At 43.9% G+C, this 57,671-nt stretch carries 58 protein-coding genes (1 of these 58 running past the window's edge); 19 read left to right on the top strand and 39 right to left on the bottom strand.

What is annotated here, in order from left to right; all coding sequences use genetic code 11:
* From ACXAGV_RS03675 to ACXAGV_RS03555, 25 genes are all read right to left on the bottom strand, one after another.
* Nucleotides 1-113, bottom strand: the start of a protein-coding gene (locus ACXAGV_RS03675; RefSeq protein ID WP_474871989.1) for a glutathione S-transferase family protein. 487 nt of this gene lie to the left of the window's left edge; 113 of the gene's 600 nt are visible here — the first part of the coding sequence; its start codon is at nt 111-113; its stop codon lies beyond the left edge, outside the window.
* A 148-nt stretch (nt 114-261) separates the two neighbouring features.
* Nucleotides 262-1,248 (bottom strand): hypothetical protein, encoded by a 987-nt coding sequence (locus ACXAGV_RS03670; RefSeq protein ID WP_474871987.1) that lies wholly within the window; start codon nt 1,246-1,248, stop codon nt 262-264.
* A 199-nt stretch (nt 1,249-1,447) separates the two neighbouring features.
* Complete coding sequence (locus tag ACXAGV_RS03665) at nt 1,448-1,861, bottom strand: F0F1 ATP synthase subunit epsilon (protein ID WP_012520215.1); 414 nt, start codon at nt 1,859-1,861, stop codon at nt 1,448-1,450.
* A 60-nt stretch (nt 1,862-1,921) separates the two neighbouring features.
* On the bottom strand, nt 1,922-3,307 hold the full coding sequence (atpD, locus tag ACXAGV_RS03660; RefSeq protein ID WP_474871985.1) for a F0F1 ATP synthase subunit beta: 1,386 nt from the start codon (nt 3,305-3,307) through the stop codon (nt 1,922-1,924).
* Nucleotides 3,308-3,340: 33 nt separating this feature from the next.
* Nucleotides 3,341-4,201, bottom strand: coding sequence for a F0F1 ATP synthase subunit gamma (gene atpG, locus ACXAGV_RS03655; RefSeq protein ID WP_012520217.1), 861 nt, complete (start codon nt 4,199-4,201; stop codon nt 3,341-3,343).
* 58 nt (nt 4,202-4,259) lie between these two features.
* Complete coding sequence (gene atpA / locus ACXAGV_RS03650) at nt 4,260-5,801, bottom strand: F0F1 ATP synthase subunit alpha (RefSeq protein WP_014951450.1); 1,542 nt, start codon at nt 5,799-5,801, stop codon at nt 4,260-4,262.
* A gap of 13 nt (nt 5,802-5,814) precedes the next feature.
* Nucleotides 5,815-6,348 carry a F0F1 ATP synthase subunit delta gene (atpH, locus tag ACXAGV_RS03645; RefSeq protein WP_474871983.1) on the bottom strand — a complete coding sequence of 178 codons (534 nt, stop codon included), beginning with the start codon at nt 6,346-6,348 and terminating at the stop codon, nt 5,815-5,817.
* Between the two features lie 14 nt (nt 6,349-6,362).
* Nucleotides 6,363-6,833 carry a F0F1 ATP synthase subunit B gene (gene atpF / locus ACXAGV_RS03640; protein WP_075177147.1) on the bottom strand — a complete coding sequence of 157 codons (471 nt, stop codon included), beginning with the start codon at nt 6,831-6,833 and terminating at the stop codon, nt 6,363-6,365.
* Between the two features lie 37 nt (nt 6,834-6,870).
* Entirely contained in the window at nt 6,871-7,101 is a 231-nt protein-coding gene (gene atpE, locus ACXAGV_RS03635; RefSeq protein ID WP_075177146.1) for a F0F1 ATP synthase subunit C, read from the bottom strand.
* A 99-nt stretch (nt 7,102-7,200) separates the two neighbouring features.
* On the bottom strand, nt 7,201-8,034 hold the full coding sequence (atpB, locus tag ACXAGV_RS03630; RefSeq protein WP_474871980.1) for a F0F1 ATP synthase subunit A: 834 nt from the start codon (nt 8,032-8,034) through the stop codon (nt 7,201-7,203).
* A gap of 101 nt (nt 8,035-8,135) precedes the next feature.
* Entirely contained in the window at nt 8,136-8,522 is a 387-nt protein-coding gene (locus tag ACXAGV_RS03625; RefSeq protein ID WP_474871978.1) for an ATP synthase subunit I, read from the bottom strand.
* Nucleotides 8,523-8,728: 206 nt separating this feature from the next.
* Nucleotides 8,729-9,607, bottom strand: coding sequence for a ParB/RepB/Spo0J family partition protein (locus ACXAGV_RS03620; protein WP_474871976.1), 879 nt, complete (start codon nt 9,605-9,607; stop codon nt 8,729-8,731).
* Nucleotides 9,608-9,652: 45 nt separating this feature from the next.
* Complete coding sequence (locus ACXAGV_RS03615; protein WP_014951455.1) at nt 9,653-10,447, bottom strand: ParA family protein; 795 nt, start codon at nt 10,445-10,447, stop codon at nt 9,653-9,655.
* A gap of 35 nt (nt 10,448-10,482) precedes the next feature.
* Nucleotides 10,483-11,118, bottom strand: a complete 636-nt coding sequence (rsmG, locus tag ACXAGV_RS03610; protein ID WP_334038552.1) for a 16S rRNA (guanine(527)-N(7))-methyltransferase RsmG — start codon at nt 11,116-11,118, stop codon at nt 10,483-10,485.
* Nucleotides 11,119-11,438: 320 nt separating this feature from the next.
* Nucleotides 11,439-13,340 (bottom strand): tRNA uridine-5-carboxymethylaminomethyl(34) synthesis enzyme MnmG, encoded by a 1,902-nt coding sequence (gene mnmG / locus ACXAGV_RS03605; protein ID WP_474871973.1) that lies wholly within the window; start codon nt 13,338-13,340, stop codon nt 11,439-11,441.
* Nucleotides 13,341-14,237: 897 nt separating this feature from the next.
* Nucleotides 14,238-15,065, bottom strand: coding sequence for an ATP-binding protein (locus tag ACXAGV_RS03600; protein ID WP_474871971.1), 828 nt, complete (start codon nt 15,063-15,065; stop codon nt 14,238-14,240).
* A gap of 6 nt (nt 15,066-15,071) precedes the next feature.
* A complete protein-coding gene (locus ACXAGV_RS03595; RefSeq protein ID WP_474871969.1) occupies nt 15,072-15,740 on the bottom strand; it encodes a DnaT-like ssDNA-binding domain-containing protein in 669 nt (222 codons plus the stop codon).
* Between the two features lie 27 nt (nt 15,741-15,767).
* Nucleotides 15,768-16,205, bottom strand: coding sequence for an FMN-binding protein MioC (mioC, locus tag ACXAGV_RS03590; RefSeq protein WP_474871967.1), 438 nt, complete (start codon nt 16,203-16,205; stop codon nt 15,768-15,770).
* A gap of 97 nt (nt 16,206-16,302) precedes the next feature.
* Complete coding sequence (mnmE, locus tag ACXAGV_RS03585; protein ID WP_474871966.1) at nt 16,303-17,691, bottom strand: tRNA uridine-5-carboxymethylaminomethyl(34) synthesis GTPase MnmE; 1,389 nt, start codon at nt 17,689-17,691, stop codon at nt 16,303-16,305.
* Between the two features lie 2 nt (nt 17,692-17,693).
* The gene (locus ACXAGV_RS03580; RefSeq protein ID WP_334014123.1) at nt 17,694-18,176 is read right to left on the bottom strand and encodes a YajQ family cyclic di-GMP-binding protein; all 483 of its coding nucleotides are present in this window, start codon (nt 18,174-18,176) and stop codon (nt 17,694-17,696) included.
* A 70-nt stretch (nt 18,177-18,246) separates the two neighbouring features.
* Entirely contained in the window at nt 18,247-19,905 is a 1,659-nt protein-coding gene (gene yidC, locus ACXAGV_RS03575) for a membrane protein insertase YidC (RefSeq protein WP_474871964.1), read from the bottom strand.
* A gap of 10 nt (nt 19,906-19,915) precedes the next feature.
* Entirely contained in the window at nt 19,916-20,164 is a 249-nt protein-coding gene (gene yidD / locus ACXAGV_RS03570; RefSeq protein ID WP_081765860.1) for a membrane protein insertion efficiency factor YidD, read from the bottom strand.
* Entirely contained in the window at nt 20,149-20,508 is a 360-nt protein-coding gene (rnpA, locus tag ACXAGV_RS03565) for a ribonuclease P protein component (protein WP_015000154.1), read from the bottom strand. The genes yidD and rnpA overlap by 16 nt, the downstream gene beginning before the upstream one ends.
* A gap of 15 nt (nt 20,509-20,523) precedes the next feature.
* Nucleotides 20,524-20,658 (bottom strand): 50S ribosomal protein L34, encoded by a 135-nt coding sequence (rpmH, locus tag ACXAGV_RS03560; RefSeq protein WP_014290886.1) that lies wholly within the window; start codon nt 20,656-20,658, stop codon nt 20,524-20,526.
* A gap of 20 nt (nt 20,659-20,678) precedes the next feature.
* Nucleotides 20,679-20,846 carry a hypothetical protein gene (locus tag ACXAGV_RS03555; RefSeq protein ID WP_155279887.1) on the bottom strand — a complete coding sequence of 56 codons (168 nt, stop codon included), beginning with the start codon at nt 20,844-20,846 and terminating at the stop codon, nt 20,679-20,681.
* A 437-nt stretch (nt 20,847-21,283) separates the two neighbouring features.
* Between ACXAGV_RS03555 and dnaA the strand changes: the two genes are divergently transcribed.
* The 6 genes from dnaA (at nt 21,284) to ACXAGV_RS03525 (ending at nt 29,747) form a co-directional block, all read left to right on the top strand.
* On the top strand, nt 21,284-22,939 hold the full coding sequence (gene dnaA / locus ACXAGV_RS03550; protein ID WP_474871962.1) for a chromosomal replication initiator protein DnaA: 1,656 nt from the start codon (nt 21,284-21,286) through the stop codon (nt 22,937-22,939).
* A 32-nt stretch (nt 22,940-22,971) separates the two neighbouring features.
* Nucleotides 22,972-24,072 (top strand): DNA polymerase III subunit beta, encoded by a 1,101-nt coding sequence (dnaN, locus tag ACXAGV_RS03545; RefSeq protein WP_012516526.1) that lies wholly within the window; start codon nt 22,972-22,974, stop codon nt 24,070-24,072.
* A gap of 125 nt (nt 24,073-24,197) precedes the next feature.
* Nucleotides 24,198-25,286, top strand: a complete 1,089-nt coding sequence (recF, locus tag ACXAGV_RS03540; protein ID WP_474871960.1) for a DNA replication/repair protein RecF — start codon at nt 24,198-24,200, stop codon at nt 25,284-25,286.
* Between the two features lie 8 nt (nt 25,287-25,294).
* Nucleotides 25,295-27,715 carry a DNA topoisomerase (ATP-hydrolyzing) subunit B gene (gene gyrB / locus ACXAGV_RS03535; RefSeq protein ID WP_474871958.1) on the top strand — a complete coding sequence of 807 codons (2,421 nt, stop codon included), beginning with the start codon at nt 25,295-25,297 and terminating at the stop codon, nt 27,713-27,715.
* A gap of 179 nt (nt 27,716-27,894) precedes the next feature.
* Nucleotides 27,895-28,581 carry a hypothetical protein gene (locus ACXAGV_RS03530; protein WP_474871956.1) on the top strand — a complete coding sequence of 229 codons (687 nt, stop codon included), beginning with the start codon at nt 27,895-27,897 and terminating at the stop codon, nt 28,579-28,581.
* A 29-nt stretch (nt 28,582-28,610) separates the two neighbouring features.
* A complete protein-coding gene (locus ACXAGV_RS03525) occupies nt 28,611-29,747 on the top strand; it encodes a hypothetical protein (protein WP_474871954.1) in 1,137 nt (378 codons plus the stop codon).
* 67 nt (nt 29,748-29,814) lie between these two features.
* Here ACXAGV_RS03525 and ACXAGV_RS03520 read toward each other — a convergent pair whose 3' ends face one another.
* The 3 genes from ACXAGV_RS03520 to glyQ all read right to left on the bottom strand — a co-directional run bounded on the left by ACXAGV_RS03520 (nt 29,815) and on the right by glyQ (nt 33,329).
* Nucleotides 29,815-30,258 (bottom strand): hypothetical protein, encoded by a 444-nt coding sequence (locus ACXAGV_RS03520; RefSeq protein WP_139125413.1) that lies wholly within the window; start codon nt 30,256-30,258, stop codon nt 29,815-29,817.
* Between the two features lie 84 nt (nt 30,259-30,342).
* Complete coding sequence (gene glyS / locus ACXAGV_RS03515) at nt 30,343-32,421, bottom strand: glycine--tRNA ligase subunit beta (RefSeq protein ID WP_474871952.1); 2,079 nt, start codon at nt 32,419-32,421, stop codon at nt 30,343-30,345.
* A gap of 2 nt (nt 32,422-32,423) precedes the next feature.
* Entirely contained in the window at nt 32,424-33,329 is a 906-nt protein-coding gene (gene glyQ / locus ACXAGV_RS03510) for a glycine--tRNA ligase subunit alpha (RefSeq protein WP_014947716.1), read from the bottom strand.
* A 146-nt stretch (nt 33,330-33,475) separates the two neighbouring features.
* Here glyQ and ACXAGV_RS03505 point away from each other — a divergent pair, with 146 nt between their 5' ends.
* Entirely contained in the window at nt 33,476-34,084 is a 609-nt protein-coding gene (locus ACXAGV_RS03505) for a DNA-3-methyladenine glycosylase I (protein ID WP_474871951.1), read from the top strand.
* 112 nt (nt 34,085-34,196) lie between these two features.
* Here ACXAGV_RS03505 and ACXAGV_RS03500 read toward each other — a convergent pair whose 3' ends face one another.
* The 4 genes from ACXAGV_RS03500 to ACXAGV_RS03485 all read right to left on the bottom strand — a co-directional run bounded on the left by ACXAGV_RS03500 (nt 34,197) and on the right by ACXAGV_RS03485 (nt 36,935).
* Nucleotides 34,197-34,658 (bottom strand): DUF2489 domain-containing protein, encoded by a 462-nt coding sequence (locus tag ACXAGV_RS03500; protein WP_474871949.1) that lies wholly within the window; start codon nt 34,656-34,658, stop codon nt 34,197-34,199.
* Between the two features lie 19 nt (nt 34,659-34,677).
* Nucleotides 34,678-35,181, bottom strand: a complete 504-nt coding sequence (gene yihI / locus ACXAGV_RS03495) for a Der GTPase-activating protein YihI (protein ID WP_474871948.1) — start codon at nt 35,179-35,181, stop codon at nt 34,678-34,680.
* 126 nt (nt 35,182-35,307) lie between these two features.
* Nucleotides 35,308-35,862, bottom strand: a complete 555-nt coding sequence (locus ACXAGV_RS03490; RefSeq protein ID WP_474871946.1) for a class I SAM-dependent methyltransferase — start codon at nt 35,860-35,862, stop codon at nt 35,308-35,310.
* A gap of 449 nt (nt 35,863-36,311) precedes the next feature.
* Nucleotides 36,312-36,935 carry a c-type cytochrome gene (locus ACXAGV_RS03485; protein ID WP_014996768.1) on the bottom strand — a complete coding sequence of 208 codons (624 nt, stop codon included), beginning with the start codon at nt 36,933-36,935 and terminating at the stop codon, nt 36,312-36,314.
* Nucleotides 36,936-37,109: 174 nt separating this feature from the next.
* Here ACXAGV_RS03485 and yihA point away from each other — a divergent pair, with 174 nt between their 5' ends.
* Nucleotides 37,110-37,745: a ribosome biogenesis GTP-binding protein YihA/YsxC gene (gene yihA / locus ACXAGV_RS03480; RefSeq protein WP_474871943.1), complete on the top strand. Its 636-nt coding sequence runs from the start codon at nt 37,110-37,112 to the stop codon at nt 37,743-37,745.
* A 411-nt stretch (nt 37,746-38,156) separates the two neighbouring features.
* Here yihA and polA read toward each other — a convergent pair whose 3' ends face one another.
* Entirely contained in the window at nt 38,157-40,949 is a 2,793-nt protein-coding gene (gene polA / locus ACXAGV_RS03475) for a DNA polymerase I (RefSeq protein ID WP_474871941.1), read from the bottom strand.
* A gap of 421 nt (nt 40,950-41,370) precedes the next feature.
* On the opposite strand from polA, the gene elbB reads away from it, so the two are divergent.
* Together elbB and ACXAGV_RS03465 are read left to right on the top strand one after the other, a co-directional pair.
* Nucleotides 41,371-42,024, top strand: a complete 654-nt coding sequence (elbB, locus tag ACXAGV_RS03470) for an isoprenoid biosynthesis glyoxalase ElbB (protein ID WP_474871939.1) — start codon at nt 41,371-41,373, stop codon at nt 42,022-42,024.
* 265 nt (nt 42,025-42,289) lie between these two features.
* Nucleotides 42,290-43,741: a TrkH family potassium uptake protein gene (locus ACXAGV_RS03465; RefSeq protein ID WP_474871937.1), complete on the top strand. Its 1,452-nt coding sequence runs from the start codon at nt 42,290-42,292 to the stop codon at nt 43,739-43,741.
* Between the two features lie 122 nt (nt 43,742-43,863).
* Here the strand turns inward: ACXAGV_RS03465 and trkA are convergent, their stop codons facing one another.
* The 4 genes from trkA to def all read right to left on the bottom strand — a co-directional run bounded on the left by trkA (nt 43,864) and on the right by def (nt 48,098).
* Nucleotides 43,864-45,243 (bottom strand): Trk system potassium transporter TrkA, encoded by a 1,380-nt coding sequence (gene trkA, locus ACXAGV_RS03460; protein ID WP_334019400.1) that lies wholly within the window; start codon nt 45,241-45,243, stop codon nt 43,864-43,866.
* Between the two features lie 64 nt (nt 45,244-45,307).
* Nucleotides 45,308-46,627 carry a 16S rRNA (cytosine(967)-C(5))-methyltransferase RsmB gene (gene rsmB, locus ACXAGV_RS03455; RefSeq protein WP_474872517.1) on the bottom strand — a complete coding sequence of 440 codons (1,320 nt, stop codon included), beginning with the start codon at nt 46,625-46,627 and terminating at the stop codon, nt 45,308-45,310.
* Nucleotides 46,628-46,629: 2 nt separating this feature from the next.
* Nucleotides 46,630-47,580 (bottom strand): methionyl-tRNA formyltransferase, encoded by a 951-nt coding sequence (gene fmt, locus ACXAGV_RS03450; RefSeq protein WP_474871935.1) that lies wholly within the window; start codon nt 47,578-47,580, stop codon nt 46,630-46,632.
* An 8-nt stretch (nt 47,581-47,588) separates the two neighbouring features.
* A complete protein-coding gene (gene def / locus ACXAGV_RS03445) occupies nt 47,589-48,098 on the bottom strand; it encodes a peptide deformylase (RefSeq protein ID WP_474871933.1) in 510 nt (169 codons plus the stop codon).
* A gap of 216 nt (nt 48,099-48,314) precedes the next feature.
* On the opposite strand from def, the gene ACXAGV_RS03440 reads away from it, so the two are divergent.
* The 7 genes from ACXAGV_RS03440 to ACXAGV_RS03410 all read left to right on the top strand — a co-directional run bounded on the left by ACXAGV_RS03440 (nt 48,315) and on the right by ACXAGV_RS03410 (nt 54,113).
* Entirely contained in the window at nt 48,315-49,388 is a 1,074-nt protein-coding gene (locus tag ACXAGV_RS03440; RefSeq protein ID WP_474871931.1) for a LysM peptidoglycan-binding domain-containing protein, read from the top strand.
* 38 nt (nt 49,389-49,426) lie between these two features.
* On the top strand, nt 49,427-50,536 hold the full coding sequence (dprA, locus tag ACXAGV_RS03435) for a DNA-processing protein DprA (RefSeq protein ID WP_474871929.1): 1,110 nt from the start codon (nt 49,427-49,429) through the stop codon (nt 50,534-50,536).
* A gap of 1 nt (nt 50,537) precedes the next feature.
* Complete coding sequence (locus ACXAGV_RS03430) at nt 50,538-51,014, top strand: DUF494 family protein (RefSeq protein ID WP_014947732.1); 477 nt, start codon at nt 50,538-50,540, stop codon at nt 51,012-51,014.
* An 85-nt stretch (nt 51,015-51,099) separates the two neighbouring features.
* Nucleotides 51,100-51,642 (top strand): DNA topoisomerase family protein, encoded by a 543-nt coding sequence (locus tag ACXAGV_RS03425; RefSeq protein ID WP_474871927.1) that lies wholly within the window; start codon nt 51,100-51,102, stop codon nt 51,640-51,642.
* Between the two features lie 42 nt (nt 51,643-51,684).
* The gene (gene tsaC, locus ACXAGV_RS03420) at nt 51,685-52,290 is read left to right on the top strand and encodes an L-threonylcarbamoyladenylate synthase type 1 TsaC (protein WP_474871925.1); all 606 of its coding nucleotides are present in this window, start codon (nt 51,685-51,687) and stop codon (nt 52,288-52,290) included.
* A complete protein-coding gene (gene hemF / locus ACXAGV_RS03415) occupies nt 52,287-53,219 on the top strand; it encodes an oxygen-dependent coproporphyrinogen oxidase (RefSeq protein WP_075177132.1) in 933 nt (310 codons plus the stop codon). Before tsaC ends, hemF begins: the two co-directional genes overlap by 4 nt.
* A 213-nt stretch (nt 53,220-53,432) precedes the next feature.
* A complete protein-coding gene (locus ACXAGV_RS03410; protein WP_474871923.1) occupies nt 53,433-54,113 on the top strand; it encodes an OmpW/AlkL family protein in 681 nt (226 codons plus the stop codon).
* Nucleotides 54,114-54,285: 172 nt separating this feature from the next.
* Here the strand turns inward: ACXAGV_RS03410 and ACXAGV_RS03405 are convergent, their stop codons facing one another.
* Nucleotides 54,286-54,717, bottom strand: coding sequence for a group II truncated hemoglobin (locus ACXAGV_RS03405; protein WP_474871921.1), 432 nt, complete (start codon nt 54,715-54,717; stop codon nt 54,286-54,288).
* On the opposite strand from ACXAGV_RS03405, the gene aroE reads away from it, so the two are divergent.
* Entirely contained in the window at nt 54,716-55,555 is an 840-nt protein-coding gene (gene aroE / locus ACXAGV_RS03400) for a shikimate dehydrogenase (RefSeq protein WP_474871919.1), read from the top strand. The two genes, ACXAGV_RS03405 and aroE, sit on opposite strands and share 2 nt — an antisense overlap.
* On the opposite strand, the gene ACXAGV_RS03395 is transcribed toward aroE, so the two are convergent.
* The gene (locus ACXAGV_RS03395) at nt 55,552-56,094 is read right to left on the bottom strand and encodes a gamma carbonic anhydrase family protein (RefSeq protein WP_474871917.1); all 543 of its coding nucleotides are present in this window, start codon (nt 56,092-56,094) and stop codon (nt 55,552-55,554) included. The genes aroE and ACXAGV_RS03395 overlap by 4 nt on opposite strands.
* Before the next feature lie 145 nt (nt 56,095-56,239).
* Here ACXAGV_RS03395 and ACXAGV_RS03390 point away from each other — a divergent pair, with 145 nt between their 5' ends.
* A complete protein-coding gene (locus tag ACXAGV_RS03390) occupies nt 56,240-57,283 on the top strand; it encodes a CDP-glycerol glycerophosphotransferase family protein (RefSeq protein WP_474871915.1) in 1,044 nt (347 codons plus the stop codon).
* Nucleotides 57,284-57,671 lie beyond the last annotated feature (388 nt).

Below are 57,671 nucleotides of genomic sequence, written 5' to 3'. Positions count from 1 at the left end.
GTCTCTCCCTTCATTATATCTACATCAACCCATTCGCAGGTTTTACCTAATAGAGAAAGAAGTAGTTGAAGTTTGTAGCAATTTCCAGAGCGTTTGTCGCCGTATATTCGCACAATAGTAATCTCGTTGACCTATGAGTTTTTACCATAGCAATGCTTCGAATCAGCGACAATCATTATGAAAGAATATATAACCATGTAGGCGATATTTTGTATAAGCTGATAAGGTTGGCTTAAGAGAAGCCCTTCCGATTGCAGCAATTTAATGGTACCGAGGCAATTGAATTAGCCATTCTAAAACAAACAACAAAACCCAAGAGATGGGGATAAGAGCCAGGCATGCCGCAACTCGTGCTTTATCCCGTGGAGCAAAGATACGAGCTCCCATCTTAAGCACGCGTTCTTTTTCACTTTCTAGCTGTTCGATAGAAACCGCTGTTACAGACTCTTGCTGTTTTGCACATCGCTTGATTCCATCTTCTATGTGCTCTTCAAGAAACAAAACCACTTCTTTCTGCTCGTTTTCCAACCTTTTTTTTAGCTTGATTACTGGCCAAAATAAATAGAAGCCGACAACCCCAGTGAAAAAAGTAACCACTAAAACATCTATAGAAGGTATGTCTTTTTTTAACCAGAAGATTGGGAAGATAGTAAGCGCACCCATAGCGAAAATACTGTTGGTAGTACCTAGCTTTAAGATTGTCATTATTGATTTAAGGCGGTCAATATTACCGCCAGCATGAGGCAAAACTTTGCTCGTAAGGTACTTAATATTAGAAGATATCTGAAATAAAAATAAAATTGCTAAGAACCAAAAGGGTACTGCCGTTGCAGTGAGAAAGAGGACATGAATTTCCTGCTTTACCGTTATCAAACCCTCAAACATGCAATACACTATAGTGATCATGATCGAAATAATGATGGCGTTGAAAATGTGGTGTTTGAACTCAAGAGAAAGTTCATTTCGGTGGGGTGAAAACTGACTGAGTTGGTTTGTTTTGACAAGCAGTGAAATTAAAGTGCTCGCAACATTCTGGTGCATTAAACGCAGTGCGAACCAAAAATACCCCGTTAACAACGACATGCCAATTGCAGAATTGAAGTCTCGCTGCGCTCGTACTTCCCCTACACCAGGCCATTCTAAAGCGCCCGTAAAATAATGCACTGAAAGTAAGAGCAGTGTCGCCAATAAAGGGAAAAAACCAATAGAGGCTCCCTTTTGCATGTTGGAATACGGGTTGAGCTTCATTTATACAATTCGTTGAAAGCAGCAGCATTACTGTATTTACCGTATGCTACGTTTTAATTTAATGTCGTTAAAACGCACTAACGATAAGCTTTGTATCACTGGATAGCAATAAAAATTAGCCTAGTGAAATACGAACGACTACTTTTCGTTCGACAATAAAAAACCCGCCAGTTGGCGGGTTTTTTCAAAGCTGTGCTTTTTACTTGCGTAACTTCTGAATAAGGCGAAGTTGTGCAATTGCTTCTGCAAGCTCGTGAGCTGCTTCCGCATAGTTAAAGTCAGCGCCTGGGTTGGCGATGTGCTCTTCTGCACGTCGTTTGGCTTCTTGTGCTGCCTGCTCGTCAAGATCTTCAGCTCGAACCGCGGTATCAGCCAGTACGGTAATGTTGTTAGGCTGTACTTCTAGTACGCCACCTGCAACATAAATTACTTCTTCTTCACCGTGCTGTTTAACCAAACGCACCATACCAGGTTTAATAGCAGAGATAAGTGGCGCGTGACCTGGGTTAATACCCAATTCACCTTCGCTACCTGTCACCTGAATCGATTCAACGCGTCCTGAGAAAATCGCTTTCTCCGCGCTTACTACGTCCAAATGTACTGTCATTGCCATGTGAACCTCCTGATTAGGTACGTTAGCATGATGCTAGGCTAGCTAATGCTAGCCCCGCTATTATGCTTTCTTGGCTTTCTCTAGCGCTTCTTCGATAGAACCAACCATGTAGAAGGCTTGCTCTGGAAGGTGATCATACTCACCGTCTAGAATGCCTTTAAAACCACTGATTGTGTCTTTTAGCGATACATATTTACCAGGTGCACCAGTAAATACTTCTGCTACGAAGAACGGCTGAGATAGGAAACGCTGAATCTTACGAGCACGTGATACCACTTGCTTGTCTTCTTCAGATAGTTCGTCCATACCTAGGATCGCGATGATGTCTTTCAGTTCTTTATAGCGCTGAAGAACAGTCTGTACGCCACGTGCTACGTCATAGTGCTCTTGACCGATTACTAGTGGGTCTAGCTGACGAGACGTTGAATCTAGAGGGTCTACCGCAGGGTAGATACCTAGAGACGCGATATCACGAGAAAGTACTACCGTTGCATCCAAGTGAGCAAAGGTTGTCGCTGGAGATGGGTCAGTCAAGTCATCCGCAGGTACGTATACCGCTTGGATTGAAGTGATTGAACCAGTCTTCGTTGACGTAATACGTTCCTGAAGTACACCCATCTCTTCTGCAAGAGTTGGCTGGTAACCTACCGCAGACGGCATACGACCTAGAAGTGCTGATACCTCAGTACCTGCTAGGGTATAACGATAGATGTTATCTACGAAGAATAGAACGTCACGGCCTTCGTCACGGAACTTCTCAGCCATTGTCAGACCGGTAAGTGCAACACGTAGACGGTTACCCGGTGGCTCGTTCATCTGACCGTATACAAGCGATACTTTATCAAGTACGTTTGATTCGTTCATTTCGTGATAGAAGTCGTTACCCTCACGAGTACGCTCACCAACACCAGCGAATACTGAGAAACCGCTGTGCTCGATTGCGATGTTACGGATAAGTTCCATCATGTTTACGGTTTTACCTACACCCGCACCACCGAATAGACCAACTTTACCACCCTTAGCGAATGGACAAACCAAGTCGATTACTTTGATACCAGTTTCTAGTAGTTCTACCGAGCTAGACTGATCTTCGTAGCTAGGCGCTTCACGGTGAATAGACATACGGTCTTCTTCACCAATTGGGCCAGCTTCGTCGATTGGGTTACCTAATACGTCCATGATACGACCAAGTGTCTTCGTACCAACTGGAACCATGATTGGGTTACCGGTATTTTCTACTGCAAGACCACGTTTTAGTCCGTCAGTAGTACCTAGTGCGATGCCACGAACAACACCACCACCTAATTGCTGTTGCACTTCCAGGGTTAGACCTGACAAGTCACCTTCGGTAACTCGTAGTGCGTCATAAACTCTTGGTACCGCATCTTGTGGAAATTCAATATCCACAACGGCGCCAATGATTTGGACGACCTTACCTTGACTCATAATTTGTCCTCGTTATCTCTTTTAAACCTTTGCCTACACCGCTGCGGCACCGCTAACAATCTCACTGATTTCTTGTGTGATTGCAGCCTGACGCGCTTTGTTATATACCAGTTGTAACTCATCGATGAGGTTACCGGCGTTGTCGGTTGCTGCCTTCATGGCAACCATTCGCGCAGCTTGTTCTGACGCCGCGTTTTCTACAACACCCTGATACACCTGAGACTCAATGTAACGAACCATTAGTGCTTCCAAAATTTCTTTTGGATCTGGCTCGTAGATGTAGTCCCAACGATGTTGATATTCTTCGTCTTCTGACTTTGGCAAAGGCAATAACTGATTGATCACAGGTTTCTGTGTCATGGTGTTAACGAAGTCATTGAATACCAAGAATACTCGGTCAATTTGTCCTTCGTCGTACGCTTTAAGCATAACGCGTACAACACCCACTACATCGCTCACAGACGGCTTGTCACCTAAACCAGATTCAGCAGCAAGCAACTTGCCACCAAAGCGGTTGAAGAAACTGCACGCCTTAGAACCTAATGCAGCAAAATCCACTTCCACACCCTGTTCACGCCATTTTTTGACGTCTTGAGTGACGAGCTTAAATTCATTGGTGTTCAAGCCACCACATAAGCCTCGGTCAGTGGAAATCACAATGTAACCGACGCGCTTGACTTCTCGCTCTTCCAAATAAGGATGGCGATATTCAAGGTTACCGTTTGCAATGTGACCAATCACTTTAAGCATATTTTGTGCATATGGACGGCCAGAAGCCATGCGTTCCTGCGCCTTTTTCATTTTAGACGCAGCAACCATTTCCATCGCACTGGTAATCTTCTGAGTATTTTTGATACTCCCAATCTTACCTTTTATTTCTTTACCGCTGGCCATGACTATCTCTCCGATTACTCAACGAATTGCGCTGGTGGTTAAACACCAGCACCATTGATTACCAAGTTTGTGTCGCTTTAAAGTTTGTTAAAGCGTCGTTCAACTTAGAGGCAATCTCGTCGTTGTAGTTACCTGATTCGTTGATAGTCTTCATAAGGTCAGCGTGTTCGCTGTTCATGTAAGAGTGAAGAGCAGCTTCAAAATCTAGGATTTTGTTAAGCTCGATACCCTTAAGGAAACCTTTTTCTACCGCGAACAGAGATACACCCATATCAGCAATTGAAAGTGGTGCGTACTGCTTCTGCTTCATTAGCTCAGTTACGCGCTCACCGTGCTCAAGTTGCTCACGAGTTGCGTCATCAAGGTCAGAAGCAAACTGCGAGAACGCCGCAAGTTCACGATACTGAGCTAGGGCTAGACGGATACCGCCACCCAACTTCTTGATGATTTTAGTCTGTGCAGCACCACCAACACGAGATACCGAGATACCAGCGTTAACCGCTGGACGGATACCTGCGTTAAACAAGTCAGTTTCTAGGAAGATCTGACCGTCGGTAATTGAGATTACGTTAGTTGGTACGAATGCAGATACGTCACCAGCTTGCGTTTCGATAATTGGAAGCGCAGTCAATGAACCTGTCTTACCTTTCACTTCGCCGTTTGTGTAACGCTCAACGTATTGTTCGTTTACACGTGCAGCACGTTCTAGTAGACGTGAGTGGAGGTAGAATACGTCACCTGGGTAAGCTTCACGGCCTGGTGGACGCTTAAGTAGTAGTGAGATTTGACGGTAAGCAACAGCTTGCTTAGACAAATCATCATATACGATTAGCGCGTCTTCACCGCGGTCACGGAAAAATTCACCCATAGTACAACCAGAGTAAGGCGCTAGGTATTGAAGCGCAGCAGACTCAGATGCAGACGCTGCAACCACGATTGTGTGGTCAAGTGCACCGTGCTCTTCTAGTTTACGTACTACGTTAGCGATAGTAGATGCTTTCTGACCAACCGCAACATACACACATTTAATGCCTGTACCTTTTTGGTTGATGATAGCGTCGACAGCCATTGCTGTTTTACCACACTGACGGTCACCGATGATAAGCTCACGCTGACCACGACCTACTGGGATCATGGCATCAACTGACTTATAACCAGTTTGTACTGGCTGGTCTACCGATTGACGCTCGATTACGCCAGGTGCAATTTTTTCAACTGGTTCGAAACCAGCTGCGTCGATTGCGCCTTTACCATCGATAGGCTCACCTAGTGTGTTTACAACACGACCTAATAGTGCATTACCTACTGGTACTTCAAGAATACGACCAGTAGATTGTACTTTATCGCCTTCTTTAAGGTCCGCATAAGGACCCATAACAACTGCACCTACAGAGTCTCGCTCAAGGTTTAGTGCAATTGCGTAACGGCTTCCAGGAAGCTCAATCATTTCACCCTGCATTACATCTGCAAGGCCATGAATGCGGATAATACCGTCAGTTACTGCGACGATAGTACCTTCATTACGTGCTTCACTGCTTACATTGAACTGTTCAATTCTTTTCTTGATCAGTTCAGCAATTTCAGTGGAATTAAGTTGCATGCTCTTATCCCCGTTATGCTTGCAACGCGTCTGCTAGACGGTTCAATTTCGACTTTACGGAACCATCAATTACTGTATCACCGGCATTTATTACCATTCCAGCGATCAGGGCAGGGTCCACGTTACAATTAAGCTTCACTTTACGTGCCAAACGTTTTTCCAAAGATGCTACCAATTCATTTGTTTGGGCATCGGTCAGCGTAGATGCTGAGGTTACGTCCACTTCTACTTCTTTATCGTAATCTGCTTTAAAGGCATCGAACAAAGTAGAAATTTCAGGCAACGCGGCTAAACGTTTATTTTCAGCCAGAACCTTTACTAGGTTTTGGCCGTGTTCGTCGAGTTGCTCACCACAAACATTATTAAAAATGTCGGCTAGCGTATCAGCGGCAACAGCACCAGTTAACAACTGGTGCATGTCTTCATTCGCTGCTACTTCACCTGCAAAGGCAAGCATTTCCTGCCATTTTGCAACGGCATTTTTCTCGACAGCAAAATCGAAAGCAGCTTTAGCATAAGGACGAGCAACGGTAGTCAATTCAGACATGGCTCATCTCCCAATTAAAGCTCAGCGACAAGTTTTTCAACAATGTCGTTTTGTGCGTTAGCATCGATTTCACGTTGTAAGATTTGCTGTGCGCCAGCTACTGCAAGTGCAGAAACCTGCTTGCGCAAATCTTCTTTGGCACGATTGCGTTCAGCTTCAATCTCGGCATAACCAGAAGCGATAATTTTTTCGCGTTCCGCATGGCCTTTTTGCGTTTCTTCGTCAACCAATTGGTTGGCGCGCTTTTTGGCCTGCTCGATAATTTCAGCTGCTTGCGCTTTCGCATCTTTAAGCTGCTCTGTTGCTTTCGCTTGAGCTAGCTCTAGGTCTTTCTCTGCACGTTCAGAAGCTTCAAGCCCATCGGCAATTTTCTTCTGACGTTCTTCAATCGCTGCCATCAGTGGAGGCCATACATATTTCATGCAGAACACCACGAACACAGCGAAGGCGATTAATTGACCAATAAAAGTGGCGTTAATATTCACTATCGCCTCTCCTCATAAAAGTTCGCTAGAGTATGAATTAAAGTAGGTACTGAGGTGGAGCGAACAATAGGAATAGTGCGATACCAACACCGATCATCGCGATAGCATCGATAAGACCCGCTACGATGAACATTTTAACTTGTAGTTGTGGTGCAAGTTCTGGTTGACGAGCAGCAGACTCTAGGAATTTACCACCTAGAAGACCGAAGCCGATAGCGGTACCAAGAGCACCCATACCAATTAGGATAGCAACTGCGATTGCAAGCATGTTTAAATCTCCGATTTAAAGTTTAGTTAAGGTTAATGTTTAAAATAAAACTCGGTTAAAAACGGTACCGACAAACCTATTCCCGGTACCCGTTAATTCTTAGTGGTCTTCTGCCGCTAGGCTCAAGTACACGATGGTTAGCATCATGAATATAAACGCCTGAAGCGGAAGTACCAGAATATGGAACACAGCCCACATGAAGTGCAGTGGAAGCTGGAAGTAGCCAATCGTCGCGATAAGTATGAAGATTAGCTCACTCGCATAAAGGTTACCGAACAAACGTAGCGCTAGTGAAAGCGGACGCGCAAGCAAAGTAACGGTTTCAAGAATAAAGTTCACCGGAATGAAAAGCGGGTGACCGAAAGGCTGCATAGTAAGCTCTTTAGTAAAGCCACCAATGCCTTTCATCTTGATTGAATAGTAAAGAATTAGGATGAATACACCCGCTGCCAGTGCAAACGTAAGGTTAAGGTCAGTGGTTGGTACCGCCTTCATGTATACATCGTGAGGGTCCATACCAAACGCTGAAGAACCAATTAGGCCCGCGATGGTAGGTAGCAAGTCAACTGGAACAAGATCCATAAGGTTCATTAGCAATACCCACACAAAGATGGTCAGTGCTAATGGCGCGATAAGTGCGCTTTTACCGTGGAAAGTGCTTTTCACGTTATCGTCAACAAACTCAACGATTAGCTCGACAAACGCCTGCATTTTTCCAGGTACGCCGGTTGTCGCTTTTGAAGCAACGCTTCTAAAAATGATTAGGAAAAGTAAACCAAGACCAATAGACCATGCCAACGTATCGACATGCCATGCCCAAAAACCAGCATCAGAACACGCTTTGTTAAAAGCAATTCCGTTGTCAGTTGAGCACATGGTGGCATTGGTCAAGTGGTGCTTGATGTATTCTGAGGTAGTATATTCAGATGCCATTGTTTAACCCAAGTTGTAAAGTGTAAAAATTTGGTGACTGGTTCTTTAGTCTCAATCGGTCGATTACGTTATTTTCGTTATCGCAACGCCTTGCGTTGTCTTTATTCTTTCGTACCGTAATGAAACATGGCTAGCGCATGGCTAGCGGTTGTAATCACGAACGCTGCGAAAATCTCAAGCGGCGTAGCATTCAAGCCTTTAAACGCAATTACAAATAAAATGATTGTCAGTGCCAGCTTCATTTTTGAGCCTTGGCTAAAACTTCGTGCAACAAGGTCGTTTTTGCTAGCGCCTGCATAGCGAAATGCAAAGCCAGCAAACACTATCGCAGGCAAAATGCTAATTAAAGCCCCTGCCGCTGCCGACATAGCGGAATGACTTCCTCCTGCGGCACCTGCGAAAGCGGTAACGAATAGGGCCGTGACAGCCTGAAAAAGTAGCCCTTTCTTGGCGAGGTCTAACCCGCGTTTTGCTAACTTGTTCGTCACTTTTACTCGCAGCTTGTTCACGTCTTACAAAAAGCGTCAGAAGTATACTGTTTTACCGACAATTTTCAACAGTACAACGCTTTTTGAAAGTTATTCTGAAAATTTTCTATTGCTATAACCGGAAAGGAGAGTGTCCGGTGTTTGCACCGAACAGCGTATCAATTGCGGGTTGGCAAAGGGAGATTCTCTACTAATTTTATTTTAAACTATTGAATTTTAGATATAATTCCATCTAATTGTTCAAGGTCGCTAAAGCTAATTGTCAGCTTGCCTTTGCCTTTCGCATTGTGGTCAATACTCACAGGAGTGCCTAAATTTTCTGAAAGTCGTGTCATAAGGTTTTGCACATCGGGATCAACTTTCTTCTCAGGCTTAGGTTTAGCTGGCTCCAAAAGCTTTTTAACAAGCTTTTCTGTATCGCGCACAGTAAGGCCTTTGCCCGATACTACTTGCGCCGTTTCTGACTGAGTTTCACCTTCTAGCGCTAACAGCGCTCTAGCATGACCCATTTCAATATCGCCATGTTCAACTAACAGTTTTACATCGTCGTTTAAATTATTCAGGCGAAGTAAATTTGTCACCGTGGTGCGTGACTTGCCCACCGCTTCGGCTACTTCCTGATGAGTAAGCGCGAATTCACTCATTAAACGGTCAAGGGCTTGCGCCTCTTCCATTGCATTTAAATCTTCACGCTGGATATTCTCGATAAGGGCAATGGCCACTGCCGCTTCATCAGGCACGTTCTTAACCAAACAAGGCACTTCGTCTAGTTGTGCTAGCTGCGAAGCGCGCCAACGACGTTCACCAGCAATTATTTCATAGCGGTGTTCGTCGACCTTTCTCACTACGATAGGCTGAATGATTCCTTGAGCGCGAATAGACGATGCCAATTCTTCTAATGCCTCAGGTGACATGTCTTTACGGGGTTGATACTTGCCCGGCACTAAGTATTCAATAGGGAGTTTACTCAACTCACCGTTGGTTGAGTTTACCTCGGCGGCATCTTGTTCTTTTTGAGCAGATGATTGGCTGGTTGCGAGTAGCGCATCTAAACCGCGGCCAAGGCCTCTTTTACGTGCTGACATAGTGTCCTCTATGGCATGTGCTGATAGTATTCAGCTTATTGTCGTTTAACTTGCTTTTGCCTGTGCAGGCGTTGTTTTGTCCCTACGACGCAATATTTCACCCGCCAGTGCCAAGTAGGCTTTAGCGCCTGTCGATGACTTATCATAGTACATCGCTGGCGTACCGAAGCTCGGTGCTTCAGCTAGACGAACATTGCGCGGAATAACCGTGCGATAAACCTGTTCACCAAAATGGCGCTTCAACTGTTCTGAAACGTCGTTAGCGAGGCGATTGCGCGGGTCGTACATAGTACGCAATACGCCTTCAATCTTCAATTCTGGATTCACTACAGATGCCAGTTTTTGAATGGTATCCATAAGGGCAGTGAGGCCTTCTAATGCGTAATATTCGCACTGCATAGGCACCATTACCGAATCGGCAGCCGCCAAGGCGTTCACAGTTAACTGGTTTAGCGAAGGAGGGCAGTCGATAAAGACAAAATCGTAGTAATCCATAACGGGCTTCAGCGCGTTGCGAAGCCTTACTTCACGGGCAAACATTTCCATCAGCTTAATTTCTGCTGCGGTTACATCACCGTTCGCTGCGATGAGATCGTACTTACCGCTTGTCGCTTTAACGATAACATCGTTAATTGGCTTTTCTTCAATCAACAATTCAAATGCCGTAGACTCGACGTCGTATTTATCAACGCCGCTTCCCATGGTTGCATTACCTTGTGGATCGAGATCAATCAGCAACACTTTGCGTTTAGTTGCTGCCATTGACGCTGCCACGTTAACTGCAGTGGTTGTCTTTCCAACACCACCTTTTTGATTCGCGATCGCGATTACCTTAGCCACGTTAGATCCTGTTCTCGTGTATTTCTATTTTTCGGCTATTTCTTTTTTAGCCAAACCAGATGTCGTTCGCCTACCAAATTTGGCACAGTGAGGTTTTCCGTTTTGCTCACATGGAAGTGATCACTCACTTCGTCTATCTCATCTTGTGGAAACTGACCTTTAAGCGCCAAAAATTGACCTTCTGAATCTACCAGATGCTGACACCAGTGCAACATATCTTTTAGCGAAGCGAAAGCTCGGCTTAGCACAATATCGTAAGGCGTATCGCCATTGTGCTCTTCAACGCGGCTTTGCACAGGAGTTACATTGGTTAATCCAAGCGTGTGCACACATTGGGTCATAAACCGTACACGCTTGCCTAATGAGTCAAGCAATGTGAATGATTTATCTGGAAACACGATTGCCAACGGCATACCTGGAAGGCCAGGGCCCGTTCCTACATCAATGATATTGTTACCATCAAGAAAGGGCACAATCGCCAGCGAATCTAGAATGTGTTTCACCATCATTTGCTTAGGATCGCGCACAGAAGTAAGGTTGTACGCCTTATTCCATTTGTCCATAAGCAGCACATAGTCAACTAACTGCTGCTGTTGCTTATCACTTAAATCTAGTGAAAGGGCATCGAGTCCAGACACCAAAATGGTGTGCAATTCTTGCTGTATCGTCATCGAAAAATCTGTCTGTTCGCGTTAAAAATTTTTTTGCTCTACACAGTCCATACCATAAACACGCGTGGCGAATCGTTATTTGCCGCTCATTTACAGCCGTTTCTTAATGCAGCTATTCATGCTCGATACAAGTGCGCTTGAAAAAGGCACATGGATTAATCAAAGCCGCACAACGAATGTAAATTGGTGCAATGGGACAGTGTGAAAAGCGCCGAGTTTTTCTAGTTTTCGCATAGTTTAGGCAATTATGATTATCATAATACGCGAATAAATAAGAAAAACTAAGCGCTGCGAGTAATGTGTTGAGTTAAGCGCGTGTTTTACGCACTGATTTTCTCTTGCTTGCGCAACATGCCGTGTTTTTTAAGGTAAACCAGCAGTAAAGAAATGGCCGCCGGGGTAATGCCCGAAATACGCGATGCTTTACCGATAGTTTCCGGTCTGGCTTCGGTTAATTTGGCAACGACCTCGTTCGACAGGCCAGAAATCTTGCTGAAATCCATATCAACCGGCAACAACGTATTTTCGTGTCGCTGGGTTTTCGCAATTTCATCCATTTGACGGGCAATGTAGCCAGCGTACTTAATTTGAATTTCTACTTGCTCTGCTGCAATCGGATCTTCAAGGCCCGGACCTATGCTCTCAATTTCCATTAACTGACCATACGTCATTTCAGGTCGGCGGATCAGCTCTTCAAGAGAATGTTCACGACTCACAGGATTTTTCAGCATGGTATTGAGTTCTGGCGTTGCCGCATGATCAGGGTGGATCCACTGACCGCGTAGACGCTGCAGTTCACTTTCTACCGCTTCCATCTTGTCGTTAAATTTCGCCCAGCGCGCATCATCAACAAGACCAATCTCTCGGCCCATTGTGGTTAGACGGCTATCGGCATTATCTTCACGAAGCAGTAGTCTGTATTCCGCACGGCTAGTGAACATGCGGTACGGCTCTTTCGTACCCATGGTGGCTAAGTCGTCGATAAGTACGCCCATGTATGCTTGATCGCGGCGTAAAATCATCGGGTCTTTTTCTTGAACTTGTAGCGCTGCGTTTGCGCCAGCTACTAACCCTTGCGCACCCGCTTCTTCATAGCCAGTGGTACCGTTAATCTGGCCGGCAAAGAACAAACCTCGAATAAACTTCGTTTCCAGTGTTTGTTTCAGATCGCGTGGATCAAAGAAATCGTATTCAATCGCATAACCCGGGCGAACAATGTGCGCATTTTCAAAACCTTTGATCGAGCGGACAAGGTTCATCTGTACGTCAAATGGCAAACTGGTTGAAATACCATTTGGATAAACTTCAATGCTGTTTAAACCTTCTGGCTCAACAAAAATTTGATGCGATGTCTTGTCTGCAAAACGGGTGATCTTATCTTCGATACTTGGGCAATAGCGCGGTCCGATACCTTCGATAACACCCGTAAACATGGGTGAGCGATCTAACCCACCGCGAATGATATCGTGGGTTTTTTCGTTAGTGTGGGTGATATAGCACGGGATCTGTGTAGGATGCAGGGTTCTATCACCCATGAACGAAAATACCGGCGTAGGATTGTCACCAGGTTGAGGCTGCATTACAGAAAAATCTAACGAGCGAGCATCAAGTCTTGCTGGTGTCCCAGTTTTTAAACGGTCAACTCGAAACGGAAGGGCTCGTAGTCTATCTGCAAGTGCGATAGACGGTGGATCGCCGGCACGACCGCCGCGATAATTTTCAAGGCCAATGTGAATGGTTCCGCCAAGGAAAGTACCCACTGTCAGTACCACTGACTTGGCTTTAAACTTCAAGCCCATTTGCGTAACAACACCGCATACCTGATCGTTTTCAACAATCAGATCGTCAACGCTCTGTTGGAACAAGGTTAGGTTTTCTTGATTTTCGACAATGTCGCGAATGGCGTTTTTGTAAAGCGTACGGTCCGCTTGCGCGCGCGTTGCACGAACAGCTGGGCCTTTAGAAGAATTCAATGTTCTAAATTGAATACCACCTTTGTCGATAGCCAGTGCCATTGCACCGCCTAACGCATCGATCTCTTTTACAAGATGGCCTTTACCGATCCCACCAATTGCAGGATTACACGACATCTGGCCTATCGTCTCAATATTGTGAGTGAGCAACAGCGTATTTGCACCCATGCGAGCAGCTGCAAGTGCCGCTTCTGTACCTGCATGTCCACCACCTACGACGATGACATCAAATGCTTCAGCATAAAACATGGTTAAACCTCACTATTAACTTACGATAAGCCGATTAAAAACTAATTTTTCTCACGCAGAGACTGCTGAAAAAAGGGCGCGTATTTTATCTGACTTATTGGATAAAGAAAATGATTAAATTTTCCTCAAAACCTGTTTTTGAAAAGCTGTGATCGAATTATAAGATCTTAAGATCTCTTTTAGATCTGTTTATTTTTACTTTTATTAGGATCATCAAGATCTGTGGGTAACCGATCAAAGCACATAAAGATCATCAAGTTACGCGATCAATAACATTGGGAAACCCCGATCCATAACCCTACCTCAAACTTGTGTATAAATGGCCTTTTTATCCACACCCCGAATCGTTTGAAAAGTTATTCTTTTTTCGATCAAAGCTTATGCACAGTGGTTTGTAGGATCCTATCCACAGGGGTGATCAAGATGTGATCCAACTGGGGATAAAATGTTTGCTATTTATGTATCGCGATCAAAAGATCGTGTAGATACGTGCGTTATAGCGTGATCACATTGTGGAGGAGATCTTTTCCAAAAGCTGTGATTAGATCGCCCGATCGCATTTATCAACACCTTCAAAAAAAGTGCACCTTTTTATGAACGACAAGATTATTTTTTTCAAAACAGCCCATTTTTCAGGAGAAAAACATAGGAGATGACCAAAATTCAGTCACTTTTACAAGGAAGAAGTCAGTCTGTAAGAATGGTTATTTGTTTGACTGAAGGAGATCGTTGAGTGTATCTATGAATTGAAACCGTATTGTTTTGGTAAAAAGCGTGATCAATAGGCTAAGTGATTCGCTATTACTTGGCACAAGAGGAACATGCAATAAGGTTTAATGAAGGAAAAGACCTAGCAGAGTAAGGGCAAGGTTTCGAGAGAGAGGAAACCAGGTGCTATTAGCGCACCTGGTTGGGTTGATAGCGTGGCTGTGAAACAGAGCCTTGCATATCCTCTTGTTCGATAGTTAAGCCTTCACGGCGGCTTGGGCCTTGGAACCTAACTTTGTAAGTGTCGTACTCTTTAATCGATTCGAAACAATAGCGACCAAGGGCATTTTCAAGTTCGGCTAAGTTGTGATTAGTGATTAAGATACAGTTTTTCTTATTCACTAAGCGCTGTCTGAGTAAGTTCCCAAACCAGCTCTGTGCGTTTTTCTTAAGTGCAGACTCGTTGACACAGACCTCATCTAAAATAAGTAAATCTACGTCTAAAAGCTCTTGGTTAATTTCTCTGAAACGCTGACTAGCATTATCGGTAGCAGAGAAATCAAAAGAAAAGTTGCGCATTTCGAGCAGAGTCGAAAGCTGACGGTATAGCACAGAGATCTCATATTGCTCGATAAGTTGATGAGCAATAGCACCCGCAATATGAGATTTACCGCGACCATAATCGCCATAGAAAATCATCATATGAGAGCCACTTTGGCGCCACGCTGGATCATCATGAGCAGCAATAAACGACTGTGCGATAGAAACAGCTTCTATGACATCGTCACTGTCTTCCACTAAGTTAGCAAACGTCCACTTCGGGTTTAAGTCGGAACGGCCATGGATAGCTTCTACACGCGCTTTCTTACTGCGCTGCTGTAGTTGTGACACTTCCTCGTTAGCTTTCGCTTCATACTGCTTACGCAGCGTTTTATAGTCGATGTACTCACCATTGGGATCGACGTCTTTGTTGAGCGCTCTCGCTAAATTAGCAATTTTGTCTGTTATACGATCCATAACGAATTAACTCTTCTTAGTTGCGGCATACTTTTCCACCAGCTTTCTAGCATTATCATCTGCTTCTATGCCGGCTGCAACTTTCACTTGCTGCGTCCCTACTACTTTTGTTGGAGCATAGCCTGAAGCCAAGCGCTTTCGCTTGATATTATTGGCAAATTTTTGTGTCCATTGAAACTCGCTAAACACCGAACTTGGCCTTCCCAACCAATAAGCAATGAATTCACCCACTTCGTTGTCATCAAATGTTTTATCGATAATACCCAGTAGCGAGGCCATTTCTTCAAACAGCGCTTTATTAGGCGTCCAATTTGGGCTCATAGCACTATGACGTGAATGGAGTTGTTCAAAGTCTGACTGCGGCTCGCTTAAAAGCGGAAGAAGAAGCGTTTTTCCATTAATCGTGTGTTCAAGATCAAGATCAAGGGGCAGGGCAACTAAACCTACTTGTTCAAGCTGCTTCACCAAGCTATTGATTTGACGACCGCGTTGGTAAGGCTCGTCTTTGCTGTCGCCGTTTAGCAAGTTCAATAATTGCTTATAATCAATAGGTGCTGACGATGTAGTTGCCGAATTTGCACCTGTTCGAAGCCCAAGTAAATAAAGTACCCGGCAATCGTTAGAAAGGGGAGATTGCAACGCCGCTAGCTCAGCTTGGGTAAGGTTGCTGTTCATCGCATTGGTTCCACGTAAAAACGCTTGTTAAGCATTGGCCAGCTTTTCGTCAAACCATTCTACGGCGGCATCTTCAGGGATAGGGTGTTCTAGCACATCGATGTATAGCGCGTCGGTAATTAACGTGCCACCTGCGTTTTTAATATGCTTTTCCATTTCTTTTGCGCCGAAACAAAAAGTGTCGTAACTTGTGTCACCCAGACCAATCACGTAGGCGTTAACTGAGCTTAAATCGGCATTTTCTAGCTGTTTTGCAAATGGTTGTATATTGTCAGGTAGTTCGCCTGCACCATGGGTTGACGTACATACGATCCACGTTGAGTCTGTTTTAATCGCTTCCAGATTAGGTTCTACGTGAATAGTGTGAGTATGACCGCTTGCATCAAGTTTTTCCGCAATGGCATCTGCCACGTATTCTGCGGCGCCTAACATGGTGCCAACGATGATTTCAAAATGCTTGCTCATTATTGGGTTGCTTCTCTATTTACAATTGTCGTCTTAACGTAAGTACGGCTTATCCGTTACGTTATTCACCATCTTACTTATAACTTTATCGGTTGCGCTACTTACCAATACAGAACGATGAAAAAATCTTACCAAGTAGATCGTCTGACGTGAATTCACCGGTTATCTCACATAGTGCCTGGTGCCCCAAGCGCAATTCTTCAGCCAATAATTCACCGGCCATGGCGTCATGTAGCTGCTGTTCACCAGTGCTTACATAGCTGTAGGCTTGATCAAGTGCATCTATGTGTCTTCTTCGCGCAATAAACTGACCTTCGGTGGTCGTATCGAAGCCCATGGTTTTGGCCAAATGTGCTTTTAGCGTGTCGACGCCGCTACCTTCTTTGGCTGATAGATTAATAACTGAGATATCACCTTGCTCGGTGGCAACTGTGCTTTGTCCAATATCTAAGGTACTAAGGTCGGCCTTGTTGCGAACTACGGTAACAGGGATACCTTGAGGCAATCGGGCCATAAATTCTGGCCATATTTCATAAGGGTCGATAACAGCAGTTGCGGTAGAGTCTACAACGAATAATACGTGGTCAGCTTCATTGATAGCTTGCCACGCGCGCTCAATACCAATTTGTTCAACTTTATCTGGGCTTTCTCGAAGTCCTGCAGTATCGATAATATGCACCGGCATACCATCAATGTGAATATGCTCTTTAAGCACGTCTCGCGTGGTACCAGCGATATCAGTAACAATGGCGCTATCTCGTCCTGCCAGGGCGTTTAATAAGCTCGATTTACCGGCGTTAGGTCGCCCCGCAATCACTACCTGCATACCTTCGCGCAACAAGGTGCCTTGTTTAGCCTGTTCGCGCACTTTGGTTAAGCTTTGCATAATTGCGCTTAAGTCACCTGATACTTTCCCGTCAGATAAGAAATCAATTTCTTCTTCAGGAAAATCGATGGCCGCCTCTACGTACATACGCAGGTGCACGATTTGGTCTGATAGCGTTTGAATTTGTGTAGAAAACTCACCCTGTAGCGAGCGCAGCGCACTTTTTGCTGCCTGTTTAGAACTTGCATCAATCAAGTCGGCAATCGCCTCTGCTTGCGCAAGGTCTAATTTATCATTTAAAAAGGCTTGTTCACTGAATTCACCTGGATTGGCAAGCCGGGCATCGCCCGTTGCAAGTACGGCATCAATCAGCATGTCCATGACAACTTGACCGCCATGGCCCTGCAGTTCAAGTACATCTTCACCGGTAAATGAATTAGGCCCTTTAAAAAACAGTGCTATGCCCTGGTCTATTACGCTGTTGTTAGCATCAACAAACGGCGTATAGGTCGCAAGACGTGGTGTTAGTGCGCTTGGTACTAACGCCTCTGCGATGGCTTTAGCCTTAGGACCTGAAACGCGTACAATACCTACGCCGCCACGACCGGGCGCTGTCGCTTGTGCGGTAATAGTGTCGGTAGAAAGGGTGAGTGATTCCATAATTAGTCGCGGAAGTTCTTAAATTGGAAAGGTTGGCCTAAGTTCGACTCTTTAACCAGCGAAATCACTTGCTGCAAATCATCACGCTTTTTACCTGTTACGCGAAGTTCTTCGCCTTGAATAGCCGTTTGCACTTTGATTTTGGCGTCTTTAACCAGCTTTACAATTTTCTTTGCCGTGGGCTGTTCAATTCCTTCCTTAAACGCAATGGTTTGGCGATAGGTTTTACCGTGAGCGTCATAAGGCTTCACATCCATTGATGAGGTATCTACATTGCGCTTAGACATCGCCGTTCTAAACATACTTTCCATTTGCTGAAGTTGGAATTCAGCCTCGGCTTTCATAACCACGGTTTTATCTTTGTATTCAAAGCTGGCATCAATGCCGCGAAAATCGAAACGCGTAGATAGCTCACGGCTTGCGTTTTCAGTGGCGTTGCGTACTTCTTCCATGTTGATTTCTGAAACAATATCAAATGATGGCACAGGTTAATCCTCTATCTTTTAAGACAAAACAGCCCGCATAGGCGGGCTGTATAATTAATTGCTCAGCGTGTTATTTACTGCTGATGCCCCGCTTCTCCATGGAAGCATAAATCATTTTGGCTTGAACCAAGGTAATCACATTACTTACTAGCCAGTATAGTACCAGACCTGCAGGGAACCACAGGAAGAACACACTCATTGCTACCGGCATCCACTGCATGATTTTTTGCTGCATTGGATCAGTAATGGTGGTCGGCTGAAGCTTTTGCAATAGGTACATACTTGCGCCTGTTAGAATAGGCAGCACAAAGTATGGGTCCTTTGTAGAAAGGTCAGTGATCCAAAGTACAAAGTCTGCATGGCGTAGTTCAACACTTTCCATTAGTACCCAATAAAGCGCAAGGAAGATTGGCATTTGCAGAAGAAGAGGTAAGCAACCGCCCATTGGGTTTACTTTCTCTTTGCGGTAAAGCTCCATCATAGCTTGTGACATTTTTTGTCTGTCATCGCCAAAACGGTCTTTTAGCTGCTGCATCTTAGGTGCTAAGTTTCGCATACGTGCCATTGACTCGTATTGCTTCTTAGTTAGCCAGTACATCGCGCCTTTCACTACAATAGTGATAAGGATAATTGCCACACCCCAGTTATTAACCAGGCTATGAAGGAATGTAAGAAGGGCGAACAGCGGCTGAGAAATCCAGAAAAGAATACCGTAATCAACGGTTAGGTCTAATCCGCGCGCAATCTTGGCAAGCTTATCTTGGTCTTTTGGGCCCATATAAAGGGTAGACGCAATAGTTTTAGTTTCACCAGGAGCAACGCTTTCAGAAGGTGATAATACACCAATTACTGCGTACTGATTTTTCAAGTTACGTGAATAAAGCGTATTAGTTTGCTCTTGTGAAGGCACCCATGCTGATACAAAGTAATGTTCAAGCATGCCAACCCAACCCGCTTTCGTGGTTTCGCGTAGGTTGTCATCTTCAATCTCGTCAAACGAATATTTCTGGTAGCGGTCATCTTCTGTTGAATATGCAGCACCACGGTACGTTGGCATAAACATGTTGCCGTCGTCTTCAAACTCCATTACTTGCTTAAGCTGCGCATACGGCTGAACCGTTGCTGCGCTGCCGGTACTATTTTCAACGTTATAGCTTACGTTTACGTCGTAGTGACCTTTTGTGAAAGTGAAAGTTTTAGTAATCGACAATCCTTGGTTGTTTTTCCATGTAAGAGGAATAACAAGGGTGTCGCCAGTCATTTCATAAAATTCACTTTGCGCGTTATAAACAGGGCGGCCACTGCTGCTGGCATCTGGACCTTGAGCGCCGATAAGGCCACTTTGCGCTACATAAAGACCGTTGCCAGAGCGAAGTAGGCTATACGGGATGTCAGAACCTTGTTCTACTGGAAACTTAAGTAAGTCTGCTGATACTACATCGCCACCTAGCAAATCGATGCGTAAATCTAGCGTATCGGTTCTTACTTCAATAATGCGGTTTGAGCTTTGCGCAGCTGTGATAGGTTGTGCAGCAGGAACGCTATCACTACTTGGTACATCTTCACTGCCATTCTCACTAAATGACGGCACGCCTTGTGATGTCTCTTGCGTTTGTTGTTGTTCAACAGGCACAACTGGCTGCGGCCCATAATCTTTTTGCCATGATTGCCAAAGCAAAAAGCTAACTAGCGCAAGGCCAATTATCAGAAAACTACGTTGCGATTCCATAGAGGTCTCTTTATTTTGAGTGTTTATCTTGTTGTTTTTCCGGCACTGGATCATATCCGCCGGCATGCAAAGGGTGGCATTTTAATATGCGTTTAATAGATAACCAACCGCCTTTTACTAATCCGTGCGTTTTTAATGCGTCTATAGCATACCAAGAACAAGAAGGATGGAAACGACATCGTTGCCCTAACATAGGGGAAATGAACCATTGATAAAACTTTATCAAGGCCAAAGGCACTACAATTAAGAGTTGCCGCAACGCTTGTTTAATTTTTTCCATAGCTTGTCCAATGTAGCGAAAACTTCTTGGTTGCTAAGGTTGTCAGCGCCAGACTTGCCAATAACGATAATATCGACATTGGGTAAGTTGTGCTGTTTATGCCTAAAACTTTCTCTGACTAATCGCTTCAAACGATTTCTATCGTGAGCTTTACGGATACGTTTTTTCGCGAGCGTAATGCCTAAACGAGGAGTTGAAAGTGTATTTTTTCTGGCTAGAACAGTAAAAGAGGGAGATACAGCTGGGGTTGCGTTATCAAACACATAGGTAAAGTGGGTGGGAGTTAACAGACGTAACTCCCTAGAAAAATTATTCTCGCCCACTTTGGCGTCTTTCAATTAAGCTGAAAGACGAGCGCGGCCTTTTGCACGGCGAGCTGCTAGTACTTTACGACCATTTTTAGTCGCCATACGAGCACGAAAACCGTGAGAACGCTTGCGCTTTAGATTGCTCGGTTGAAATGTTCTTTTCATGACCAAAGTCTCACTTATATTTAGTTAAACATAGGCGTTTTTGGTAACACATTATGCTGTTGCCAGAACAATGTGGTGTTTTCACCAGAAAAGCCCATCGAAAAAGGACGCTGAATTCTAGAGATCTCGGGGCGTGCTGTCAATGCATATTCTCGCTTTTCGGATGAATAAGTGAACAATTTTTGCATTTTCGAATCGATAGCTTAATCGATAACGCAGTTTTCGTACAAATCGTCTGTGAATAACGCGTAAAATTTGGTTAGGTTATCCACAGTGCGTTGTGAAAAACACAGAGATAGATATAAAAAGCAAGGTGATCTAACGGTTTTTTAGCACAAATTTAGAATGAATTTTTCTCGTTATAGTTTGATTTGATCTAAAAGAAAAAAGGCTACTAATCAGTTACTTGTTGTTTTGATCGAAAAGATCGATCGGGATCGCCATTTACATTGTGTTGATAACGTAAGATAATCCACAGCGATTAAAACGATAACTTAATTTCTCGCTGCTACCCAACACTTCCAACGCTATTTCTTCTAATGGCGCTTTTTAGTGCCTGCTTTCTTTATGCTTGGCTTTTCAGGAGTTGGTTTTTCTAGCGAGTTACGGGAGCTAACTACGTACCATGTCCTTGTGGAACCAATGCCTTGAAAGATTGCGTCAAGAATTACCAACGCAGCAGTTTAGTATGTGGATACGACCGCTTGTTTGTGAAGAACAACAAGGCGTGGTTGCACTCTATGCTCCCAATCGTTTTGTACTTGATTGGGTAAGAGACAAGTACCTGAATAATATTACCGCACTACTAAAAGAGTTTGCCGGAAGTGACGCTCCACAATTGCGTTTAGAAGTGATGAATCGTCACAGCGTAAGCCGTAGTCAGCCTGTAAGTACCAGCGGATCTTCGTCTGCTCCGAATACGCCTAGTAATCAACCAAGTAAGCCTAGTGAACCTGCGGGCGGTCAAGGGTATCAGAACTATAATACTAGTAATCAGTCTGTTCACAGCGGCACTAATGGGCAGCACACATCGTCTTATTCACCAATGTCGAATAGCGGTATGCCATCAACGGCAAGCCAAGCGGGTGATCAAGGACAAAACAACGCGTTTTCAAAATCATCTTCATACACACAGGGTATGGATCTAAATGATCGCGGTGCGCAAAACCACGACCGTAATGGATATAATGCATACGCAGATCAAGCGCCAAGATCTTCAACACCGCCTAAAGTGATCCCGATCCCCGAAGCGATGAAGCACAAAAGCAATATCAATCCGACTTATCAATTCGACAACTTTGTCGAAGGTAAGTCTAACCAGCTAGCACGTGCTGCTGCCACTCAGGTTGCAAACAACCCTGGCGGTTCTTATAACCCTTTGTTTATATATGGTGGCACGGGCTTAGGTAAAACTCACTTATTACATGCAGTGGGTAATGGAATTGTTGCTAATAACGGCAACGCCAAGATTGTATATATGCATTCTGAGCGTTTCGTGCAGGACATGGTTAAGGCATTACAAAATAACGCTATAGAGGACTTTAAGCGCTTCTATCGCAGCGTTGATGCACTACTTATCGATGATATTCAATTCTTTGCTAATAAAGAACGTTCGCAAGAAGAGTTCTTTCACACGTTCAATGCGCTACTTGAAGGTAACCAACAAATCATTCTGACCTCTGATAGATATCCTAAGGAGATTGATGGGGTAGAGGATCGATTGAAATCGCGCTTCGGTTGGGGTTTAACCATTGCTATTGAGCCGCCAGAACTTGAGACCCGAGTGGCGATTTTAATGCGCAAAGCGGCAGAGAACCGGATTCACTTACCTAATGAAGTGGCGTTCTTTATAGCTAAGCGATTGCGTTCAAACGTACGTGAGCTCGAGGGTGCACTTAACCGTGTTATTGCTAACGCAAACTTTACCGGTCGCCCTATCACAATTGATTTCGTTCGCGAAGCGCTTCGAGACCTTCTCGCACTTCAAGAAAAATTGGTAACCGTTGATAATATTCAGAAAACTGTCGCAGATTATTATAAGATAAAAGTAGCTGATATTTTGTCTAAACGCCGTAGTCGTAGCGTAGCGCGTCCTCGCCAAGTAGCGATGGCGCTGGCTAAAGAGCTAACTAATCACAGCTTACCTGAATTAGGTAATGCGTTTGGTGGGCGAGACCATACTACCGTTTTGCATGCGTGCAGAAAAATAGAGCAGCTAAGAGAAGAAAGTCATGATATAAAAGAGGACTATAAGAACCTCATTAGGACTTTGTCTTCCTAACACCACGACCTTAGAGGCGAGATAGCACTGCGATGAAATTTACTATAAGCCGCGAACAATTTTTACAACCCCTACAGTTGGTATCTGGTGCTGTAGAGCGTAGACACACACTGCCAATTCTTTCCAATGTTCTCATCAAAGTAAGTGAGGACGCACTTTGGCTTACCGGCACAGATTTAGAGGTAGAACTAATTTCTAGCGTGAAATTAGAAGGTGAATTCACGGAAGGTGAGATTACTGTTCCTGCTAAAAAGCTGTTTGATATTATTCGCGGTATTTCTGAAGGAACAGATATTCATTTCTCGTTAGACGGCAGCAAAGCACTCATTCGTGCCGGTCGAGGTCGTTATACGCTTTCTACTTTATCTGCCAACGACTACCCAAATCTAGAAGACTGGGAAGGGGAAGTTGAGTTTGAATTATCGTGCAGTGATTTAAAACGTCTTATTGATGCAACGAGCTTCTCAATGGCTCAACAAGACGTACGTTATTACTTGAATGGTATGTCTCTTGAAACGGAAGAGAATATCATTCGTACTGTCGCAACAGACGGTCACCGCCTTGCACTTTGTCGTCTTAATTATGAGACTGCGTTGCCATCTCGTCAGGTGATTATTCCACGTAAAGGCGTGTTAGAAATTTCTCGTCTTATTAGTGAAGATGATAAATCTCTTAAGGTGCAAATAGGCGCCAACCATCTTCGAATCTTTTCAAACGATTTCATTTTTACCTCGAAGTTAGTAGACGGTAGATTTCCTGATTATCGCCGTGTCTTACCACAAAATGGCGACAAGGAAATTATTGCGAGTAAAGCTGTACTAAAAGAAGCATTTTCACGTGCGGCCATTCTATCTAACGAAAAGTTTAGAGGCGTACGATTAAACTTATCTTCTGGTGAGCTTAAGATAACGGCTAATAACCCAGAGCAAGAAGAAGCGGAAGAAATCGTTGATGTTCAATATCAAGGTGACGATTTAGAAATTGGCTTTAACGTTGCCTATCTAATTGACGTATTGAATGCGTTAGGGTCTGATGGTGTTAAAGTGAGCCTATCAGACTCAAACGCGAGTGCGCTAATCGAAGATGATGCTGATGACGCTGCGTTATATGTAATTATGCCAATGCGACTGTAGTCACTACTACATTAAGTATTTGCAGCGTTTCGCATAATCCACGTTATTTTGTTATTTAAATTATCAATTCAAGAAGCGATGAGTGTTGATACTCCTCGCTTCTTTTCTTTCATCAGTGTGACCTCATGAAACTGGACCGCGTCCAGATTACACAGTTTCGTAATCTTACTTCCGTATCACTTTCTCCTTCACCAGCGTTGACTATCATTAAAGGCGTGAATGGGAGTGGGAAATCCTCGTTAATCGAAGCACTTTATTATCTAGGCTTTGGACGTTCTTTTAGAACGAACAAACACAGTTCAGTTATTCAGAATGGACAAGATAGCTTCAGCGTTTTTGCTTCTTGTAAAATGGAAGCAGAAGAAAAATTGAAGCTCGGCTTACAGAGAAGTAGAAATGAAACATTTACTTGCAGTATTGATGGCGAGCACTCAAAAAAGTTGTCTGACTTAGTAAGCCTAGTTCCTATTCAACTTTTTACGCCTCAAAGTACAGATCTCATAATTGGCTCGCCATCTGAACGTCGACGCTTTTGTGATTGGGGTTTGTTTCACGTGGAACATCAATTTCAGTCTATTGCTAATCAGTACGGTAAATTTTTAAAGCATAGAAACGCATTATTAAAGCAGCAAGCAAACTTGACCGCACCACAAAACCAGTATTGGGAAACGCAGTTTGCCGAACTGGGGGAGACTTTAACTTTAACGCGCCAAGCATATGTCGATAGACTTACACCAATTTTTAAACAGTATGCAGAGGAATTTCTTCCAAACTTTGACGTGGAATTAAGTTACTATAAAGGATGGGAAAAAGATGTCGCTTTATCAGAAAGCTTAGTTAAAAAACGCGAGTATGATGGTAAAATAGGACATACCTCTTCTGGGCCTCACAAAGCTGATTTAAGGCTTAAAGTGAATGGTGTTAACGCCCAAGAGCTTTTATCGAGAGGACAGCTTAGAATGGCTGTGGCAGCACTACAAATGTCACAGACAAAGCTATTCAACTCGGCAACACAACGAAAAAGTATATTTCTACTTGATGATGTGGGTGCTGAGTTAGACGCAGATAAAAGAGAACAATTTATTGATGGGTTGCTCGAAATGGACACGCAGGTTTTCGTTACTGCAATTGAGTCCTCGCAACTCGCATTTATACAAAAATACAACGAAAAGAAAATGTTTCACGTGGAACATGGAAGCGTGAAAGAGGAGTAAAAGCTAGTATGTCAGAAGAGAACAACTACGACTCGTCCAGTATTAAAGTACTTAAAGGATTAGATGCAGTAAGAAAACGTCCGGGCATGTATATCGGTGATACTGATGATGGCACCGGATTACACCACATGGTATTTGAGGTGGTCGATAACTCTATCGATGAAGCACTGGCGGGACACTGTTCTGAAATAACTGTGCAAATCCATAGTGATGGATCAGTTTCTGTGTCTGACGATGGGCGAGGTATCCCTACAGAATTGCACCCTGAAGAGGGCGTGTCTGCAGCAGAAGTTATAATGACCGTGCTTCACGCAGGCGGTAAATTTGATGACAACTCATACAAAGTTTCTGGCGGTCTTCACGGCGTAGGTGTATCGGTAGTAAATGCACTTTCTAGTCGCCTAAAGCTGCGTATTCGTCGTGCTGGTAAAGCCCATGAACAAGAATATCAACATGGTGTTCCACAGGCGCCACTTGCAGTTACTGGCGATACAGATAAAACGGGAACAATGATTCGTTTCTGGCCAAGTTCTGATACGTTCACAGATACACTGTACCATTACGATATTCTTGCTAAGCGCCTTCGCGAACTTTCATTCCTAAACTCCGGCGTTTCAATTCGTTTGAAAGACGAGCGTGACGGTAAAGAAGACCACTTCATGTACGAAGGTGGTATTCAAGCTTTCGTCGAGTATTTGAATGAAAAGAAAACACCAGTACATCAAAAAGTATTTCATTTCGCGAGCGAGCAAGAAGATGGCATTGCTGTAGAAGTTGCCATGCAGTGGAACGATAGTTTCCAAGAAAACGTATTCTGTTTTACCAACAATATTCCACAGCGAGATGGCGGTACTCACTTGGCCGGCTTCCGTGGAGCGTTGACGCGTACACTGAACAACTATATGGAAAAGGAAGGCCTGAACAAAAAGGCTAAAACCAATGCCAGTGGTGATGATGCTCGTGAGGGGCTTACGGCTGTAATTTCAGTAAAAGTACCCGACCCCAAATTTAGCTCACAGACAAAAGACAAGCTTGTATCTTCTGAAGTTCGTCCTGCAGTTGAATCTGCTATGAATGAAAAACTTGCTGATTTCTTATTAGAAAACCCAGCTGAAAGTAAGATTATTGCGGGTAAAATCATTGATGCTGCGAGAGCGCGTGAAGCAGCCCGTAAAGCTCGCGAAATGACACGCCGTAAGGGCGCGCTAGATTTAGCTGGTCTGCCGGGTAAGCTAGCTGACTGTCAGGAAAAAGATCCAGCACTAAGCGAACTATATATAGTGGAGGGTGACTCTGCGGGCGGTTCAGCTAAGCAGGGTCGTAATCGTAAGAACCAAGCTATTTTGCCGCTTAAAGGTAAAATTCTTAACGTTGAAAAAGCGCGTTTTGATAAGATGCTATCTTCACAAGAAGTGGCGACGCTTATCACAGCACTAGGCTGTGGTATTGGTCGTGACGAATATGACCCAGAAAAGCTACGCTATCACAGCATTATTATCATGACTGATGCTGATGTAGACGGCTCTCACATTCGTACGCTTCTACTAACATTCTTCTATCGTCAGATGCCTGAAATCATTGAGCGTGGTTATGTATATATTGCGCAGCCTCCACTTTATAAAGTGAAGAAAGGTAAGCAAGAGCAGTATCTAAAAGACGACGACGCGTTGACTAATTACCTTACAGGTATCGCTATTGATGGTGCATCATTACACACCAGTGATGAGGACCCAGGCATAAGTGGTGTAGGGCTAGAAAACCTAGTTAAGCAATATCAGTCAGTAGAGAAAATGATTGTGCGTATGAAGCGCAAAATGCCCTCAGCTATTCTTTACCGAATGCTGTACACACCTACGCTTAACCTAGAAGACCTGAAGAATGAATCAGCGCTAGAGCATGTAGCAAAACACTTCGTAGAACAGCTTACAGAGCGTGAAAACGATGGTGCTACATACCGTTATGAAATTCGTACTGATGCTGAGCTTAGCGAATACTACATCACGATCATCATGCGTATGCACGGTATCGATTATGAGTACATTATCGACCATGAATTCATCGAGTCGTCTGAATACCTGCGCCTGAAAGAGCTTAACTTAGCTATTAATGACATGATGGGTGTAGACGCTTACATTAAGCGTGGTGAACGTAAACAGCCAGTAGAGTCTTTCAAAGAAGCCCTAGAGTGGCTAATGAATGAAGCGAAACGTGGTCAATACATTCAGCGCTATAAAGGGCTAGGTGAGATGAACCCTGAGCAACTCTGGGAAACCACTATGGACCCAGAAAGCCGCCGTATGCTTCAAGTTACCATTGAGGATGCCATTGGTTGTGATCAGCTGTTCACTACATTGATGGGTGACCAAGTTGAACCTCGTCGAGAGTTTATCGAAGCTAATGCGCTTAAAGTGGAAAACTTAGACGTATAGATTGTTTGTTTAATGATGCATATTTTAAAAACGACCCAAGTAGGGTCGTTTTTTTTTGTGTACGAAAATGTATTTTAACGAAATATTGAAGAGCCTTACAAAAGAGTAAAGGTTGGTCTAGTATAAATTTATGTGACAAGCTGATAAGTGGTCTTATCAACTATAACAGGGACATATAAATGACAGGACGTTTGTGTATTATTTCCATCATCATAACGTTTTTAATAATAGGCTGTTCAAAACAGGCTGGACTTACAGAGTCTCAGATTCGACTATCAGAGGCCAAGAAAGCCCAGGCTGTTCTCATTGAAAAAGCGAACATCATTCTAGACACCAAAGTTAAAGGTATTTTTCTAGAAGATTTAAACCACATTTCTTATGCGAGTGAAATAGCACTTAGTGCTAAGCAAGTATTTATTGATGCCAAAATTAACCTCAAGAGCGAAAGCTTAGTTGCCCTTGATAATCGAATTGGTTCTTATGTAAATAGTGCAGGCCTAACAGCAGTAAAGCTGTTGCACCAGTCAGTAGATATGACGGTAAGCTTCAAGAAAGACATAGAAGATATGCCATTACAGCCACTAACCAGTAATAGTACGTCGACAAGTGATGGCATGGTGAAATTTTTGGCTAAGCAATACAGCGATGATATTAAATCATGTTGTATATCTGATTTGAAAGATATCGCCATATTTTTGAGTCAAGTAGACGAGCTGGAGCATTATCCGTTAAGAAAAATGATTGCGAATGTAGAGGTAAGATTATCAAACGTCTTAAGGCAACCTGAAACCGCGAAGAAATACAAAAATGAAATAAATGGGGTAGGTGAGCAATATAAAAATACTCAATTAGCGAATAAACGTTAAATAATGGACTTAAAGGGATGGAAAATATTATGGAAAAAACACTCATTGCATGCATGGGATTGCTAATGCTCCATACGGTACCAAGCGCATTAGCACAAACTAACTATAAGATTGTAGATAATGCCGATAAATCGGTAACAGTGACAAACGGAACAGAAAAAGAAACAGTGCTAGTCATTGAAGACGAGGTAAAGTTTTCTATATCTCGAACACCAAGTATCAATAAATCCCAGCCACCGCTGCAGAACAATAATATTTCCCTTAAAGGTGGTGTATTTGGCTTAACAATCAATGAAAGTGTAACAAGTATGCTGCGCGTACTCGGTACACCTATGTCAACGTATAGCGTTAACAAAGACATCGTGCTTTATTCTTATGGGAGAAACCTTTGGGTGGTGACCCACAAAGGAATAGTAAAAAAAGTGACTACAGAAAATCACTGGGTCTCAACAACCCTTACTAATTCTATTGCCTTTGATAACCGGTTTAACAGCGATTGGCTTATAGAAGATAAAGTCGGCTACGAGACTAAAAAGGCGGAATTGTTAAAACAGTTGCCTGAGGGGAATCAAATTGAAAGAGGCAAATACCGATTTACTCTGAATAAGGAAGCCGATGTAAATCTTGATGTAATAATAGATTTGAAAATTATAAACGGAGAAAAGGAATGGCTAGTTAACGGTTTCGAGTATGGATATACGGATACTGCTTATATAAAAGATTCAAGCAATGAAACTGAGAAGGCACATCAATACAATGAAGTTATCGCCTTTGTTGACAGTAAGCGCAAACAGGGTGAAACCATAACGATAGAGCAATTAGATGAGCAGGGGTTTCGTCCAGTTTTTGATGCCTATGCGGATAACGGTGATGTTATTCAAGTATATGGCAACCATCTTGTACTGAACTTTAGTTACCAAGAACTAAGTAAGTTATCTGTTTACGAAAGTGTGTTTAGAAACAAACAGAATCTAGAAGACTGGAAGTTTGCAGAACACTATTTTGAACAACCTAGCACTGAGGTTAAGGCGCTTTACGGTGATGAAGTAATGGGTAATGACGATTATTGGCAGGTATTTCTAGATGATGCAAAGTACGATCTATATTTCGTTGAAAACGATGATGGGGCAATGATGCTAGCCGAACTTGAAATAGAATTCTTTTAAATACCTGCTGCGAAAAAGACTAAAAGCGATCTTTCTCGCAGAAGGTGAATAGTCAAACCTATGCTAACTACAATTTAGACACGACCAAGGCGACTTCCCCCGCACTTGCTGCTGTTGCAGTAAAGCGATAGGTGCCAGTTGAGGAGGGGGTAAATTGCAAGTTCTCTGAGCCCTGTTCACAGACTAAATAAACGGTGGAGCCTAACATTACAGGCTGCCCTTTATATTTGCCGCCACAGCTTTGTGAGGGCGTCCATTTTGCATCTGACAATCTAAAATCATAAGGTTGTCCGTCGGCTATGAGTTCAACGTCCACAGTCCAGCCTGAATTTGATCGTTTGAACTTGTAACTTGGGTCAGCCTCCCACCAGTTAAATACACCTCTAAGAAACATGTTTTCGAATTGAATGCGAGGCACGTCTGGTGCTATTTCTGGAATTTTAAAACTTCCACTGCTTGAGCATGCTGAAAGTGCTATGCACATAGAAGCAATAGTTAGTAACTTTTTCACAGCGTCTCCATTTATAAAAAAGCCCAACGTTAAGGCTGGGCTCTTTGTTTTTCGCGGCATAAAACCGCGTTAACTCTTACTAGCCTACGACTTCGCGAGAATAGATATATCTGCGGTAGTAAGGAAAAGTTGCCTTAAAAGCGACAGTAAAGCAAGCCGGTTATTCTTAACCGCTTCGTCATCAGCCATAACCATTACGTTATCAAAGAAGTTATCGATTACATTTCGTAAGGTTGCAAGCGCAGTAAGAATACGCGTGTAATCCTGTGAAGGAACAGCAATATCCACTTCTTTCTGAGCAGCTTTTAGCTCAACGTAAAGCGCTTTTTCAGCTTCTTCGGCTAACAGTGACTCATCAATATTCACTGAGTCTGTTACTTTAACGTTCTGCTTAGCAAGGATGTTTGCAACACGCTTGTTAGCGGCAGCTAGTGCTTCGGCTTCTTCCAATGCTCTGAACTTACCTACCGCATGAACGCGAGCTAAGTAGTCAGCTGGCTTAGTAGGGCGACGAGCAGCAACGGCCTGAATAACGTCAATGGCGATAGCTTGATCTTGAAGGAGCGCAGTAAATCGACCCAACACAAAATCAACAACCTGAGATTGTGTTTCAGCATTTGTTAACTTATCGCCATACACATCGATAGCTTTGCTTACTAGCGTTTCAAGATCTAGCGGCAGTGACAGCTCAGTGACAATACGTAGTACACCGATAGCTGCACGACGAAGCGCAAATGGGTCTTTATCACCCTTAGGTAACTGGCCAATACCAAAAATGCCCACAAGAGTATCTAGTTTGTCAGCAAGCGCGACCGACGCGCTAACGCCTGAACTAGGAAGTGCGTCACCAGCAAAACGCGGCATGTATTGTTCATACAGTGCTTCTGCAACAGGCGCATCTTCACCGTCGTTCAGCGCATAGTATTTACCCATAACACCCTGAACGTCTGGGAACTCCATAACCATATTCGACATCAAGTCGGTTTTAGCTAGAAGACCTGCTCGTGCAGCTTGTGTTTCATTCGCATCTATTTGCGACGCGATAAACGCCGATAGGGCAGATATACGTTCAGACTTTTCTTTTAGCGTACCAAGCTGTTTTTGGAACAACACGGTTTCTAAGCTTTCAAGACGGCTTTCTAATGTCGTCTTTTTATCGCTGTTAAAGAAGAACTCAGCGTCTGCAAGACGAGGGCGGATAACCTTTTCATTGCCTGAAATAACTTGAGACGCATCGCGACTTTCGATATTCGTTACGAATAAGAAAGTGTTTGAAAGTGCACCGTCGCTATCTAACAGCGGCACATATTTTTGGTCGTCTTTCATGGTATAGATAAGCGCTTCTTTCGGTACTGCCAAGAAAGCCTCATCAAACCCAGCTTGAAGTACAACCGGCCACTCTACAAGTGACGCGATTTCTTCTAGTAAGTCTTCATTATAGTCTGGCTTAAGCGACAAGCTTTGCGCTGCGTCTTCAAGCTGCTGACGCACTTTATCTTTACGCGCCTCAAAATCTGCCAGCACATATTGTTGCTCAAGGGCAGAGGCGTAATTGTCAGCATGATCAAGTTCAAAGCGACCTTCGCCGTGGAATCGGTGACCCTGAACAACGCGGCCGCTTGTTAAGCCCAATACAGAAACGTTAACCACTTCGCTTCCGTAAAGCACGCAAAGGGTGTGAACTGGGCGTATAAACTGAGTATTGTAATTACCCCAACGCATTGGCTTTGGAATAGGTAGCTTGCTTACCGCTTGGTTTATCATCCCTTCTAGAAGCTCTGCAACTGATTGCCCTGGAACGTGGGCTTTATGAAGTAACCACTCTCCTTTGTCAGTTACAAGGCGCTCTGCGTCAGCAACGTCAATGCCGTTACCGCGAGCCCAACCTTGTGCTGCTTTAGTGGGGTTACCGTCGGCGTCAAACGCGGCTGATACTGCTGGGCCGCGTTTCTCTACTACTTTGTCAGCCTGGCCTTCAGCTAGGCCTGAAACATAAATGGCTAGGCGACGAGGGGCTGCAAACCAGCTGACTGAATCAAAGCTTAGGTCAGCTTGCGTAAGCGCAGCTTCAAACTGCGTGGCGAAGGCTTCACCTAAAGACTTAAGCGCTTTTGGTGGGAGTTCTTCAGTACCTAATTCAACTAAACAATTTTCTGTACGCACGCTTATGCCTCCTTGTTACATAGTGGGAAGCCAAGTGCTTCACGTGCTTGGTAATAGCTTTCTGCACACGCTTTGGCTAGCGTTCGAACGCGAAGAATATAGCGCTGGCGTTCAGTCACTGAAATAGCATGACGAGCATCAAGCAAGTTAAATGCGTGTGACGCCTTCATAACCTGCTCATAGGCAGGAAGTGGAAGGTTGTTTTCGATAAGCTTTTTGCTTTCTGCTTCACATTCGTCGAAGGTTCTAAATAAGGCTTCAACGTTGGCGTGTTCGAAGTTATACGTCGATTGTTCTACTTCGTTTTGATGGAACACATCGCCATAGGTCACTTTGCCCATAGGGCCGTCAGTCCAAACCAGGTCGTAGATACTATCTACACCTTGAACGTACATGGCGAGTCGCTCTAAGCCGTAGGTAATTTCGCCGGTAACAGGCTTACATTCAAGGCCGCCAACCTGCTGGAAGTAGGTAAACTGTGTTACTTCCATACCGTTTAGCCAAACTTCCCAACCTAGACCCCATGCACCAAGCGTGGGTGATTCCCAATTGTCTTCTACGAAGCGAATGTCATGAACCAGCGGATCGAAGCCTAACTCTTTCAAAGAGCCCAAGTACAACTCCTGAATATTATCAGGTGAAGGCTTAAGCATTACTTGGAACTGATAGTAATGTTGTAAGCGGTTTGGGTTCTCACCGTAACGACCATCGGTTGGTCTACGGCACGGTTGAACATAGGCGCTACTCATTGGCTCTGGACCTAAAGAACGTAGGAACGTCATAGGGTGAAAAGTACCGGCACCCACTTCCATATCCAGAGGCTGAATAATAACGCAGCCCTGACGCGCCCAATAATCTTGAAGCGCAAGGATCAACCCTTGAAAGGTCTTAATATCGTATTTCTGCATACATCCGCTGCTTATTAGTTATCTGACTTAAAATAAAGGTGGGATAGTATACAATTTGTGAGGCATAGTATGTAGGTGTAAAGGGTGAAAAAACGTCACGAATAAAGCCAATATGCCACTTCACAACAAGGATTTAATCTTAAGCCATGCCCAATCAAACAAAAATAGAAAAAAATACGCCTTTGCATCGCTGTGGTTGGGTAAGCAGCGACCCTATTTATTTAGCGTATCATGATAACGAATGGGGTGTACCCGAGCTAGATAGTCGCGCGTTGTTTGCTAAGTTATGCCTCGATGGACAACAGGCTGGTTTATCTTGGCTGACCATTTTGAAAAAACAGCAGAATTTTGAACAGGCATTCTATCAGTTCGACCCTGTGAAAATTTCGAAGATGGGCCCCGCTGATGTCGACAGGCTGATGCAAGACAGCGGCATAATCAGAAACAAGCTCAAAATAGAGTCGGTTATCAAAAATGCCAAGGGTTTTTTAGCTATCGAAGCGTCGCAGCCATTCAGTGATTTTATTTGGCAATTTACAGATGGACGTACGGTCATTAATGCGTGGGAAGACTTCAGGCAAGCACCCACATCAACTGATGCGTCTAAAGCAATGTCAAAAGCACTTAAAAAGCACGGATTTAATTTTGTAGGTGAAACGATTTGCTATGCTTTTATGCAAGCTGTGGGAATGGTTAATGATCACGAAGTAGGGTGTCATTGCTACGAACGTACCTGCGAGCTCGCGATAAAATGACATAGCCAAAGGCAACTGGGTTAAAAAAATGGCCGACTACATACTGTACTCGGCCATTTTCGATATTGAATGCATCAGTTTTTATCTTTTAAATCAGCGTAGCGCTTACTCGTTATTTAGTGGCTATGAGTGTCTCACAATACGCCTTCAGCGGTGGTAATTCGTCCAATACCTTAGATTCGTATTCCGATTCAATCTGCTCGCGAGCGATATCTTGCTTTCTTCGCTCAATCTTAGGTAGCTGTTGCCTTGCTTCTAAAATTGCAAAACCGCTTACCTCTGTGAATAATGAATGAATGTTGGGAAACTGCGCTTTAAAATCAGGCGGAGCACTTATTGGAAGCGCGTTAAGCAGGTTCACGATGCGAATTACACCTTCTGACAAATCACATTGCTGCTGCTCCATCGCCTTAGCTATTACTATAATACTGTCGGTTATAGTGGCTACGCGCGAATGTCTTGCCGCTTCTTGTCGCTCTTTTTGTTGTTTTAACATAAACAGCAGTTTGCCTGCGTAAAAACCTAGCGCAAGAATAATTAGTAGCGCGATGCCTGAAAGTACTGCCCAAAGCATGACTCTTTCCCGTTTTTTATTAGTGCTTAAAGTCGTCGATATTAATAGCGTCTAAATCATTAAACGGATCCATATCGTCGTCTTCATCATCCTCTTCTACTATTCCTAGCAGGTCACAAAGAATGCGGTGGCGTGCCATCTTCTCGTCGACATAAGCTTGTTGCTCACGGGTAAGCGGTTTATCGTCGTCAAGTTTATCGAGTAAATCTGACAAGCGTTGGTCTGCTTCAAGCGCTGCCAGCTCTTGGGCTGGTGTCGCGTACTTTTTCTTTTGTGTAGGTGTGGGCGTCACAGCTTTTACAAGCTGAATAGGCTTTTTACTGCCGTGGCGCGGATCTTTATTTTCAGTACTCTTTTTGCCCGTCGCTTTTTTCTGTTCAACATTATGGCGATTACCAGCGGGCTTACCTTTATGCTTTTTAGGGCGAGGCGAGTCTGATTTACGGTTTTCGCTAGGTTTAAAGTCAGGATCTTTACGAACGCCGATTAGGCCGACTTTACGAGATTTCTTTGAACGTGCCATAATTTCCAAATAACAAAGAGAGTGAAAAAACAGCGCTATTATAGCGCGAATTAGTGTCTGCGTATTGATCTTTGGGTGTGCTGTGTAAAATCAATACGGCAAAATTAAAATATTGCGCTTGTCTTATTAGCGCTTTCTCATGATTACCACGTCACTAGCAGGGAAAATAACATCATAACCGTCTCTATCAGCTAGATATCGAAAGGTTGCCTCGCTGAAAAAGCTTACGTGGGTGACGTCGTTTTTGTAGTGCCAGTTTGCAAACTTGGCTTTATCTAGTACGCGCTTTGTCATGATGGCAAGAACGCCACCAGCAGTAATGAGTTTGTTAAATAGCGCCCATTCCAGATGAGGGGTGTGAAAATGCTCGATAGCCTCTGTACATGTCACTAGGTCATAGCTTTGCTCAAGTACTGATAAGTTGTTTGCATAGAAAGGGTCATAAGTGCTCATCTTAACGCCTTCCTCTACCAGCATGCTTGCTAGCACGGGTGCAGGACCACAGCCAAAATCTAAACCCACAAGTGAAGTGTTCTCTGCATTTTTTATGAAAGGTGTAAGTGGTGTTAAAACCTTTCTTAAAAATTTTCGATAACCTTCGTCTTCAAAGCTATTTTCATGCAGGTCATATTCTTGCTTTTCCACCTGTTTTGACGGTAGGAATTCTGAAGATACATACACAAGGTCGCACTGACTACATTGAAGGTAATCTCGTTTTTTATCAGTATGGTACTGAACGGACTTATTAGTGCTTCGACATAAGGGACAGGACATAGAAACATGAAAAAATAATAAAGGGGCTTAAAAAAGAAAAAGGTGATGGTTTTCACCATCACCTTACATTGTATGAGTGTCAGATGACACCTCTCCCGTTATACACATCTATGTGTAGCTGGCTTCCCTAGCTGTGCTCCCCTTATTTTTATTGTTAGCAGAGCTGTATTGTTGTTTTTGGCCCTCGTGGCTCTTTATCCCGTCTTCCATGCTGCATTTTTATTATTATTCTTGTTATTTAGCTTGTAGCTTTTCAAAGGCACCTACAAACTACGCCGTTAGATTACACGAATAATTTTAAAATACAACTTTTTCGGTAACAAAAATTTAACAACAATGTGTAAAAACGGTAAGGCTTAATGTAAGCCTGCGATATAGTTAGATAAAATCTCGATATCTTCGTCAGTTAATTTCATCGCAATATCGCGCATCATGCCATTCATATCGTTATGACGTTGGCCTGAGCGGAAAGCTTTCAACTGAGCTGCAGTATAAGTGGCGTGCTGTCCGCTGATGTCAGGAAAGCCAGCTAAACCCATACCGTTGCCTTTAGGACCATGGCAAGCAATACATGCAGTTACGCCACGAGACTCGTCACCACCTTGGTAAAGCGCTCGTCCAGCCTCTACGTATTGCTCAGGTGTTTCGCCCGCTTTTGGCTCTTGGCTCGAAAAATAAGCGGCTAAATCTTTCATGTCTTGCTCTGAAAGTGGGGCAGCCATGCCGTTCATCACAGCATTGTTACGACCTTCCTCACCACCTGTTTGAGAGGCAAGTTTAAATTCGGTTAATTGCTTAACAATGTACTTCTCATGCTGGCCAGCAAGTTTCGGGTTCATGTCAATCATGCTGTTGCCATCAGGGCCATGACAGGCTGCACATACTGCAGACTTCGCTTTACCTGCCTCGGCGTCGCCTTCTGCCATAGCAGTTGCGCTTAAACCTAAAGACATACATACCAACAAACACAGTTTTTTCATAATAAATCTCTTAAATGGATCCAACGGCTCGCGTGATATACGTGATATCATGCGTATTTTACACATTTAACGCGTCAGAAAAACCTATTCCATGATAAAACTATGGTTTTTAGTTGGTTTATTCATTAAAAAACTGTAAACCGAAGGTTGTGACGCATGTGGAGGTAAGTCTAGATGTCGTATTACACCAAAGCAAAATTCTTCACGAGTGCACCAGACATTCGTCATTTAAAAAACGATACCGGAATTGAAGTCGCGTTCGCTGGCCGCTCAAATGCAGGTAAATCGAGCGCGCTTAACACATTAACGCGTCAAAAAAACTTGGCCAGAACCAGCAAGACGCCGGGGCGTACACAATTAATCAATGTCTTTGAGTTAGAAGAAGACTTGCGCTTAGTTGATTTGCCAGGCTACGGGTTTGCAAAAGTACCTGTAGCTATGAAAAAGAAGTGGCAAGCGTCACTGGGCGAATATCTTCAAAAGCGTAAATCACTAAAAGGTTTAGTGGTATTAATGGATATTCGTCATCCTTTTAAAGATTTAGACCAAGATCTTATTCATTGGGCAGTAGCTTCTAATATTCCGGTACTGGCACTATTGACCAAGGCCGACAAATTGAAAAGCGGTAAGCGCAAAGCACAACTGTTGATGGCGCGTGAAGCTGCTATGGCCTTTATGGGCGATGTGACGGTACAAACCTTCTCATCATTAAATAAGCATGGTTTACCAGAGCTAGAGCGTATCTTGGATGCGTGGTTCGGCTTAGACAAAAAAGAAGACGATGCAGACTCTGATAGTGAAGTTCAATAATCTCAATAGTGGGTCTTAAGTCCACTAGCTTTATTTACTATAAGGATAGAAGCGGGCTTATAAAAAAGAACGCCCCGCTTAATGCGAGGCGTAAACTGAGAGAAAACACATAAAAACCGTAGATATAGAGTGGTAGTAATCAAAGAAGTTCAGGAAAAATAGAAAGAAAAATCACTTAAAGTGTTATGTATTTGATATTTAACAGTTATTTTTTTCTGCAGATATAAAAAAACCCCGACAAAACTGTCGGGGTTAAAGCAAAGGTTTGAAAACAGCTTTCTCACCTCTGTACCCTACATGCGTAATATTACAACAAAGCACAGAAAAGGCAAGCTTGTTATGTAATTAAATTACCAAATTTAATGAAAACAACCCGGATTTTTATGTGAAAACTGTAATCTAATTACCAAACTAATGTGCTTCATCCCAATTTTCGCCCACACCAGCTTCAACAACTAGCGGCACATTAAGTGTGGCTGCGCTTTCCATAAGTGCTGTAATAGTAGAAACATAGGTATCTACTTTGTCTTCTTTGATCTCAAAAACCAATTCATCGTGCACCTGCATCATCATTGTCACATCGTCAGATGCATTTTTCCTAATCCAGTCATCTACTTTAATCATGGCCATCTTAATAATGTCTGCCGCTGTGCCTTGCATAGGCGCGTTTATCGCTGCGCGCTCTGCGCCTTTTCTACGTGCACCATTACTGGCTTTAATATCAGGCAAATAAAGTCTGCGACCAAATACGGTTTCTACATAACCTTTTTCTTTCGCGCTCTCACGTGTTGAATCCATGTACTCAAGCACGCCTGGGTAGCGCTCGAAGTAAAGATCCATATATTTTTGTGCTTCATTACGTGGAATATTAAGTTGCTTCGACAACCCAAAGGCACTCATACCGTAAATTAAGCCAAAGTTAATCGCTTTTGCGCTGCGGCGCTGTTCAATAGTTACTTCGTCAAGTGGTACCCCAAATACTTCCGCAGCGGTTGCCTTATGAATATCTTTGCCATGGGCAAATGCATCGAGTAGGCCTTTATCACCTGAAAGGTGAGCCATAATACGCAGCTCAATTTGCGAGTAGTCGGCTGCAACGAATTTATTTCCTTCTCTTGGTACAAATGCCTGACGTACGCGGCGACCTTCTTCATTGCGAATAGGGATGTTCTGTAAGTTAGGATCGGTTGACGAAAGCCGTCCTGTCGCCGTTACCGCTTGATGATAAGACGTATGCACCCGGCCCGTACGATGATTTATCATCTTTGGAAGCTTATCGGTGTAAGTGTTCTTAAGCTTGGTCAAGCCACGGTATTCCATGATCTTCTTCGGCAAGGGGTACTCAAGCGCTAGCTCTTGCAGTACATCCTCAGAGGTGGACGGCGCCCCTTTAGGCGTTTTTTTAATGATCGGTAGCGACATCTTTTCAAACAAGACATGTTGAAGCTGCTTAGTCGAGCCTAAGTTGAATGGCTCGCCAGCTTCCTCATGTACTTCACTTTCAAGCTCGGCAATCCGTGTGGCAAGATCCTGGCTTTGCTGACGCAGTTTTTGGCTGTCAATCAGTACACCTTCTTGTTCCATGCGAGAAAGGACGCACGCAAGTGGAACTTCAACGTCTATCAACAATTTTTTAAGCTCAGGAATTTCTTTCAACTTAGTCCAAATAGCGTTGTGTAAACGAAGCGTTATATCAGCATCTTCTGCTGCATAAGGGCCTGCTTCTTCTAGGTCAATTTGGTTGAAGGTAAGCTGTTTTGCGCCTTTGCCAGCAATTTCTTCAAAGTGAATGGTTTTATGACCAAGGTATGCTAGGGCAAGTGAGTCCATATCATGGCGCTGTGCAGTGCTGTTTAGTACATAGCTTTCAAGCATGGTGTCAAAGCCAATGCCGTTTAAGGTAATGTCATAGTTCGCTAACACATTTTTGTCGTATTTTATGTGTTGGCCTACTTTAATCACGGTGTCCGATTCTAAAATAGGCTTTAATGCGTCTAATACAAATTCTCGTGATAGCTGGGCGGGGGCATCTGGGTAATCGTGAGCAACAGGCACATAAGCTGCTTCACCTTCCTCTATACAAAATGAAACACCAACTAACTCCGCATCCATGTAGTTAAGGCTGGTTGTCTCGGTATCAAAAGCGACTAGTTCGGCTTTTTCTAGCTTCGCTACCCAAGCGTTAAAACGCGCCTCATCAAGCACGGTTTCATACTTTGACTTATCTATCTCTATCGATTCACTTTGTTCGCTCTCTTCTGCGCTATCGCTTTTTTCCTCGTTGGCGTTTGCGTTGGCACTAGAGGTATCTCCGCCGGCTACAAGCGCGCTTACTTCCGCATGCCAGCGTTTGAACTCGTATTCGGCAAACAGATCGCGAAGTTGTTCGTTATCGGCCTGACACGGCATTAACGTCTCAACGTCGTAGTCAAGGTCAAGATCGATGCTGATAGTGGCTAGGGTATAAGAAAGCCGAGCTTGCTCTTCGTATTCCTGCATTTTAGCCGCCATCGACTTACTGCCTCTAAACGATAGATCTGCAATTTTATCCAGGTTCTTATATATGTCGTCGATACCGCCAATACCGTTTAACAAGGCTTGAGCACTTTTATCACCCACACCAGGTACACCTGGAATGTTATCGACTTTATCGCCTTTGAGCGCAAGGAAGTCGATCACTAGTTCAGGTGGAATACCAAACTTCGTATTTACGCCTTCGACATCCATCAGTTGGTTTGTCATGGTGTTGATTAAGGTGACATGTTCATTTACTAGTTGCGCCATGTCTTTATCGCCGGTGCTAATAAGTGTATCGATACCTTTTTCGGTTGCGTGCTTGGCTAAAGTCCCAATCACGTCATCTGCTTCTACACCTGACTCAACAATAACAGGCAAACCCATTGCTTTAATAATGGCGTGTAAAGGTTCGATCTGGCTTCTTAGCTCATCCGGCATCGGAGGACGGTTCGCTTTGTACTCTTTATAGATATCATCGCGAAAGGTCTTGCCTTTAGCATCAAAAATCACTGCCATATGTGTGGGGTTGTATTGTTTGATCAAACTTTTGAGCATGTTCACAACACCATAAATAGCACCGGTGTCTTGGCCTTTTGAGTTGGTTAGTGGTGGTAAACCGTGAAAGGCACGAAAAAGATATGACGATCCGTCGACAAGAATAAATGGAGGCTTTTTAGAATCAGGCATAGATGGCGATTTTCCAATAGACAATATGAGCGCAAGGATGCCACAGGCTAGGGCAGATCGCCATATCATGAAGGAACATTAAGGTCGATAGCAGATCGCATTCCGCCTGTGGATAACTTTGTGATCTAAAGTTTCAGGCACAGTGATCCAGATGATCTTTGTCAAGTTAAAGATCACCTTTAAAATCAAGAAAAATAAGGGAATGAGACTTAGGTTTGAAAACAGCGTACCTGCTACTTACCATTCCATTTTATGTGGATAACTTGGTGTACGTTTATTTTTGGTTTAACCAAGTTGGTCAAGTAATGTAGCATAACCGTTAACATTGTATACACGTATTTATAAGAACTTTTTTTGTACAGTTGTGTGTTTAATAGCCAAATTTTGAATAAGTAGATGGCATCGCGTCTAGGAGGACAATATGAAACAAGTAGCGGTTATTTTAAGTGGTAGTGGTGTGTTTGATGGGGCTGAGTTACACGAGGCAGTTTTGACACTTCTAGCCATTGAACAAGAAGGCGCGTCTTACCAATGTTTTGCTCCAAATGTAAACCAACTGCATGTCGTCAATCACTTAACCGGTGAGGTATCAGAAGGTGAAGCACGAAATGTGTTAGTAGAATCGGCCCGTATTGCCCGAGGTGATATAAAACCCGTGACTGAGTGCGACGTTACTGCTTTTGACACACTTATTTTACCTGGTGGCTTTGGCGCTGCGAAGAACCTGTGCACGTTTGCTGTAGACGGTGAAAATTGTACATTTAACGATGAGGTGCTGACAGTGTGCAAAGCCTTTGCACAAGCTAAAAAGCCCGCAGCGTATGCGTGTATTGCACCTGCGCTAGCAGCAAAAGTGTATGGCAACAAAACTAAACTGACTATTGGCAATGACGAAGCCACGGCTGGTGGGTTAAATGCCTTAGGAGCAACGCATGTAGAGTGCCCGGTTGATGAGGTGGTTGTTGATAATGACGCAAAGCTTGTTACTACACCTGCGTATATGCTGGCGCAAAGCATTAGTGAAGCCAATGCGAGTATTACTAAGATGGTTAAAACCGTGCTTGCTATGAAATAGAAAACTCAAAAATAAAAGTGGTTGGTTTTTTCCTAGTGAAAAGATCAGGTGCCTTTATGTGTAATTAGCCTAATGTAGTGGGGAGACAAAGGTTTCCCCTTGTTGATTATAGTCCTATAATCAAAACCCTATGCGTAACGTATAGGATTTCATCTACCTTGTTTCACGTAGATAGATTCGCTTTTTGAAACCATATCAAAAAGCACATTGTAACTAGGGCTCAGTAGTCCTTATGCGCACTATAAAAATAAAGGCATAACAAACAATGCACTACCGTGCCATCATACGAATACTTGGGTTATTAATTGCGCTTTTTAGCGTAACCATGATCCCACCCGCTATCGTGTCGTTGATTTATCAAGATGGCAGTGGCCTTCCTTTTATCCTCGCATTTATATTTTGTGTCATCGGCGGTATGGCATTGTGGTACCCCAACCGTCAGCAGAAAAATGACTTAAGAGCACGAGAAGGGTTTCTGATTGTTGCGCTGTTTTGGTCAGTACTAGCAAGCGTGGGGGCAATTCCACTTATCTTGCTAGAGCAACCAAGCATGACGGTGACCGATGCTTTCTTTGAGTCATTTTCTGGCCTGACTACCACTGGAGCTACGGTTATTGAGGGGATAGATTTTCTTCCTCACTCAGTACAGTTTTACCGTCAACAACTTCAGTGGTTAGGCGGCATGGGTATCATCGTACTCGCAGTTGCCATTTTACCTATCCTTGGAGTAGGGGGCATGCAGCTGTATCGTGCAGAAACGCCTGGGCCAGTTAAAGATAATAAAATGACTCCGCGTATTGCCGATACGGCTAAGCATTTGTGGTACATCTATTTATCCATAACCATTGCATGTGCTGGCGCATACTGGCTTGCGGGAATGAATGCTTTCGATGCTATTTGCCATTCTTTCTCAACGGTTGCTATTGGTGGCTTTTCGAACCACGATGCCAGCTTAGGCTATTTTAATAGTCCTATGGTAAACGTTGTGTGTACCGTGTTTTTGCTTATTGCTGCGTTAAACTTCTCATTACACTATGCAGCGGTGAGCTCGCGTTCGGTTAAAGGCTATTTTAACGATCCAGAGTTTAAGGCGTTCTTTATCATTCAAGCCTCACTCATTGGGATTTGTTTCTTAGTACTTACACTTTCAGGCTATTACAGTTCGGCTGAACAAGCTTTGGATCAAGCCATGATCCAAGCGGTATCTATTAGTACAACCGCAGGGTTTGCGACAACCGATTTTTCGGTATGGCCTACATTCCTGCCCATTATGCTTATTTTTTCTAGCTTTATTGGAGGGTGCGCGAGTTCCACTGGTGGTGGCTTAAAAGTAGTGCGTGTGTGCTTACTGTTTTTGCAGGGAAAACGTGAAGTCGATAGGCTAATTCACCCGAAAGCGGTATACAGCGTTAAGTTTGGCGACCGTGCCATGCCTGATAGAGTAGTAGAGGCCGTATGGGGGTTCTTTTCAGCTTACGCAGTAGTATTTGTTATCATTATGATAGGCTTGATTGCCACGGGTTTAGATAACCTAAGCGCCTTTACCGCTACTGCGGCCATGCTGAATAACTTAGGTCCGGGATTGGGCAGCGTAGCGGCCAACTATGCTGATGTTACGGATGCAGGCAAGTGGATACTGGTGATTGCTATGGTGTTTGGACGACTAGAAGTCTTCTCGTTATTGGTTTTGTTCTCACCTACGTTCTGGCGTAGCTAACAGAAAAGGCGAAAAGGAAGAGTAAACCGATAGGTTAAGCTTAAAAAACAAGGGCGATAAACATCGCCCTTTTTATATCTGTTGCTTATTACTTCACGTACTCATGTAGCTTTGCTAAAGCGCTAGCCAAAGAAAAATGCGCTGGGTTGGAACAGCTTTTCCACGTCGTTGATGTACTTCTTATCAACCAAGAACAAAATTACATGGTCGTTTGCTTCAATCTTGGTATCGCTGTGAGCAATAATCACCTGCTCGTCACGAACAATTGCACCGATAGTTGTGCCTGGGGGCAATTTTATATCGCCTATTTGTTTGCCAACCACCTTAGACGTATTTTCATCACCGTGCGCTATCGCTTCAATAGCCTCGGCAGCCCCTCGTCGTAATGAGTACACGTTTACAATGTCACCGCGACGTACGTGAGTCAGTAGCGCCGAAATAGTAGCTTGCTGAGGTGAAAACGCGATGTCTATCTCACCGCCCTGTACCAAGTCCACATAAGCACTTCGCTGAATAAGCACCATGGCTTTTTGCGCACCCATGCGCTTTGCCAGCATGGCCGACATAATATTCGCTTCATCATCATTGGTAACGGCAATGAAGGCATCGACTTGCTCAATGTTTTCTTCACTCAGCAATTCAGGGTCAGACGCGTCACCGCTAAATACAATGGTTTTATCTAAGTTGGCAGATAAATACTTGGCCCTTTCTGGGCTATATTCAATAAGCTTCACATTATGATTGTGCTCTAACTTTTTCGCGAGGCCAGCACCAATCAAGCCACCACCAGCTATCATTATTCGTTTATAGCTTGATTCGAGTTTTTGAAGCTCACTCATTACTGCACGAATGTGTTTCGTTGCCGCAATAAAGAATACTTCATCATCGGCCTCAATAACCGTGGTGCCTAACGGACGAATAGGGCGGCCGCGTCGGTAAATGGCTGCAACCCGGGTTTCAACGTTCGGCATATGGTCTTTAAGGGCAGACAACGCGTGGCCTACCAATAAACCGCCATAATAGGCTTTAACCGCAACAAGGCTGGCTTTACCTTCAGCAAACTCAACAACCTGAAGTGCACCAGGGTAGTCGATAAGGCGTTTGATGGCCTTCGTTACCAACTGCTCAGGAGCGATAATGTGGTCAACGGGAATATCTTGCTGCTTATATAGCTGCTCTTGGTAAATAATGTATTGTTCAGAGCGTACCCGAGCGATTTTAGTGGGTGTTTTGAATAGACTGTAGGCCACCTGACAGGCCAACATATTACTTTCATCACTATTGGTTACGGCAATCAGCATATCGGCATCTTCCGCACCGGCCTTACGCAACACGTCAGGGTGTGAACCCACGCCCGTTACTACTTGTAAATCAAGACGGTCTTGAAGTGCGCGCAATATAGTGGGGTCAGAGTCAATAACCGTTATTTCGTTATTCTCACCCACTAAGTTTTCAGCAAGTGTTCCGCCTACTTGGCCGGCCCCTAAAATGATGATCTTCATCGTTATTATTTTGCCTTCATATTCGTGTACGTCTTAACTGTGTGACGTTGCACAACTATTGAACTCAGTCTGCTGACTTTACCAGCCTCGCATAATAGAAACCATCCATTTGTTGCTCCCCTGGCGTTATCTGGCGCCCGGGTTTATCAACGGTTTCTGTTTTCACTATGGGCGATAACGAGGCATCTGGCGTGTCGGCGAGAAACTGCTGTATTTGCGCCATATTCTCTTTTGGCAAAATAGAACATGTTGCATAAAGCAGCGTGCCGCCTGGCTTTAATAGACCCCACAATGTTTCTAATATGCGCCGTTGAAGCTGTGCTAAATTTTCGATGTCATTGGCTTTTCGAAGCCAGCGAATATCTGGGTGACGTCGAATCACACCGGTAGCAGAGCAGGGGGCATCCAGTAATATTCTGTCGAAGGGCTTTCCGTCCCACCAGGTATCAGGATTAGCTGCATCACCTTGCTTAATATCGACAGTGTGCTTAAGGCGAATCATGTTTTCTTCTACCCGTTTTAGGCGTGTAGCATCAGCATCAAGCGCTAATACGTACTGTGTATCAGGTGCAGACTCAACAATGTGCCCTGTTTTTCCGCCTGGTGCGGCGCAACAGTCTAGAATGCGTTCGTTCGCTTGAGGCTTTAGGTAATGCGCAGCTAATTGCGCTGCCCCATCTTGTACCGCAAAGTGACCTTTTTCAAAACCAGGCAGGGCAGTAATGTCTTCTCGTTTAGTTAGAATTACCGCATCAGCGTGGTTTTCGCTAAGGGTATATTCAACCCCTGCTTTATCTAGCGCTTGAGTAAATGATGCCAACGATGTTTGCAGTTTATTCACGCGAAGCCAGATAGGGGCCATGGCATTCGTTTCACTACGTACCTGCTCAGCGTCGTCCCCATAGGCGTTCTCAATTGCCTTAAATAACCACTTTGGTAAGCCGCTGTTTATGATTGCGTCGTCCACAGGTTTGTCTGCAAGGTTCTCTCGCTGAAAATTACGCAGTACAGCATTCACTAACCCTTTTAAAGCTGCGGCATTTAGATAAGACGCTGCAGCGACGGTCTCGCCAACGGCGGCGTGATTGCTAACGCGGGAAAAGTTAAGCTGATACAAACCAAGAAGAATGAGGTGTTCAATAACCTTTTTATTTCCCTTTAAGGGTCTATCAAGCAGAGAGCGCAGCCAATACTGTACAAGGGGAAGTCGACGCATTACCCCTAACGACATCTCCTGAATCCATGCGTTGTCTTTAGCGTTATGTCTGCGCTGAACGCGTTCTAGGCATTCTCGAGATGACTTGCCTTGCTCTAAAATTTGATAGATGACCCACGCGCAATCTGCGCGCAGGTTCTTTTGTTTGGGAAGGGGTAATGATTTCACGTTTAGTCCGCTTCGGTCAGACATCGGCCCACTTCAAACCATGTTTGGCGGGCATTGATAACGTCTGACGCTGGTAGCGCCTTTTTACCAGGAATTTGAAGTGATGTAATGCTCAGAGCATCGCGCCCGGTAGCGATAGTAATGCCTTCTTTATTGGCACTAACTACAGTACCTGGCTCAACGTCTTTTTCTAACGGCACAACGCAGGCAGACCATACTTTAACGTTCTGATCTTCGACCTGCATCCACGCTACAGGCCAAGGGTTGAAGGCGCGTATATTTCGCTCTATTTGCGATGCATCTTCAGCCCAATTGATAAGCGCTTCTTCTTTAGAAAGCTTTTTCGCATAGGTAGCCAAAGAGTCATCTTGTTTGGTGGGCATATAGTTCTCAAAGTCGTCGACGACTTCAACTAACGCTTTTGGTCCAAGCTCCGCAAGTTTGTCGTACAAGGTCGCGCTTGTATCTAGAGGTGTAATAGGTAATGTCGCAATGTGCAGCATATCGCCGGTATCTAAACCTTCGTCCATTTGCATTATGGTTACGCCGGTTTCAGCGTCACCCGCCCAAATTGAACGCTGTATTGGTGCGGCGCCTCGCCATTTGGGCAGTATAGAACCGTGCACGTTTATGCATCCTAGTTTTGGGCTATTTAACACTGCCGTAGGCAAAATTAAGCCATATGCAACCACCACCATTAAATCGGCATTGAGCATGGCCAATTCTTCCTGCGCCTCAGCTGCTTTAAGCGATTGTGGCTGATACACCGGAATGGCATTTTCTTCAGCGAGCACTTTAACGGGACTGGCAGTAAGCTTTTTACCTCGTCCAGCGGGTCTATCAGGCTGAGTGTAAACAGCAATAACCTCGTGCTCACTTTCTATCAACGCTGATAGATGCTTAGCTGCAAAATCCGGAGTACCGGCAAAAATCACTTTCAATGGAGTTGTCACGTTATTCCTTAGGCTTTTGCAGCAAGACGCGCTTCTTTCTCAAGCTTTTTACGAATACGTTGGCGCTTAAGAGGTGAAAGGTAATCAATAAACAGTTTACCTTTTAAATGATCCAGCTCGTGCTGAATACAAATAGCTAACAGGCCCTCAGCATCTAGCTCAAAAATTTCGCCATTTTGGTCTAGTGCCTTCACTGTAATCGCTTCTGCGCGCTCGACTTTGGCGTAGTTACCTGGAACAGACAAGCAGCCTTCTTCGCTGATAGTCGAACCATCTTTGCGAATAATTTCAGGATTTATAAATACGCGTGGCTCGTTTTGATCTTCCGATACGTCCATTACAACAACTTGAACGTGGCGGTTAACCTGCGTTGCAGCAAGGCCAATGCCGTTCTCGTCTTTCATGGTTTCGAACATGTCCGATACCAATTGCTTAATTTCGTCGTTAACCTCTTCTACGGGTTTAGCTACCGTGCGAAGACGTTCATCAGGAAAACTTAATACGTCTAAAATTGCCATTTCTCGCTTACTTCACCTTTTCGCTGTATAAATTCATATACGATCTAATTGCCAGCACGCTTTACAGTGCTTATTAAGTTACTATTCTAACGTATATCGGGTGGTTTCGTGCAGTTTTTTGCCTAAACCCTATAAGAATACGTAGTTCTGCCGATATAGTGCTATTGTCTGAAAAATCAACAATAAATGACAGTGAATAATTTGCAGGTGGTCAATTTGAAAAAGCGATTAACACGCGCGCGTCGTGCAGCAATATTTATTCTTGGAGTGCTTTTATCTTTGCCTGCGCTCGCGCTTCAATTAAAAGACACTGCGCCCGAGACCTACACGGTGAAGCGTGGCGACACCCTGTGGGAAATTGCAAGTATTTTTTTAAATGAGCCTTGGCTATGGCCAGAGCTGTGGCGAACGAATACGCAAATAGATAACCCTCATCTTATTTATCCCGGTGATGTCATCGTTGTTGGTTACATTGATGGTAAGCCTGTCTTAAGCGTGAAGCGCGACAAGCTAGCCTACAACCTGTCACCGTCTACCGATAAGCGAATAAAGCCAAAACCTGTTGACGTCCTGTCTTGGACTACTATATCTCCTTTTGTTAGACAGCATATGTTGCTAGACGAAGACGACTATTCAGCCTTACCTAGACTCCTAGGTAATCAAGACGGAAATGTAAGGTTTGCTTCAGATGACTTTGTGCTAAGCCAGCAACAATTCAGTACTGACGATCAGTACAGAGTGATAAGAAAGCACGCTACTATCAAAAACCTAGATGGAGAAACGCTAGGCATTCAGGTCACTCATATATCTAATGCTTTGTTGGTAGAGAAAGACCAGGCAGACGAAACCATGCTGCTGTTTATTGATGACGCCAATCAAGAAGCAAAACGTGGTGACAAATTGATGGCCGGTGGCTTTACTCATCCAGAAGGTTTCGAGCTTACGCCTGCTACCTCACAACGAGGAGCGGTCGTAGGTGATTTGCATGATCACGATTTACTTGGCAAATATGACGTTGTCATTGTTGACCTTGGTGCGATGGATGTAGCACCAGGCACCGTATTGGGGCTGTATGCTCAAGGCCCAGCCATTATTGATGAAGATAGCCCTCGTTACGTTGATGAACCCGGTGCTAAAAACGGTGGTGAGTGGTTTATCGATACAGTAGCGCAACCTGCACTCAAAGTAGGTGAGGTGATTGTTTTTAAAACATTCGATGCGGCAAGCTATGGGTTAATAACACGAGCGAACAAAGGGATTAAGCGCGGCTTTATTGTCGCTAAGCCTTAAACGCCTTAGGGTTCATTGTCGCTCACAAAGGAGCGACAATGAAACAGCACACATCTCAATCAAACTGCGAGCTATTTGCATGGATAGCACTAGCATCCGCTCAGCGCATATCCCCTAAAATCTGGCTACAGACCCTTGAGCACTATCAACTTTCTCCCGCTGATTTAGCCGGAAATGCATCATCGCTTCCTAACGATGTAAAACTGCTCGTAGACCAAATATCAAAGCCCCTTATTGATGCTGCGTTCTCATGGCAACAAGCGGCTGATAATAGACACATTATTTCTTATTCGTCTTCATATTACCCTCAATCGTTAAAGCAATTGGACAGTCCACCTCTAGTATTATTTGCAACGGGTGATAGTACTTTGATGCGAAGCCCGCAAATTGCCATTGTGGGTAGCAGAAGGGCTAGCATTCAGGGTAAGCGTATCGCCGGTGAATTTGCATTAGGGTTATCTAGTAATGGGGTTGCAGTAACAAGCGGCCTTGCTATGGGCATTGATAGTGCAGCGCATCAAGGCGCTTTGTGTGGTAACACAGGGACAATCGCAGTAATGGGGACGGGGCCTGAGAAGGTCTACCCCGCGAAAAATTACAAGCTCTACGAGGAAATAAATAATGACAAAGGCGTTACCGTCACAGAGTTCTTTCCAGGGCAGGGGCCAAAGCCTTGGCACTTTCCTAGAAGAAACAGAATTATCGCAGCATTATCACTTGGAACCTTGGTGGTAGAGGCAAAAATTAAGAGTGGCACCTTGATAACTGCGAATTTGGCCGCAGATATTGGGCGAGAAGTATTCGCTGTGCCTGGTAGTATCTTTCACGCGTACTCTGAAGGCTGCCATTGGTTAATCCAACAGGGCGCCAAATTAGTAACTAATATTAACGATATTCTTGATGAAATTGGTTTTCAAGCTGAGCAACTGAGCTTGGATGTAAACGAGCAAAACGAAAAAAGTGCAGCGAATAGCTTGGCAACCGATAAATTATTAGCTAGTGTGGATTATGACATCACCGCTATTGATGTTATAGCCCAGCGCAATGCCTTATCAGTATCGCAAGTAATGGCATCATTATTAGAATATGAGTTGCGTGGTTTAGTAGCCGCTGTCCCTGGTGGTTACGTTAAATTGAGGGGAAAATAATATGTTCGATATCCTCATGTATCTGTTTGAAAACTTCATTCACAGTGAAACGGAAATTCGTGTTGATCAAGACGAGTTAACGGAAGAGCTTGTGCGCGCAGGTTTCCATCACGATGAGATTTATAAAGCCCTCGCATGGTTAGAAAAGCTAGCGGCTCTGCAGGAAACGGATATAAAACCGTATTTTTGTAAAGGGATTAGCACCAGCTTAAGCCGCATTTACACTCACGAAGAACAAATGCGTTTAGATGTGGAATGTCGTGGTTTTCTTATGTTCTTAGAACAGGTCAATGTATTAGATGCATCCACACGTGAAATGGTGATAGACCGGGTTATGGAAATCGATTCCAATGAATTCTGTTTAGAAGACCTGAAGTGGGTTGTGCTAATGGTACTATTCAACGTACCAGGCAAAGAGAAAGCCTACGCGCAAATGGAAGATCTTTTGTTCGAAGAGCCAGATGGCGTGCTGCATTAATGCAGTCATAGTCACTGATATTTGAATCTTTACTTACAAAATGCGCTGTGAAATCGCAGCGCGTTAAGGCCTTAACGTCTAATACATGTCTAAAATAGACCACTCACTTTTTTCAGCACACGAGCATGCTCTTGATGATAACTTCGGAGACTGCCCCGAGTGCGGAAAGCCCCTTCATATAAAGAACAGTAAATCAGGCCCGTTTATTGGGTGTACAGGCTACCCTGAATGTAACTTCAGTAAGCCGCTTCACGATAAACAAACCACTATTCTTAAAACCTTAGAAGGTATAGCTTGCCCCGAATGTGCCTCCGACCTTGCAATAAAAAAAGGGCGGTTTGGTATGTTTATCGGCTGTACCAATTTTCCTACATGCCATCACATAGAGCCTATTAAAGAAAAAGAAGACACCTTGGTAGATTGTCCAAAGTGTAAGAAAGGGCACTTAATCTCGCGTACTAACAAATACGGCAAACAGTTTTTTGCGTGCAACCATTATCCACAATGTCGATATGTGCTAAATTTCACGCCTGTAAATGAAAGCTGCCCAGACTGCGGTTGGGGAGTATTGATAGAAAAGAGGGGGCAGTTACAGTGCCCTCAGCCCAACTGTGGCTTTAAAAAGTAATTATACAAACTACACCAAGAACTATACGTAGAGATCAAAATCATGTCTGAGATCCAAAATGGGAACGTAAATACGTTTACCCCCGTTGAGGCTAATGCATCTGAAATAGACCCTGTTGTTGCCGCTTTTGAAGCGGGAAGTTTAATTGTTTATCCAACCGAAGCGGTGATGGGCATTGGATGTGACCCAGACAATGAAGCAGCGGTAAATGCGCTGTTAGAGATAAAACAGCGACCAGTAGAAAAGGGCGTTATTTTAATAGCTGCCAATTACAGTCAGCTATTGCCCTATGTTAACGACAATGCCATACAACCACATCGTCGTACCGATATTTTCTCAAGCTGGCCAGGCCCTAACACTTGGCTTTTACCTAAGTCGTCATCGGCGCCTGTTTGGTTAACCGGTAAGCATAGTAAAATAGCTGTGCGCGTAACTAATCATCCAGTAGTAGTAGAGCTGTGCAATAAGTTAGGGAAGCCACTTGTTTCTACAAGTGCTAACCTAACCGGTCAACCGCCAGCCACCACTACTGAAGAGGCAAAAGCCGTATTCGCTGATTCCGTTTTTTACGTTGATGGTGCAGTAGGCGGTGCAACTAAACCCAGTACCATTCGCGATGGTGACACAGCAGAGGTAATAAGAGCATGACGTCAGCAGAATTACTGGACGGTAAAAATGCCGCTGAAGTAATAGAACAAGTAAAAAGCTATCTACTAGGGCTGCAGGACACCATTTGCCAAACCCTCGAGCTCGCCGACGGGAAAGGTCAGTTTGTCGAAGACAGCTGGCAGCGTGAAGAAGGCGGCGGTGGTCGCTCTCGAGTCTTAAAAAACGGTGCGGTGATTGAGCAAGGCGGCGTTAACTTTTCACACGTGTTTGGCAGCCAAATGCCTGCATCAGCAACGGCAAATCGTCCTGAGCTTGCGGGAAGAAACTTTCAAGCAATGGGCGTATCACTTGTTATTCACCCACATAACCCGTATATCCCAACGTCACACGCTAATGTTCGCTTTTTCATTGCTGAAAAAGAAGGTGAAGCGCCTATCTGGTGGTTTGGTGGTGGTTTTGACTTAACGCCGTTTTACCCGTTCAAAGATGACGTTGTGCACTGGCATGATACTGCAAAGAAATTATGTAAGCCGTTTGGCGACGATGTATACCCTAAGTACAAAAAGTGGTGCGACGACTACTTTTACTTAAAGCATCGCAATGAAACTCGCGGAGTGGGCGGTTTATTCTTCGACGACCTGAATGAATGGGGCTTTGAACAGTCATTTGCATTTATGCAGGCGGTAGGCAACGGCTTTATTGATGCTTACGTTCCTATTGTAGAACGCCGTAAGCAAACCGACTTTGGTGAAAGAGAGCGAGACTTCCAGCTATATCGCCGAGGTCGCTACGTTGAATTCAATCTAGTATTCGACCGCGGTACCCTGTTTGGATTACAAACCGGTGGGCGCACAGAGTCTATTTTAATGTCGATGCCGCCGCTAGCCCGCTGGGAATATTGCTATACACCTGCACCGGGTAGCGCTGAAGCTAAGTTAACTGACTGGTTAAAGCCTACTGACTGGTGAATTGAGCTCAGTAAGCTCGCTTTTACTGTTTTAACTAGCGCCATCAATAATGAAAACGCCGTGTGAAATGAACACAGGGCGTTTTTTTGATCTGCATCAAGTCCGAATATCATCTTTGTTTCAGTGAGTTATCAAGCTTGCGCTGGATCAATGTTTCTCTTAACCACAGGCGTAAAGTAGCGCCATCTTAGTTAAACACAAAAGAGACACATCATGCGCAAACACTTTTTATCTGCATCTGCACTTTGTCTTACACTTGCTGCACTTTCACCTTTAGCTAACGCTCACCAGCAGGGCGACTGGATTGTTCGTGGCGGTCTTACTAACGTTGCTCCCGACGAATCTACTTCTAACATCGTCGCTGGTGGTACTGACCTCGGTGTTGCCCTTAATATCGATAATGATACCCAGCTAGGTTTGAACGTTGCGTACTTTATTACCGATAATATTAATATCGAGCTGCTTGCAGCAACGCCCTTTAAGCACGACGTGAGCTTTTCTGTTGCAGACCCTCTAGGTACGGGGAACCAGCTTGGTGAAGTGACGCACCTTCCTCCTACATTAACAGCGAACTATTACTTCAACGACGCAAGCGCTGCATTTCAGCCGTACATTGGTGCAGGGATCAACTATACCTTTATCTTTGATGAGGAGTTTACGGGCGCAAATGAAACTGCGGGCTTAAGTGACCTATCACTTGATAACTCATTTGGTGTATCGGCTCAGGTTGGTATGGACTATCAGATAGATACTAAGTGGCATGTAAACGCATCGGTTCGTTACATTGATATTGATACAGAAGCCACCTTTAAAGTAGGTGATGCTGCTGGAAAGGTGAGTGATATTGAAATAGACCCTTGGGTGTATACGATATCGGTGGGTTACACCTTCTAAAGCCTAAACCTAAGAGTTGAAGCTTTCATAATTGCACTACTTTATACGCCAACAAGAGCGTAAACAGTAACAGGGGACTTGCGCGTTAAAAGGTTAACCCTTTCAACGCGCTTTTTTATCTAATGTTGCTAAGAAAACCCGTGATTAGAGCGAAGCGATGTCGCTGGGTAGTTCACTTTGTATTCACCATGTGATTGGCAAGTTGATCGAGTGCATCAAGTAACTGTTGAGCTAAGGCGATATCTTCTACCGTTTTAAACATGGCTTTTCGCATACAATACATCCACTGTGCTTTTAACTCTGGTGTTACTGTGTAGGGAAGGTGGCGAGCACGCAAACGCGGGTGTCCAAATTGCTGCTGATAATCATCAGGACCACCAAGCCATAAGCTCAAATATAAAAAGAATACGTGACGAATTCTTTCTAATGGCTGAGGGTGAATAGCAAGTAGTTCACTTGCAAGTGGGTCGGTTTCCATTATGTCGTAAAATGTATTTGCTAATTCCCGTACTTTCTCCTCTCCACCTATACGCGCATATGGTGTACTCTGCGAGGCACGACTATCGCTTTTCTTCTTTATATTAAATAAGTCTCGTATTCCCATGAAAAAATTCGCTGTATTCGGAAATCCTATTGCACAGAGTTTATCACCAACTATTCATCAAATGTTTGCAGATCAGGTTGGAGAAAATATTTCTTATGAAAAGATACTTGCGCCTGAATATGGTTTTGTTGAAGCTGCCAAAGTGTTCTTAGCGCAGAAAGGTGCTGTAGGCTGCAATGTCACCATGCCTTTTAAGCTAGATGCATTCAACCTGGCAAAGGTAGATGATCAAGCGGCTAAAGATGCACAAGCTGTTAATACACTAATGAATAGTGGCAATGGTGATGTACTTGGATACAACACAGATGGTGTTGGGCTGGTAAATGATTTACTCAATAATGGAGTGGAAATTAAGGGCAAACGTGTATTGCTTATTGGTGCAGGTGGCGCAGCCCGTGGCGTCATTTCGCCGTTATTAAAAGCCGGAGCCGCTTCCTTAACCATTGCAAATAGAACCAAAGCAAAAGCTGATGAAGTGGCAAATGCCGCGTCAAACCCTAAAGTACAGGTGGTAGCACTTGAAGATATCGCAACGATAGCACCTCATATTATTATCAATTCAACAGCCGCGAGTTTAAGTAATGAGTTGCCGTGTAGTTTAAATGATGTTGTTTTACAACACTGTGAAGTGGTTTACGACATGGTATATAAAAACTCACCCACGCGCTTTATGAGAGATGCGGCCGAACTTGGTGTTAAAACACAAATAGATGGGTTAGGGATGCTGGTCGAGCAAGCGGCTGAAGCTTTTTATATATGGACACAAAAGCGCCCCGATACTTCAGATATTGTAAAACGTGTCAGGGCTATCGTTGAGCAAGGCGAGAAGCGAAACTAGTTCGCTTCTTCAAGGTACTCGTTTTTTAATACAATATAGTTCACAGCAGATTGTTTTAGAAATGCCATTTCGGCATCGTTAAGCGGTCGCTTCTTTTGCATGGGGTTTCCAACGTAAAGAAACCCGCTTTCTAATCTTTTGTTTGGCGGTACTAATGTACCTGCCCCAATGAACACATCGTCTTCAACAACAACGCCATCCATTACAATTGCGCCCATACCTACCAGAATACGATTACCTAATTTGCAGCCATGCAGCATACATTTGTGCCCAACGGTAACGTCGTCACCAATAATAAGTGGGAAGCCGTTGGGGTTTTTCTCGGATTTACGGGTAACGTGCAAAACACTGCCGTCTTGAATATTAGAACGGGCGCCAATACGAATTTTGTTCACGTCACCGCGCGCAGCAACCAATGGCCAGACGCTACTGTCTTTTTCAATTTTCACATCACCGACTATTCGACATGAAGCGTCTATATATACTGAGCTATCTATTGATGGAAAAATGCCCTTAAAGCTATCTATAGTATGCTTCATCTATATTGTTCCTTATAAGTATGAACTTCTTAGTTAATCAAGTAACCAACGAGTTTCTAGTAACGCTCATAATACTAATAGTACGGTAAGTTAGTTATACTTTAAAATCCGCTTATCAAAACAAAGAAGCTAAGAAGAAATTTACATGCCTAAACGTTACGTACTATTCGCATCTCTTCCCTACGCATATTCAATTTTGCGTCCATTACAAACTGAGATAAGAGCTAGAGGTGATGAAGTTGCATGGTACCTAGAGCCTACATGTGAAAATTTACTTGATGACTCTGAAGTCTTGCTTGCAAACATTGATGACGTAAAAAGCTATGACCCCCTTGCAATTTTTGCGTGCGGTAACTTCATTTATCATTTTCTCCCTGGGATAAAGGTCGCGGTATTTCATGGGTATGCAGTTGGAAAACGTGGTGAGAAAGGAGATGTGCTGGATGACCATTTTACAATTCGGAATTGGTTTGACGTGTATTGCACACAAGGCCCAAGCAGCACACCTGTATTCAAGCAACTGGAAGAAAAGCACGGTTTCTTTAAATGTTATGAAACAGGTTGGTGTAAGGTTGATCCATTTTTCACAGAACCTACGTTGCAGAATGAAGGTAAAACTACGATATTGTATTCGCCTACATTTAGCCGGGGTATCACTTCGGTAGAGGCCTTATATGACACAATACATCAGATTGCTGAACTTAGAGATTGGGGTTGGATAATAACCTTCCACCCTAAAATCACTGATAACTCGATATTAGACAAGTACCAAAAGCTGGCAGAAAAGTTCGACAATGTTAGTTTTGAAAGAAATGAAGGTTTAAAAACATTTCAACGTGCAGATGTAATGCTTTGTGACAGTTCATCAATAATTCTTGAATTTATGCTACTTAATAAGCCAGTTGTCACGTTTAAGAATACAAACCCAGGACCTCACTTAATTGATGTAGATGATTGTGACGCTGTCGAGCCTGCATTAGACCGAGCATTAACAAAGCCTAAATCTTTAATGGCAGCTATAGATAGCTATACGTTGAACCACGAAGCTCATAGGGATGGAAATAACTGTTCTCGCGTTTTAGACGCTGTAGACCATTTCAAATCTAACTTCGAAGGTCGAATAAAAGCTAAGCCGCTTAACCTGTGGCGCAAGTTCAGGTTAAGGAATAAGCTGAAATACTGGAAATAGTTGGTATTTTGAGCGTTCAAAACAAATATGACACTTTTTTTAAAATAAGTGTTGACGTGAGCGCTCATTTCCCTAAAATGCGCATCCGCTTCGGGGGAAAAGCAAAACAGCAACCCTTCTGAAGTTAGTCTCTACTACCTACATAGGCCAGTAAAGACGGGAGTTTAGAAGAAGCGCTTCAGAAAATAAATTTTCAAAAAGTGTTGACAACGAAAACTTCCAGCGTATAATGCGCACCTCACTCGAACAGGGTGAGTCACTAAGAAGCAACAGCTTCTAGTGAATCGCGACGAAGTCGCAACGTTCTTTAACAATTTAGACAAGACAATCTGTGTGGGCACTCGTTAAGAGTGTCACAACGACGATTCATATTTCGATATATTTAATT

The sequence above is a fragment of the Alteromonas sp. ABH4_453 genome (assembly GCF_056160665.1).
This window is presented reverse-complemented; position numbering and strand designations above follow the sequence as displayed.

What these genes read in the sequence shown, in the direction of transcription:
- atpH (WP_474871983.1), bottom strand. Translation starts at nt 6,348, where the DNA reads ATGTCTGAATTGACTACCGTTGCTCGTCCTTATGCTAAAGCTGCTTTC.
- dnaA (WP_474871962.1), top strand. Translation starts at nt 21,284, where the DNA reads ATGTCCTTGTGGAACCAATGCCTTGAAAGATTGCGTCAAGAATTACCA.
- yidC (WP_474871964.1), bottom strand. Translation starts at nt 19,905, where the DNA reads ATGGAATCGCAACGTAGTTTTCTGATAATTGGCCTTGCGCTAGTTAGC.
- ACXAGV_RS03500 (WP_474871949.1), bottom strand. Translation starts at nt 34,658, where the DNA reads ATGCTTTGGGCAGTACTTTCAGGCATCGCGCTACTAATTATTCTTGCG.
- ACXAGV_RS03425 (WP_474871927.1), top strand. Translation starts at nt 51,100, where the DNA reads ATGTCTAAAATAGACCACTCACTTTTTTCAGCACACGAGCATGCTCTT.
- ACXAGV_RS03620 (WP_474871976.1), bottom strand. Translation starts at nt 9,607, where the DNA reads ATGTCAGCACGTAAAAGAGGCCTTGGCCGCGGTTTAGATGCGCTACTC.
- elbB (WP_474871939.1), top strand. Translation starts at nt 41,371, where the DNA reads ATGAAACAAGTAGCGGTTATTTTAAGTGGTAGTGGTGTGTTTGATGGG.
- ACXAGV_RS03395 (WP_474871917.1), bottom strand. Translation starts at nt 56,094, where the DNA reads ATGAAGCATACTATAGATAGCTTTAAGGGCATTTTTCCATCAATAGAT.
- gyrB (WP_474871958.1), top strand. Translation starts at nt 25,295, where the DNA reads ATGTCAGAAGAGAACAACTACGACTCGTCCAGTATTAAAGTACTTAAA.
- aroE (WP_474871919.1), top strand. Translation starts at nt 54,716, where the DNA reads ATGAAAAAATTCGCTGTATTCGGAAATCCTATTGCACAGAGTTTATCA.
- atpD (WP_474871985.1), bottom strand. Translation starts at nt 3,307, where the DNA reads ATGAGTCAAGGTAAGGTCGTCCAAATCATTGGCGCCGTTGTGGATATT.
- ACXAGV_RS03430 (WP_014947732.1), top strand. Translation starts at nt 50,538, where the DNA reads ATGTTCGATATCCTCATGTATCTGTTTGAAAACTTCATTCACAGTGAA.
- trkA (WP_334019400.1), bottom strand. Translation starts at nt 45,243, where the DNA reads ATGAAGATCATCATTTTAGGGGCCGGCCAAGTAGGCGGAACACTTGCT.
- ACXAGV_RS03390 (WP_474871915.1), top strand. Translation starts at nt 56,240, where the DNA reads ATGCCTAAACGTTACGTACTATTCGCATCTCTTCCCTACGCATATTCA.
- hemF (WP_075177132.1), top strand. Translation starts at nt 52,287, where the DNA reads ATGACGTCAGCAGAATTACTGGACGGTAAAAATGCCGCTGAAGTAATA.
- ACXAGV_RS03595 (WP_474871969.1), bottom strand. Translation starts at nt 15,740, where the DNA reads ATGAACAGCAACCTTACCCAAGCTGAGCTAGCGGCGTTGCAATCTCCC.
- ACXAGV_RS03670 (WP_474871987.1), bottom strand. Translation starts at nt 1,248, where the DNA reads ATGAAGCTCAACCCGTATTCCAACATGCAAAAGGGAGCCTCTATTGGT.
- ACXAGV_RS03405 (WP_474871921.1), bottom strand. Translation starts at nt 54,717, where the DNA reads ATGGGAATACGAGACTTATTTAATATAAAGAAGAAAAGCGATAGTCGT.
- ACXAGV_RS03555 (WP_155279887.1), bottom strand. Translation starts at nt 20,846, where the DNA reads ATGCAAAAATTGTTCACTTATTCATCCGAAAAGCGAGAATATGCATTG.
- atpG (WP_012520217.1), bottom strand. Translation starts at nt 4,201, where the DNA reads ATGGCCAGCGGTAAAGAAATAAAAGGTAAGATTGGGAGTATCAAAAAT.
- ACXAGV_RS03525 (WP_474871954.1), top strand. Translation starts at nt 28,611, where the DNA reads ATGGAAAAAACACTCATTGCATGCATGGGATTGCTAATGCTCCATACG.
- atpB (WP_474871980.1), bottom strand. Translation starts at nt 8,034, where the DNA reads ATGGCATCTGAATATACTACCTCAGAATACATCAAGCACCACTTGACC.
- yihA (WP_474871943.1), top strand. Translation starts at nt 37,110, where the DNA reads ATGTCGTATTACACCAAAGCAAAATTCTTCACGAGTGCACCAGACATT.
- atpA (WP_014951450.1), bottom strand. Translation starts at nt 5,801, where the DNA reads ATGCAACTTAATTCCACTGAAATTGCTGAACTGATCAAGAAAAGAATT.
- atpE (WP_075177146.1), bottom strand. Translation starts at nt 7,101, where the DNA reads ATGCTTGCAATCGCAGTTGCTATCCTAATTGGTATGGGTGCTCTTGGT.
- mnmG (WP_474871973.1), bottom strand. Translation starts at nt 13,340, where the DNA reads ATGTTTTATGCTGAAGCATTTGATGTCATCGTCGTAGGTGGTGGACAT.
- mioC (WP_474871967.1), bottom strand. Translation starts at nt 16,205, where the DNA reads ATGAGCAAGCATTTTGAAATCATCGTTGGCACCATGTTAGGCGCCGCA.
- ACXAGV_RS03530 (WP_474871956.1), top strand. Translation starts at nt 27,895, where the DNA reads ATGACAGGACGTTTGTGTATTATTTCCATCATCATAACGTTTTTAATA.
- recF (WP_474871960.1), top strand. Translation starts at nt 24,198, where the DNA reads ATGAAACTGGACCGCGTCCAGATTACACAGTTTCGTAATCTTACTTCC.
- ACXAGV_RS03485 (WP_014996768.1), bottom strand. Translation starts at nt 36,935, where the DNA reads ATGAAAAAACTGTGTTTGTTGGTATGTATGTCTTTAGGTTTAAGCGCA.
- tsaC (WP_474871925.1), top strand. Translation starts at nt 51,685, where the DNA reads ATGTCTGAGATCCAAAATGGGAACGTAAATACGTTTACCCCCGTTGAG.
- polA (WP_474871941.1), bottom strand. Translation starts at nt 40,949, where the DNA reads ATGCCTGATTCTAAAAAGCCTCCATTTATTCTTGTCGACGGATCGTCA.
- mnmE (WP_474871966.1), bottom strand. Translation starts at nt 17,691, where the DNA reads ATGGAATCACTCACCCTTTCTACCGACACTATTACCGCACAAGCGACA.
- def (WP_474871933.1), bottom strand. Translation starts at nt 48,098, where the DNA reads ATGGCAATTTTAGACGTATTAAGTTTTCCTGATGAACGTCTTCGCACG.
- ACXAGV_RS03600 (WP_474871971.1), bottom strand. Translation starts at nt 15,065, where the DNA reads ATGGATCGTATAACAGACAAAATTGCTAATTTAGCGAGAGCGCTCAAC.
- rsmG (WP_334038552.1), bottom strand. Translation starts at nt 11,118, where the DNA reads ATGACGATACAGCAAGAATTGCACACCATTTTGGTGTCTGGACTCGAT.
- dnaN (WP_012516526.1), top strand. Translation starts at nt 22,972, where the DNA reads ATGAAATTTACTATAAGCCGCGAACAATTTTTACAACCCCTACAGTTG.
- dprA (WP_474871929.1), top strand. Translation starts at nt 49,427, where the DNA reads ATGAAACAGCACACATCTCAATCAAACTGCGAGCTATTTGCATGGATA.
- ACXAGV_RS03505 (WP_474871951.1), top strand. Translation starts at nt 33,476, where the DNA reads ATGCCCAATCAAACAAAAATAGAAAAAAATACGCCTTTGCATCGCTGT.
- ACXAGV_RS03665 (WP_012520215.1), bottom strand. Translation starts at nt 1,861, where the DNA reads ATGGCAATGACAGTACATTTGGACGTAGTAAGCGCGGAGAAAGCGATT.
- yihI (WP_474871948.1), bottom strand. Translation starts at nt 35,181, where the DNA reads ATGGCACGTTCAAAGAAATCTCGTAAAGTCGGCCTAATCGGCGTTCGT.
- rpmH (WP_014290886.1), bottom strand. Translation starts at nt 20,658, where the DNA reads ATGAAAAGAACATTTCAACCGAGCAATCTAAAGCGCAAGCGTTCTCAC.
- glyQ (WP_014947716.1), bottom strand. Translation starts at nt 33,329, where the DNA reads ATGCAGAAATACGATATTAAGACCTTTCAAGGGTTGATCCTTGCGCTT.
- ACXAGV_RS03410 (WP_474871923.1), top strand. Translation starts at nt 53,433, where the DNA reads ATGCGCAAACACTTTTTATCTGCATCTGCACTTTGTCTTACACTTGCT.
- ACXAGV_RS03465 (WP_474871937.1), top strand. Translation starts at nt 42,290, where the DNA reads ATGCACTACCGTGCCATCATACGAATACTTGGGTTATTAATTGCGCTT.